Raw genomic sequence first — 56,826 nt, 5'->3', positions numbered from 1 at the left:
TAATTCCGCAGACCGCGCAGGCGCTCTGGAGCGTGAGCCCGGGACAGCTGGAAATACGCGAGACGCACCTTCCCGGACCAGATGCCGGTAGCCTGCGCATCCGCGCCCTGTGGAGCGCGGTGAGCCTTGGCACGGAGCGTCTCGTCCTTGCCGGCGAAGTGCCGGAAAGCGAGCGGGAGCGCATGCGCGCACCCTTCCAGGAGGGCGAGTTCCCGTTCCCCGTGAAATACGGCTATGCCTGTGTCGGCGAGGTCGCCGGCGGCGATGCATCGCGTCTCGGCGAAATCGTCTTCTGCCTGCATCCGCATCAGTCCCTCTTCAACATTCCGGCCGGGGCCACGGTCCCGGTCCCCGCCGATGTCCCCCCGTTGCGCGCCATCCTGGCGGCCAACATGGAAACCGCGCTCAACGGTTTATGGGACGGCAGCGCCTCACCGGGGGATCACATTGCCGTGGTCGGCGGCGGGGTTGTCGGCCTTCTCGTCGCGCGGCTCTGCGCTCAACTGCCGGGGACGCGGGTGACGCTGGTCGATACCGATCCGGCAAAGGAAGCACCTGCACGCGCGCTCGGCGCCGGTTTCGCGATGCCGGCCACCGCTCCGACCGGCCAGGATCTCGTCTTCCATGCGAGCGGCCACCCCGCAGGCCTCGATACGGCGCTGGCGCTGGCGGGAACCGAGGCGAAGGTGGTGGAGATGAGCTGGTACGGCACGAAGCCGGTCACCGCCACGCTCGGCGGCGGCTTCCACAGCCAGCGGCTGACGTTGCGTTCCAGCCAGGTCGGCCGCATCCCGCCCGAGCGGCAGGCGCGCTGGACCCATCGCCGACGGCTGGAGACGGCCCTGTCACTTCTGCGTGATCCCGCGCTTGATATCCTGATTTCATCGCCGATCCGGCTTATCGACGCGCCTCAGGCCTTGCCGGACATCCTGGCGGGCCGGCGCGCGGCGCTGGCGCAACCGATCGACTACGGTTGACCTTGCACCGGCCATCTCGATGGCCGTCCGATCCGGCGAAACGTTCCGACAAAGTGGAGACATGCCCATGCATGCTGTCGAAGTTCGCGATCACATCATGATCGCCCATTCCTTCAAGGGCGCCGTGTTCGGCCCGGCGCAGAAGATGCACGGCGCGACCTTCGTGGTCGACGCCGCCTTCATGGCCGAGACGCTCGACGAGAACGGCATCGTCATCGATATCGGCCGGGCGCACGAGGTGCTGAAGGGCGTGCTGGAACCCCTGAACTTCCAGAATCTCGACGAGGTCCCCGCCTTTGCCGGCAAGAACACCACGACCGAGTTCCTGACCCGGCACATCTTCGAGGCACTGGCCGAAGCCGCGCGCGGCGATCGGCTCGGCCGTCCGGGGGGCGAGCTTGCCGCGATCCGTGTCACGCTGCATGAAAGCCACGTGGCGCGGGCCTGGTACGAAGGCCGGCTCTGATGCCGACAGGCGATGCCAGTACGGGGGCCAGTACGGGTACCGGGACAGGCGCCGACGCAAGGCGCGCGGCGGATCTCGTCTTCCTCTACCCCGGCGCGCTGGAGACGCCGACCGGCGGCTATGTCTATGACCGGCAGCTGCTGACGGCGCTCGCCGGTATCGGCGTTCGGGTCGAGGCCTTGTCCCTGGGCGACGGCTATCCCGCACCGACACCCGAAACGCTTGTCCGCGCCGAGGCGGCTCTTTGCCGCCTCCCCGACGGCCAGGCGGTGATGATCGACGGGCTCGCCTTCGGCGTGATGGCCGATGTCGCGCGGCCGCATGCCGGCCGCCTGCACCTTGTCGCTCTGGTGCATCACCCGCTTGCCCATGAAAGCGGGATACCGGCGGCACGGGCGGGAGAACTTCTGGCCAGCGAACGCGCCGCGCTGGCACTCACCCGCCATGTGGTGACGACGAGCCATGCGACAGCTGCGGCCGTCACCGGCGGCTTCAAGGTGCCGCGCGAGCGCATCACCGTGCTGGAGCCGGGTCTGAGCGTCGACGCAGTGACAAACCGTCCGCCCTGCGACAACGATGACGGACGACCGTTGCGGCTGCTCGCCGTCGGTTCGCTGATCCCGCGCAAGGACTACCCGACCCTGCTTGCCGCTGTCGCACGCCTCGCCGACCGGGCGCTGCGGCTCGACATTGTCGGCAGCCCGGCGCTCGATACGGCTTGCGCCGCCGGGATCGAGGCGGAAATCAGTCGGCAGGGGCTCGGCGACCGCGTCCGCCTGCATGGCGCGCTGGAGCGCCAGGCGCTCGACGCGCTGTATGCCGGCGCCGACATCTTCACCCTGACGACGCTCTACGAGGGGTATGGCATGGCCTTTGCCGAGGCGATGGCGCACGGCCTGCCGGTGATCGCCACCGGCGAGGGCGCGGTGCGCGACACGGTGCCGCCCTCTGCCGGCATGGTGCTTGCCACAGGCGATGTCAGCGGTGTCACGGAGGCCATCGCCCGGCTCTGCGACGACCCGGGACTGCGGCACCAGATGGCGGCGGCGGCCCGGGCCCATGCGGCAAGCCTGCCGACATGGGCCGATCAGGCCCGCCGGCTGGCGGATCTGCTTGGCCGGCTCGCCTCTCGCGAACCATCCGGCGAACCTGCGAGAACTCCCTCATGAGCGGATTTACCGGAGACTGGCTGGCGGCACGCGAGCCGGCGGACCTGCGCGCCCGCAACGCGGATGTGCGCGCCGCCTTCCGCGACCATCTGGGCGAAACCTTGCAGACGCGCGCAAACCGGCCCCTGACAGTGCTCGACCTGGGCGCCGGCACCGGCGCGACCATGCGGGCGCTGGCGCCGCATCTCGGGATGCCGGTGCGCTGGCGGCTCGCCGAGCACGACCCGGCGCTGATCGCCCTTGCCCGCGATCTTGCAAGACGCGACGGGTTCGAGGCGGAGGTCGTTGAAGCGGACCTGTCGCAAGGGGTTTCGGGCGGGTTGCTTGACGGCGTCGACGCAGTGACGACATCGGCCTTTCTCGATCTTGTCTCGGCGGATTGGCTGGACGAGCTTGCCAGAACGCTGAGGCGTGCGGGCCTGCCGTTCCTCGCCATGCTGACCTATGACGGGCGACAGTCGCTCGACCCCGAGCACCCGTTCGACGAGACGGTGCGCGCGGCGATGGCGGCCCACCAGGGCGGCGACAAGGGATTTGGCGCGGCGCTCGGCCCCGCCGCCCATGCCCATGCGGCGGCAAGTTTTCGGATGCAAGGCTACCGCGTTGTCGACGGCCTGTCGGACTGGCGGGCGCTGCCCGAAGAGACCGTCTTCCAGACGTTGCTGGTCGAGGGCTGGGCGCAGGCGGCGCGCGAAACCGGGGCCGGCGCCGACGAGATCGACAACTGGCTGGCGCTGCGGCTTGCACAGGTCGCGGACGCGCGTCTCGTCGCCCGTGTCGGCCACCGGGATCTCGCGGCCCTGCCCGGCTGACGCAAAAGGGCGGCGCCAGCGCACCGCCCTTCTCGTGTCAAAACCCCGTGGCGACGGGCCCTCGCCTCACGCCTTTTCGCTGCCTCACGCCTTCTCGATGGCGCAGGCAATGCCCTGGCCAACGCCGATGCACATGGTGGCGAGCGCCCGCGAGGCGCCGCGCGCGGCAATTTCAAGCGCCGCCGTACCGACGATGCGCGCACCCGACATGCCAAGCGGATGGCCAAGCGCGATGGCCCCGCCATTGGGGTTGACGTGATCGGCGTCGTCGGCAATGCCGAGTTCGCGCATCACCGCCAGTCCCTGCGCGGCGAAGGCCTCGTTCAGTTCGATAATGTCGAAATCCGCGATCGACACCCCGAGGCGCGCCATCAGCTTGCGCGAGGCGGGAACCGGGCCGATGCCCATGACGCGCGGCGGCACGCCGGCAGCGGCACCGCCGGCGATCCGGGCGATCGGTGTCAGGCCGTAGGCCTTCACCGCCTCTTCCGACGCGATCAGAAGCGCCGCCGCGCCGTCATTGACGCCGGAGGCGTTGCCGGCGGTCACCGAACCGTCCTTGCGGAACGGGGTCGGCAGCTTGGCAAGCTTCTCGGCGGTCGTGCCGGCGCGCGGATGCTCGTCGCGCTCGACCACGACCGGATCGCCCTTGCGCTGCGGAATGGTCACCGGGACAATCTCGCGCGCCAGACGGCCGTTTTCCTGGGCGGCGACGGCACGCGCCTGCGAGCGGGCGGCGAAGGCATCCTGGTCGGCGCGCGAGACATGATAGTCCTCGGCAACGTTCTCGGCCGTCTCAGGCATGGAATCGATGCCGTATTGCGCCTTCATCACCGGATTGACGAAGCGCCAGCCGATGGTCGTGTCGTGGATCTCGGCATGTCGGGAAAAGGCGGCATCCGCCTTGGGCATGACGAAGGGCGCGCGGCTCATGCTTTCCACGCCGCCGGCGATCATCAGATCCGCCTCGCCGGCGCGGATGGCGCGCGCCGCCATGATCACCGCATCCATGCCCGAGCCGCAGAGGCGATTGACCGTGGTGCCGGAAACCTCCTGCGGCAGGCCGGCAAGCAAGGCCGCCATGCGGGCGACGTTGCGATTGTCCTCGCCCGCCTGGTTGGCGCAACCGTAGATGACGTCATCGACACGGGCCCAGTCGACGCCGGCATTCCTTGCCAGCAATTCGCGGATCGGCACGGCGCCGAGATCGTCGGCCCGCACGGACGACAATGCGCCGCCGAAACGGCCAATGGGAGTGCGGACATAGTCGACGATATAGGCGTGGCGCATGGCGAACCTCCCTGTGGCCAGTCTTGGCGGAAGGCGGCCCGAACCGGATCCGGTTTCGCCCTTCCGCAGTCGAGCGCTCTTTTCGGCTGTGATGCCGGTCGGCGTCAATGACGAATGGCGACACTATAATAATTGATCGACCGGACGGTCAATTAAAACGGGCACCACGGAGAACAGGGCGCCCGGCCGCTTCCGCGCAGGCCCGAAACGGGCCCGGCACGCCCCGAAGCGAGACAGGCTGGCAAGTCTTTGTTAACCCTCAGAGCAACAGACGCCGCTCCGCCCGCCGATTTTAGAGATTGTCAATCGCGGTGTGAGACAAGCAGGCAAAGACCCGCCCCCGACCTCAAGTGTATGGGCGGCCAAGAACATTGCATTCGATTTACAACATTACCAGGAGAGCGAACATGTCGATCACCGACGAAGTCCGCAATATCGTCGCCAGCCACGGCAAGCTGCCGGTCGACGTCGGCACCCTGGCCGACGAGGCCGATCTTTATGCCGCCGGGCTGTCATCCTTCGCCTCGGTCCAGCTGATGCTGGCGCTGGAGGAGAAGTTCGACGTCGAGTTCCCCGAGAACCTGCTCAACCGCAAGACCTTCGCCAGCATCGCGGCGATTTCCGCCGCCGTGTCCGGTCTGGTCGCAGACCACCAGGCCGCCTGATGAACATGCACAGCCCCGCCCATGCCGGAACGCCGGCGCTTTGCGAGAGGATGCGCCGCGTCGCCAAGATCGCGGCCGTTCACGCGGACGACGTCGACGCCCGGGCGCGCTTCCCGGAGGAAGCGGTCGAGGCGCTGCGGACCGAGCGCCTGCTCGGGGCGCAGATCCCGGCGGAGCTGGGCGGCGATGGCGCCACCATCGCGGAAATCGCCGAACTTTGCGCCATTCTCGGCCAGGCCTGCTCGGCCGCCGCGATGGTCTTCGCCATGCACCAGATCAAGGCTTCGAGCCTTGTCAGCCATGGCGAGGGCGCGCCCTGGCACCGCGCCTTCATGGCGCGCGTGGCCGGCGAGCAGCTGTTGCTTGCCTCGGCGACCACCGAAGGCGGCATCGGCGGCAACCTGCGCAACTCGATCTGCGCGATCGAGGTCGCCGGCGACACCTGCCGGCTGGAGAAGGACGCGACCGTCATCTCCTATGGCGACATGGCCGACGCCATCCTGATCACCTCGCGCGCCCATGCCGATGCGGCCGCCAGCGACCAGGTGCTGACGGTCTTCCTGAAAGACCAGTACACGCTGGAAAAAACCCACGTCTGGGACACGCTGGGCATGCGCGGCACCTGTTCCGACGGGTTCCTGTTCAAGGGCGAGGCGCCGGCGGAGCAGATCCTGCCACGGCCCTTCGCCGAGATCGCGGCCCAGTCGATGCTCGCCTATTCGCACATCCTGTGGAGCGCGGTCTGGTACGGCATCGCCGCCGATGCCTTTGCCCGGGCGCAGGCGTTCGTGCGCGCCGCCGCAAGGCGCAGCCCCGACCAGACCCCGCCGGGCGCCTTGCGCGTCGCCGAGGCCTCCAGCCTGCTGCAGGGGGTCAAGGCCAGCATCGTCGCCGCGCTGGAAAAATACGCCGTCGCCCAGGGCGACGAGGACAAGCTGTCGGCGATGAGCTTTTCCGTCGCCATGAACAACCTGAAGATCGCCAGTTCGCAGACGGTGCTGACCATCATCAACCACTGCATGCTGATCTGCGGCATCCTTGGATACAAGAACGGCACGCCCTTCAGCCTCGGCCGGCACCTGCGCGACGCGCATTCGGCCCAGCTGATGATTTCCAACGACCGCATTCTCGGCAATACGTCGACCATGCTGCTCGTCCACAAGCAGGACACCAGCCTGCTGGGCTGAGGAGGGGAACACCCATGGACATGCAGAGTTCGCTGCTCGACCGGCTGTTCGATGCCGGCCTGCTGATCGACACCGGCGTCGACGGCCTCTATGGCCGCGGCGGCGCTTTCGAGGACGTCATCGCCCGCTTCGAGGCGCTGATCGATGCCCACGCGCCCAAGGCCGAGACGCCGGAAGTGATCCGCTTCCCGCCGGGCATGAACCGCGCCCATTTCGAAGGCTCGGGCTACATGAAGAGCTTCCCGCAGCTGGCCGGCACGGTACACAGCTTCTGCGGCTGCGAGCTCGACCACATGAACCTTCTGCAGTGCATCTCCGAAGGCGGTGACTGGACGGAGGGGCAAAAGGCGACCGAGATCGTGCTGACGCCGGCCGCCTGCTACCCGCTCTACCCGACCATCGCGCGGCGCGGTGCACTGCCCGAGGGCGGCGGGCTTTTCGACCTGCAGTCCTATTGCTTCCGCCACGAGCCGTCCAAGGACCCGGCGCGCATGCAGCTCTTCCGCATGCGCGAATATGTCCGCATGGGCACGCCCGAACAGGTAATGGATTTCCGCGAGGACTGGATGGAGCGCGGGCAGAAGCTGATTTCCGCCGTCGGCCTCGAGCCGGAACTCGATACGGCCAACGACCCGTTCTTCGGCCGTGCCGGCAAGATGATGGGCAACAGCCAGCGCGAGCAGAAACTCAAGTTCGAGCTTCTGATCCCGGTGACATCGTCGGCCAACAAGACCGCGTGCCTGAGCTTCAACTACCACCAGGATCATTTCGGCACGACCTGGGGCCTGAAGACCGCCGACGGCGCGACCGCCCACACCGCCTGCGTCGGTTTCGGGCTCGAGCGGATCGCGCTGGCGCTGTTTGCCCGCCACGGCCTGGAGACGGCCGACTGGCCGGCGGACGTGCGCAAGGCCCTGTGGGGCTGAGCCGCGATGTTCGACCGGCTGCACACCCTTTCGGCCGAGGGCTACCGCCCGCACGCGCTGCATGACGCGGAGCGTATCTGGCCGGAAACCAACTGCTATGTCGACCTGTGGATCGAGGTGCTTGCCGCCCTCGGGCTGGAGCCGCGCGCCATGCTCGGCTTCACGCTCGCCCAGGATTTCGAGGGCGACCAGTTCACCTTCTTCAAGGTGCCGCTGGAGGATCTGGAGACGCTCTACGGCATCCGCGCCACGGAACTTGCGATCTACGACCAGGTGGAACGGCATGTGGCGATGCAGATCGCGCGCGGCCGGCTCTGCCTCGTCGAGGTGGACAGTTTCTTCCTGCCGGACACGCAAGGGGTGAGCTACCGCATCGAGCACGGCAAGACGACCGTGGCGATCACCGCGCTCGACGCGGCCGGGCGGGTGCTGCGCTATTTCCACAATGGCGGCTTCTTCGAGCTTTCCGGGGACGATTTCGACGGCGTCTTCCAGCGCGGCGGTTTCGCGCAGGCGCTGCCCTTCCTGCCCTATACCGAATTCGCCAAGTTCCCGGACGCGGCCCCGGCGCTCGAGCTTCGCGAGACCGCGCGGGAACTGCTCGCCGGGCACCTGGCGCGGCGGCCGGCGGAAAACCCCTTTGCCGCCTATGCAAGAACCTTCGCCGCCGATATCGAGGCGCTGTCCGAACGACCCTTCGAGGACTTCCACAAATATGCCTTCAACACGCTGCGCCAGGCGGGCGCCAATTTCGAGCTCGCCGCGACGCATCTCGACTGGCTCGCCGGCGAGGAGCTGAAGAGGGAAGCGGAGGCCGCGCTGGCCATCGCGCAGTGCTGCAAGACGATCCAGTTCCAGCTCGCCCGGGCGCTTGCCCGCAAGCGTTTCACCGGCCTTGCCGAGGCGCTTTCCCCGGCGGCCGCCGGCTGGGATGCGCTGACCGGCGGGCTCGACGCAAAGCTCCGCCAGGACAGCAAGACCGGAGGGCGGCATCGTGCCGCCTGACGGCGCGGTGCGGGACACCGGCGCATGATCAGCCTTGCCGGGATCGCGCCCGACGCCAGCCTTCTCTGCGATGCGCAGTGGCACATGACGGTGACGCCATCGGGCGTCTGGCCGGACCCTTCCGCGATGCCCCCCCTTGCGACGGACCGGGCTGCCGACTGGATCCCGGCCGTGGTGCCGGGCACGGCCGCCGCCGCGCTTGAGGCGGCAGGGCGATTCTCGCGCAACGCGCCAACCCCGCTGCATGACAGCGACGTCTGGTATCGCTGCCGGATCGAACCGGACGCAGCCGGTCCCCATGTGCTTGCCTGCGCGGGCCTTGCCACGATCTGCGAGGCGTGGCTCGACGGCGCGCCGATCCTCGTTTCGAACAGCATGTATGCGGGCCAGGAAATCCGGCTCGATATCGACGGACCGGCAGAGCTCGTCTTCTGCTTCCGCGCGCTTCAACCGCATCTTTCCCGCAAGGGTCCGCGGGCGCGCTGGCGCACCAGGCTCGTCAGCGAACCGGGCCTGCGGCTGGTACGCACGACACTGCTCGGCCACATGCCCGGCTGGTGCCCGAACGTGCATGCGGCCGGCCCCTGGCGCGAAATGGCGCTGGTGCCCGCAGCCAGGATCGCGGTCGAGGACCTGCGCATCGAAAGCAGCCTGACGGGCGACGGCACCGGCAGGCTTTCCGTCTCCTTCCGTCCCGGGCCGGGCTTTACCGCGCGTCTCGCAGAGGGGACTGCCGCAATCGCCTGCGCCGGCTGGGACGCCCCGCTGGAAGAGGCGGGCGAGGGGCGGCTTGCCGCTGACCTTCTGCTGCCGGGCATCGAGGCCTGGTGGCCGCACACCCACGGAACGCCTCATCTGCACGATGTCGGGCTTGTCCTTGGCGAGGCGCGCATCCATCTGGCGCGCACCGGGTTCCGGCGCATCGAGGTCGACCATGGCGCGGACGGCAAGGGCTTCGGCCTCCTCGTCAACGGCGTGCCGGTGTTCTGCCGGGGCGCGGTCTGGACATCCGCCGACATCGTCTCCCTGCCGGGAGACCGGTCCGCCTACGAACCGTGGATCCGGCTTGCCCGCGACGCCAACATGAACATGCTGCGGATCGGCGGCACGATGGCGCCGGAGACGCCCGCCTTTTTCGAGCTGTGCGACGAGGCCGGCATTCTCGTCTGGCAGGACCTTCCCTTCGCCAATTTCGACTATCCCGTCTCCGATCCGGACTTTGCCGCCGTGGTCGAGGCGGAGACGGAGGAGCTGCTTGCCCGGGCGATGGCCTCGCCCTCGCTTGCGGTCGTCTGCGGGGGCAGCGAGATGCACCAGCAGGGCGCGATGATGGGCCTGCCGGAAACGCGCTGGCGCACGCCGCTCACCGAGGAGATCCTGCCGCGCGCCACCGCGCGCATGCGTCCGGACGTGCCCTATGTCGCCAATTCGCCCTCGGGCGGTGCCATGCCGTTCTCGCCGAACGAGGGCATTGCCCACTACTACGGCGTCGGCGCCTATCGCCGGCCGCTGGAGGATGCAAGGCGCGCCAATGTGCGCTTTGCCGCCGAATGCCTCGCCTTCTCCAACGTGCCGGAGGCCGGCTGCCTGCCAGACGCCGAAAACGCTCCCTGCCACCATCCCGACTGGAAGCGCGGCGTACCGCGCGACCGCGACGTGGGGTGGGACTTCGAGGACGTGCGCGACCACTATGTGCGGGAGCTTTACGGCACCGACCCGCTCGACCTGCGCTACGGCGATCCGGCCTCCTATCTGGATCATGGCCGGGCGGCGGTCGCCGAAGTGATGGAGGCAACCTTCGCCGAATGGCGGCGCGCCGGCTCAAGCTGCCGGGGCGCCCTGGTGTGGACCTTCCAGGACCTGATGCCGGGCGCCGGCTGGGGCGTCGTCGCAAGCGACGGCGTGCCGAAATCGGCCTGGCACGCGCTGCGCCGCGCCTTTGCGCCGCTGCGCGTCAGCGTCACCGACGAGGGCACCAACGGGCTCGACATCCACATCATCAATGACGGGCCGAACCCGCGCCGGCTGCGCGTCGAGCTTGCCTGCCTGCGCGACGGAGCGCTTCCGGTCGCCGGCGGTGCACGGGACTTCGAGATCGGCGCGCATGGCGCGGAGCGCTTCGCCGCGACGGAGTTGATCGGCGCCTTCTTCGACACGACCCATGCCTTCCGCTTCGGCCCGGCCTCGCATGACTGCGTCCATGTCGCGCTCAGCGACCCGGAAACCGGAGCCCGTCTCGGCGAGGCGTTCCACTTCCCGCTCGGCCGCGCGAAGGCGGCGCGCGGCGCGCGCGTCGAGGCGAGCGTGTCGAAGGCCGAAGACGGATCGTGGGAGCTGCACCTGACAAGCGACCGGGTCGCGCAGAGCCTCGCCATCGAGGACCCGAACTTCCTGCCGCGCGACAACTGGTTCCATCTGGCGCCGGGCGCGGTCCGCACGGTGACCCTCGTGCCCCGCGATCCGGGCACGGATGCCGTGCCGCAAGGCAGCGTCAGGGCGCTTGGCGGATCGCCGGTTCCCTATTCCGCCGCCTGATCACCCGACCGTTCCTCGGACGCGCGCAAGGCAGCAGCCGCGACCGTGACATGGTCGGCGACGATCCGGCGCGCGGCGCGCGGCGTCAGGTTGTGATCGGCATCGGCGAGCATCGTGACCCGCATGTTTGCAAAGGCATCGAGCCGCGACCAGCCGGCGCCGAAGAAGAGATCCATCTGCGCGAGCCCCGGATCGCCCTCGCTGAAAACCAGATCGACCGTGACATCGCGGCGGGCCAGGGCCGCCAGGTTGGCGTGGACGGTGTTGTACAGCCGTGAGAAGGGCAGCAGGCCGAAGAGCCAGGGCGCAAGACGCCGTTCGCCGGTTCGGTAGGCCCGGTTGGCCAGGCTGCGCAGGATGCCGAAGGCGCTGGTCTTGCCCGAAAGCACCCGCTTCCACTTTTCCACGCTCAGCATCTTGCGGCCGTAGTCGCGCGCCGAGGCGTGACCGAAGCGCAGCACCTCCGCCACGTCGTCGCGCGGATCCCAGAGGAAGCGCTGCAGGTTGACCGCGACCACATGGGCGACGCGCGGATCCGCGACCGCGCCATTGAGCGCCAGGTAGGCGCCGCCGCAGGCCCCGGTGACAACCGCGCCGTCCGCCGGCACGCGGGCAAGCGCCAGGTCGAGCGCCGCGGCGAGTTCCCCGTTCTGGTCCGGGTGATAATGAACCACCGGCGGAGCGCCGGGCCCGGGCCGGCTGTCGCCGATATCGGCCACGTCGAAACGCAGCGAGGCAATGCCGGATCGCGCCAGGCCCCGGGCGAGCTCCACCGTGCCCCGCGCCCAGCCCGCATGTGGAACGCCGCCGGCATTGAGCAGGATAACAGGACGCATTCCAGGCACAGCGTCCGCGCGCGGCGCGCACCAGATGCCGTAGAGATTTTCCTGCGCGCCGAAAACCAGCGCCTCCTCGGTGACGCCATCGATGCCAAGAACCGCCGGCGGCAAGGCGGGCGCCGCGGCGCCGGCGTCATTCCCGGGCCGGCAGGGACGCGCATGCTGCAGCCAGGCTTCGACCCGGCCGAAATCGGCAAGCGGCGGCACGGCGCCGGTCGGGTCGCCCATCATCTCGTCATACCCCGCCATGACGCCCTGCCCGCTTTCCGCGTCCGCGCAGAGCGAGGCGGCAAGGGCGAGTTCGGCCGGGCGCCCGTCCCGGGCCAGCACCAGCACCGGAAGATCGCCTGCAAGCGCCGTTGCGGAGATGTCGAGGCCGCGAATCTCGCCGGCAAGCCCCTCGCTCATCGGCAGGCCGGCGATCGCCAGCGCCTCGCCGGCGCGCGGCTCGGGCGCACTGCCGGTCAGTTCGCCGATCATCATGGCGCGCGCCTGCACCTCGCGCAGCCAGGTGCGGCCCTTCACGACCGGCGCGAGCAGTACAAGGCCGGACGTTCCCCCGGGATGAATCTCGGCATGGCGTGCCGCCAAGGCCGCCCCCAGGCCAAGCCCGACAAGCACGACCGCACGCACGCCCGTTACCCGGCGCAGGGTGTCACAGGCCTCGGCAAGGGTCGCCTGGAACGGTTCCAGGCCGTCGATATCGGCGGCCTCCGCGGCCGCGTCCCCGGAGCCGGGCTGGTCGTAGCGCAGCACCGGATAGCCGAGACCCGCCAGCCGGTCGGCGAGGATGCGCAGGGAGCGGCGGGCACAGAGCGCCTCGTAACCCCAGGGCTCGCAGATGACGATGCCGACATCGCCCTCCGCCGGATGCAACTGGGCGAAGGTCTGCGCCAGGCAAAGCGGGCGCATCGCCTCGAGCGCGCGCCGGTTCATTGTCTCTTCAAGGCGCTGCACGCCTTTTCCTCCGGGCTGCGTCGCTCGATCAGCCGCGAGATCGCGACCAGTTGCGGCCGGTCGCCGCCCTCGACCGGCTGGACGGAAAGGGGGTAGTCGCCCCACCAGTCGCCGGCCGCCCAGATCGCCCAGCCGAGCCAGACGTCAGGCCGGGAGTTGATACGCCCGACCATGCGCGCCAGGCCACGATAGCAGTCGGGACGCGGATGACCGCCGAACTCGCCCAGAAACGCGCTGTTGCCGGTCTCGGCAAGCCAGCGCGTCATCGCGTCGACGGCGGCAACGGCGTCCCCGACCCGGTCGCAGGCGGTCTTGGTGCCCGAGAAGTCGGCATCGAGGTACTGATGGATGTCAAAGGCGTAGCGGTTGAGCGGGTCGGCGACGCGTGCCAGCACCTCGGCGTTGGAACCGCCGGGCTGATCCTCGAACCAGTGCGAGGCGCCGGTCCAGATGGTGCCGGGCACCATGACGAGATTGTCGGCGCCCGCCTCGCGGATCGCGGCAATCGCGGCGTTGACGGACGGCAGCCAGTCGGCGGCGGAGATATGCGCCGGCTCGTTCATCAGGAGATAGATGACGTCGCCGCGCCCGGCATAGCGGGGCGCCAGGCGTCGCCAGAAATCGGCAAAGGCCGAGGATGGCGCCTTTGCCGATCCGACCATGTGCCCGCGATACTTCGCATAGTTGTGCGGGTCGAGAATGACGGCGAGGCCCATGCCGGTGGCCATTGCCACCGTCTCGTCGATGCGTGCCAGCTCGGCCTTGTCGAGCGGCGCGTTCAGGCGCGGCTGCAACCGCTCCCAGCGGAACGGCAGGCGGACAACGTTCATGCCCTTGCCGCGCAGATAGGCAAGCGTTGCCCGCGAGGGATAGATGTAGGTCCGGCCGGCGACGCCCGGCAGGTCGCCGAACTCCGCGCCCGCCACATTGGCGCCGCGCAGGCACTCGGCCAGCCCCGGTGCGGGCAGCAGCGTTGCCAGCGCCGCAAGGGCTGCCGCGAACCGGCGCAGCGGCCGACTAGACGGCGCCATCGCCGCCTCCCCTCGCCGGAATCGGGACCGGCCCGCCCGCCTCCCGCGCGCGCCGGTCCGCGCGGCGCAGTCGAAAGAAGGCGGTTGCCATGTTGTCGACCTGCCAGTTGCGCATGACCCAGCGCCGCGACAGCAGATGCACCGCGACGAGCTGGATCCAGCCGGCGATGGCGACGCCGTCGAGGCCGTAGCGGGTGCCGAGCACGTAGAGCATGGCGCCGTAGAAGACGAAGACGACGCTGCGCATCCGAAGCAGGTAGGATTCGCCCCCGCCTATCATGATCAGCCAGGTGCCCGGACCGAAGAAGGCATGGCTGATCGCTGCCAGCGAGAGCAGCACCAGCACGTCGAAATGCTGGACGAAGGCCGGGTCGAACAGATGCAGGATGAAGGGACCGAGAACGAACAGGAAGACGCCGCCGACCACGGCGAGGGCGAAGCTTCCCGCCGACAGCATCGCCACGAGACGCTGCGCCCCGGCACGGTCGTTTTCCTGGAACTTGGCCGAGATCAGCGGCACGCTCACGGTGTCGATGGCCAGCACCGGCAGCGTCAGCAGCATGGCGATGCGATAGGCGACGAAATAGAAGGCGGCGACCTCCAGCCCGATGGCGATGCCGATCAGGATCGTTTCCAGATAGGAGGCGGCCGAATTGAAGAAGCCGTTGGCCGTGAAATTCAGCGTCTCGCGGTTCCACCGCCGCCAGGGAATGTCGCCACTGCGCGCCGGCGGCCGCAGGAAGGCAAGACCCTCCTGCGCGACGAAGCGGGCCACCTGGTAGCCGACCGTGACAACAAGCAGGCCGGTGACGATCTCGGTTGCCGCCGCGCCGCTGGTCAGATAGCCGGCCCAGGCCAGCAGCGGCAGGACAAGGGCGCAGAGCAGGCGCCAGAGGTTTTCGCGCGGCACCAGCGCCAGCACGATCTGGCCGTGGATGCGGAAATAGTTCTGGAGATACTCGCTGAGCGTGAACACGGCGCCGAACAGCAGCGCGATCGGCAGCGCGTTGTAAGGGCTCGGCAACCCGTCGGCGAACCACCACAGCACGAGGGCGGCGACAAGCTGGCCGCCGCAGCCGGCCGCCAGCCAGAGCGCGTTGAAGACGAAGAGCGCCTGGTTGGTCTCGCCCCGGGCATGGTCCTTCAGCCGGAAATGCTTCACCAGAACGACATGCTGGCCAAAGACGAAGATCACGCCAAGCGAGGTGCCGACCGAGAACAGGAAGATGTAAAGGCCGTATTCGGCGGTCTCCAGCGCGTGGCTGGCTGCAAACAGCGCCGCGAAGCTGAGCACCGTGCTGCCGAACCGGCTGAACAGCGACCAGAACAGCCGCTTGATGTCGCCCCGCCCGGCGAGCGCCAGAAGCCGTCTCATCTGGCCGCCTCCCGCAGGTCCCGGCCCGCCGGCGCCCCGCGACGCGCCAGCGTCTCGGCAAGCGCGGTTTCCAGGATCGTGCGCACCGCCGGTTCGAGATAGTCCGCGGCCGCCTCGAGCGCCCCCCGCGACAGCCGGGCGTAGAGGTCCGGCGATCCGGCGATCTTCTCGATACAGGCCGCAAGGGCGACCGGGTCGCCGGCCGCGGCGTGATATCCGTTGACGCCGCCCTCGATGTTTTCCGCCACCCCGCCGATGTCGGTCGAGATCACCGGCACCGCATGCGAGAACGCCTCGATCGTCGCCCGGCCGAACGCCTCGCGGCCGATGGTCGGATAGACCAGAAGGTCGACCTGCGGAAAGAACTCTGCCGGTGTCGTCCAGCCGAGGAACGTCGTGCGCTCGGCCGGGAACAGCGCCCGGGTTTCCTCCGCGAAGCTGTCGCGGCCGGTGCCGCCGATGACGAACTCGACATTGTCGTGCGGGACCAGCCGGCGCGCGGCCTCCGCGAGAACCGCAAATCCCTTGAAGCGTGTCTGGACGCCGAGAAAGCCGACGCGGAACGGTCGTCCGGCGGCAAGGGTGCGCGGCGCGTTCGCATGCACCGCGTCGATCACCGCGGGAACCCGGTAGGGCGTTGCCCGGGGGAAATACCCCTCGTCGAGATGGCGCTGGACGATGTCCCGGGATTCGCCGATCACCGCATCGACGAGACGCGAGAACTGCCGGCGGCCGAAAGACCCGGCATAGCAGCTGGCGCACTGGCTGCGGCAGTTCTCTCCCTCGCGCTGCATGACGCCGTTCCAGCACATCATGAAGGCGCTGAAGATGGTGTGCGCGACCGGGATGCCGGCTGCGCGCGCCGCCGCCCAGGAGGCGACATTGGTGTTCTCGATGCTCACCGTCAGCATGACGTCGGGCCTGAAGTCGGCAATCTCCCGGCGCATCGCGAGAAAGGCACGCGGATTGCCGTTCTCCAGCGCATGCCAGACGAGCTTCTTCCAGGCGGGCCTGGGCGTGTAATAGTTCCAGTAGATGTTGAGACTGGGGATGCGGTGGACGGGAACGCCCTCGTAGACCTCGTGCCGGTCGTCATCGCCGACATTGACGACGCGCACCTCGTGGCCGGCTGCGACCAGCATCTTCGCCAGCAACAGGGAGGAGACCGGCCCTCCCCCGTCGGCAAAGGGCGGGAACGCGGCGCAAGGCATCAATATGCGCATGGAGCCAGTGGTATCCTCGGTCCGTTTCCAGAAGGCAGGGGCCCGGTCCTGGCGGACGGCCCGACCCTGCCGATGATCGGAAGATCAATAGCCCGGACATCTTAACCTGCCGTGTCCCCAACCCGGAGAGCGCTTTGCGGCGGTGAAAAACGTTCAATGGGCTTAACCGGACCTTTCCGGTAAATCCATACCCGGATCGGGCCGTCCCGGGCGGCCGCCCGTGTTCACGATTGCTTTACCAAACCGGCAATCGGTCGCCGGCAGGGCGAAACTTCAACCTGTCGTTCACGCGCGGCGGCTAGCGTGCAGGAGATCAAGCCCTGCCCGCACGGCGCGAGGCAGGTTCCGGAGCCGGCAAGGCCGGCCGCAACAGGACATTTCGCAGGACGCATGGTTGCGCAACAGACCATCACGCCAAGACTGAGCCGGGCGGACCGCTGGAAGCGCCGCGTCAAGACGCTTGGATTGCGCGTGCTGTCCGCAAGCGGCGCGACCCGCCTGGTCGCAGCCCGTTATGGCGGGCGCGGCGTGATCCTGATGTTCCACGACTTCACCCACGATCCGCGCCGCGACCTCGACCAGGGGTGCCGCATCGGCGATTTCGAGCGGATCCTGGCTTATTTGCGCAAGTCCGGCCGCGACATCGTCACCCTCGACGAAGCGCAGCGCCGGTTGAAGGATCCGGCGGCGCGCCGTTTCGCCGTGCTCACCTTCGACGACGGGTATCGCTCGAACATCGATCTCGCCCTGCCGGTCATGGAGCGGTTCGAGGCGCCCGCGACGATCTATGTGCCGACCGGCATGATCGCCCGCGACATCAACGCCTGGTGGCTCGGCCTGACGGCACTGTTCCGCGACCGCGAATTGATCGACATCGAACCGATGGGCGTGCACTATTCCTGTCCGGATCTCGGCAGCAAGATCGCGGGCCTGCGCCGCGCGCTCGCCTGGGTGTGGGGTGATTTCCGCCGCGCCGAAACGCTCGGCCCGACCTTCGCGCGCCATGGCATCGACCTTGCCGACATTGTCGAGCGCGCCGCCATCGACGAGGCCGACATGATCGCCGCCGACCGTCACCCGCTGATCGAGATCGGCGCCCACACGGTGAGCCACCGGGCGCTTTCCCTCCTGGACGACGCGGATGTGCGCGCCGAGATGACCGACAACAAGCGCTTCCTGGAGGACCGCCTGCAGCGGGAGGTTCCGCATTTCGCCTATCCTTACGGCGCACCGTCGCTGTCCGGACCACGCGAGCCGCGTATCGCCCGCGAGGCCGGGTTCCGCTCGGCCGTCACGACCACGCCGGGGTGCCTGTTCAGCGAACATGTCGACAGCCCCTTCACCCTGCCCCGGCAGAATGCCGAATACACCGAAGACGGTGCCGCTTACACCGCCTGCGGCATGGCCGGCCTGTTCCGCGCTCTTGCAAGCCGTGGCGGAAGCCCGCTTGCAGGCCTCGCGGGAGCGGTCACGTGAGGGCGGCGATGCACGAGAACGAGCCCCTGGAGAGCGACGCGGGCGGGCAGGAACCGGTCTTTGCCGGCGACACGCTCGTGCACGTGGTGCGCCAGTACAAGCCGAGCATCGGCGGGCTGGAGGATTTCGTCGCCAGCCTGGCCGCGCGCCAGCAGGGCCGGTTCAAGCGCATCCGCATCGTCACCTGCGACGAGGTGTTTCGCGGCGCCGGCGGCAAGCTGCCGGCGCATGAGGTGATCGACGGGATCGAGATCGAGCGACTGCCCTATTTCGGCTCGCCGCGCTATCCCATGTCGCCCCGCATCCTGTCGGCGATCCGCGACGCGGATCTCGTTCACGTGCATGCCGTCGACTTCTTCTTCGACGCGCTCGCCTTTGCCGCGCCGTTCCACGGCAAACCGATGGTCGCCACCACCCATGGCGGCTTCTTTCACAGCCAGGACTACCGCCTGCTCAAGCAGATCTGGTTCCGCACGGTGACCCGGCTGACCGCCAACCGCTACAGCGCAGTCGCCTGCTGCAGCCAGAGCGATTATGAGAAATTCTCCGAGATCGCGCCGTCGAAGGTGCGGCTGATCGAGAACGGTGTCGACCTCGGCAAGTTCGGAGATTGCGGCTCCCGCGTTCCGCGCCGCAGCCTCGTCACCATCGGCCGGCTGGCCATCAACAAACGGGTCGACCTGTTGCTCGACGCGATGGCGGACCTGAACGCGCGCGACGACAACTGGACACTCGACATTATCGGCACCCCGTTCGACTGGAGCGCGGAAGACGTGACGCGGATGATCGCCGCGCGCGGGCTCACCGAGAAGGTCCACCTGCATATCGGCCCGTCCGACGCGCAGATCCGGGACATCCTGGCGCGCAACAGCCTGTTCGTCAGCGCCTCCGCCTACGAGGGTTTCGGCATCGCACTGATCGAGGCGATGAGTGCCGGCTTGATGCCCGTGGTGCAACGCAATGCCGCCTTCTCCGCCTTCGCGGCCAGGCATGAGGGCATTTCGCTTTGCGATTTCACCGATCCGCCCACGACCGCGCGCCTGATCGAGAAAGCCCATGCGGCCCTGGTGAAGGCGCCCGCCGCGGTGCGCGCGCAGGTGATGGCGGTCGCCGACACCTACTCCTGGGCCGGTACCGCGCAGCGCTACGAGGATCTCTACCGGGACGTCACCGGCCGCTGAGGGGACCGCGTCGCGCGGGCTCTTGCACCGCCGGCTTGCGGGCGAAGCCCGGCCAGACGTCGACAGCCCCCACGCACAGCCACAGCAGCGCCGCGGTCTTGATCGAGTACAGGGAATTCGAGACCACCATCAGCAGGCAGATATAGGTCGCGACCAGTGCCCGGAAGCGCCAGGCATCGACGGAGCGCGTCCTGGCGAAGATGAACAGCGACCACAATCCGGCGACGCCGATCAGGCCGAACTGGTGCAGCGTGTAGGCATAGCCGTTGTCGTCGAGGAACGTGTCGATGGCCGAGATGCCGAAAATGCCCGCAAGGTCGAGCTTCAGGAACAGGCGCGCGGCATGGAACCAGCGGCCGCCCAGATCGTCCTCCCAGCTCAGCCGCGTCGTCCAGCTGCCGTAGATCACGAGGCTGACAATCACCAGCGCCGGCAGCAGCCACCACAGGACGCGCGGCACGACGCGGTGGACGACGAAGGCCGCCCCGAAGCCGAAGCAGACGAACAGGCCGAAACGCGCATCGCCCAGGATGATCACCGTCGCTGCGGCGGCAAAGAGCAGCTTTCGCCGCGCCATGTCCTTGCGAAACAGCGCCCACATGCCGAGGAACGCGCCGAAATTGCCCATCGACACCGGCTCCAGGAACACCGAGGAAACCCGGTGCTGGCCGAGGAAGGGGAAGAAGTTGCGCCCCTCCGGCCGGATGCCGCTGATGAACAGGCTCGAGCCCTCGTTGAAATTGTCGCCCTGCTGGATGGTGCCGCGGGCGACGTAGTAGTCGTTGATGTTGACGTTGGCGATGAAGAGATCGAGCAGGAAATACTCGAAGAGCCCGACGCCGATGACGATCGCGGCGCAGCCAAGCACAAGCCGGTCGGCGGTCTCGATATCGCGGACCCCCCGACCCAGGAAGTAGAACACGATGGGGATCAGCCCGTCGCGGATCGCCTTCAGGTCGAGTTCCGGGCGCAGCGCCAGGATCATGGCCATATAGGCCAGGTAGATCATCAGCACGACATAGAGATCGACGCGCCGGTCAATCGCGAGCATCAGGCCGATGCCGAGCAGGATCACCTCCAGCAGCATCACGTGGCTGGCGGAGATGCCGAACAGGCGGGTGTTGACGAAGGCCAGGAAGAAATTGAAGACAAGCCCGCCGAGCACGACGGCAACGACCGCCTTCAACCACAGGTCATAGGGCTCCGGCCGCGCCTCGAAAGGGCGGCGACGGACCGGCAGGCCGGCCGTGCGGGGCGCTGCCAGCGCCTCAGGCCGCGAGTGCCACATTGCCGATCATCCGGTCCTGCCAAGGCTGGAGCAGCGCCAGGGTCCGGTCGAGATCGCGGCGCGAAGTCTCGCCGACACCGGACACCAGCACGATCGCGTCGCAATAGCCGAGCAGCATCGGCAGATAGGGATTGGACAGCGCCGAGCCGCCATCGATGACGAGGAACTCGTCGTCCTCCGCCTCGCGCAGACCGGGCACCGCGCCGCCGCGCCCGTCCAGGCGCTCGACGGCGAAAGGGCTCGCGGGCGCGGCGCGCCGCGCTGCGGCCGGCTCGGCAGGGGGCTGCGCCTCGCGGCGCAGGCTCGACAGGCGGCTGCGCGCCGGCGAGGCGAGCTGCTCCGGTTCCGCAGGCGCCTGGCGGGTGGGGGCGGCGGACCCGCCCTCGTCCATATGCGCCAGCAGGACATCCTCGCCCATGTCGTAGAGACCGGCGGCAATCGCCCTGGTCAGCGGGGAGACCCCCGCGGCATCGCCCGAGGAGAGGACGAGAACATGAGCCGGGCGTTCGTTCTCGAACGCGTGACGCAGGGCGTAGGCGATGCGGGCGACGGCGAGTTGGCGCTCGGCCGCCTCGGCCGGGTCTCCCGCGCCCGGCAGCAGCCGCGCCAGGCGCCGGGCAGACAAGGGGCGCCCGGGCGCGCTCAGGCTGGCGAGCAGCGGCACCCCGGTCCGCTCGACGAGCTCGCGTTCCGATCCCAGCTTGCCGTTGACCATCTCCCAGCCGACGCTGCCGGCGGCGGCCAGGGCAAAGCCGAAGAACCCGGCGGCAAGCAGCACGATGATGCTCGAGGGGCCGGTCGGCGACAATGGCGCCACCGCGCGCGAGATGATGCGCGAGTTGGACGTGTCGATCTCCTGCTGCTCCTGCAACTCCTTGGCACGGCTCAGGAAGGACTTGTAGACGGCGTTCAGCGACTCCGCCTCGCTCTCCAGCTGGCGCAGGCGGATCTGCGACTTGCCCTGGCTGACATTGGAGGAGGCAAGGCGACGCGATTCCTCTTCCAGCGCGACGACATTGGCCTCGGCGCGCTGGGCCTCGCTGGTCACCGAACGGCGCACGCGCGCCAGTTCATCGGCGATCTGACGGCGCGTGTTGTCGAGCTGGGAGCGCAACTCGCGCAGCTGCGGGTGGTTGGCGCCGAGCGTCGTCGCGGCCTGCGCCTCGCGCTCGGCTGTGCGGGCATACTGCACCCTCAGCGTGCCGAGCGTGGTGGTCTGCAGGTTGGTCGGCAGGCCGCCGGCCTCGATGTCGGTGACCGTCAGGTTGGCGAGAAGATCCGCATTCGCCTTCGCCTTTTCCAGGTCCAGGCGGGCCTGGGTCAGCTGGGTGTTGACGTCCTGGAGCTGCTGGTCGACGACCAGCCCGCGCTGGCCGGTGCTGATCAGGCCGTTTTCCGCGCGAAAGGACTCGACCGCCGCCTCTGCGATCTCCAGCCGCGCGCGCAGGTCCTCGGCCTGCGATTGCAGCGAGACGCTGGCGCGCAGGGTCGTGTCGGCGCGCGAGCGGCGCGCCTCGTCGAGATAGGTGCGCGCCGCCTCGTTGGCGATGGCGGCCGCCTTGAACCGATCCGGATGGCTGGCGTAGATGTTGAAAACGAAGGCCTTCTCGATGCGAATCGCCTGCAGGCTCTCGCGCAGGCCGGCAACGGCGGCGGCGCGGATGTCCTCGGCGGTCGGCTCGGGCGCGCTTCGGCCCAGCAGGCGGGCGATCCGGCCCGGACCGATCGGCTTGGTGATGGCCGGATCCTTTTCCAGGTCCAGTTTCTCGATGACCTCGTTGAGAACCGCGTTCGACAGGATCACATAGGCCTGGCTGTCGATGGACAGGCGCTGCAACGCGTCACCGCCCTCGCGCGCGACGATGTCGTTGCCTACGATCTGCAGGCCCTGCGGCTCGATCAGCATCTCGGCCATCGCCCGGTAGACCGGCGTGCGCATCGCAAGAAACGCCATCGCCAGGGTCACGAACACGAGAGGCAGCACGATCAGCCAGACGATGCGCTTCTTGAGAATCCCGGGGATCTGGTAGATGTCTATCATGCTCGAGAACCGCTCTTCCTGTCCGGCGCCGGGGTCGTTGCAGCCCGATCGCACCGTGTCCGGCATCGTGGCGGCATCCCTCCGCCACATGCTCCGGCGCTTTGGAGTGTCACCGTTCATGGTTAACATTTCCCCAAAACCGCCCCTTGCCTTTCCCGATATCGCATCGTCGGTTAGGCACCTGTTCACCATTTCGAGAGGCGCTCGCCCTACATTCGCAGCCCATTGAGTAGAAACCGTCCATTCCCTTGCCCAACCGGATCGGAAGCAGCAACCATGAGCGAGCAAGCGCCAGCGCCCCAAGTCGGGGATTCCCGCGCAGAAGCGACCTGCGGCCCGGTGAGAATCGGACCGGTCGAGCTTGCCCGCCTGTCGCGGGAGGCGGCCGTGGCGCTGCTTCTCGACCATGTCGCGCGGCGGCAAAGGCGCGCCGTCGCCTTCGCCAATGCGCACGGGCTGCTGCTGGCCATGGACGATGCCGCCTATGCCCGGACGCTGTCGCGCTTTCTGGTGCTCAACGACGGGATCGGCGCGGAAATCGGCGCCCGCGTGCTGTCCGGCACGGGCTTTCCCGACAATCTCAACGGCACCGATTTCATCCCCGCGCTGCTGGCCGCCGCGCCGGCCGGCACCCGCCTCTACCTTCTTGGCGCCCATCCTCATGTGGTGGAAAAGGCGGCCACGACTTTCACGGACCGCTATCCCGCCGTCGAGATCTGCGGCTGGCGTGACGGCTATTTCAGCCCTGACGACGAAGCCGGGATTGCCGCCGCGATCAATGCGGCGAGCCCGGACATCCTGCTCGTCGCGATGGGCAATCCCAAGCAGGAATACCTGATCGACCGGCTGTTCCCGCATCTCGAGGTACCGCTGGCGCTCGGGGTCGGCGCGCTGTTCGACTTCACCGCCGGCGAGGTGGTCCGCGCGCCGGGGCCGATGCGACGCTTCGGCCTGGAATGGATCTTCCGCTTCCTGCAGGAGCCGCGCCGCCTCGGAAAGCGCTACACGACCGGCGTCGTCCGCTACTTGTGGAAAATCCTGTGGCTCAGGCTCACGGGCAGCAGGCAGCCCTCAAGCTGACGCCGCCTTGTCGGCCAGTTGCTCCAGCCAGGCCATCGCCGCCGCGACGTCCCCGACCCTCTCGCCCGCGCCTGCGCCCGCCATTCCGGTTTCGGGCCGGCGCACCATGATCACCGGCAGGCCGAGCCGGCGGGCGGCGGCAAGCTTCGCCGCGCCCCAGCGCCCGCCGCTGTTCTTGGCAACGACATGGGTGGCGCCGTGGCTTTCCAGCAGGGCAGCCTCCGTGTCGACATCGTCCGAGGGCCGCGCCAGCACCAGCCTGCCCCGGGGCAGCGGCACGCCCTGCCCGGGCGGGTCGATCATCCGCATCAGGCAGTCGAGATCGCCGCGCCCGGCAAAACGGGAAATCTCCTTGCGCCCGACCGCCAGAAAGGGACGGGCACCTTGCGGCAGAACCGCCGCCGCCGCGTCGAGATCGTCGACCTCGCGCCAGTCATCATCCGATGAAGGGTGCCAGGGCGGCCGCTCCAGCCGCAGCAGCGGAACACCGGCCTCCACGGCGGCGGCCACCGCATTTGCCGAGATGCGGGCGGCGAAGGGATGGGTTGCATCGACAAGGCCCGCGACGCCGGTCTCTTTCAGGAAATCAGCCAGTCCTTGCGCCCCGCCGAAGCCACCGGTCCTGACGGGCAGCGCATAGGCCTCGGGCCGGTCGACAGCGCCTGCCAGCGACACGCTTGCCTGAAAACGCGGATCGCCGGCGAGCCGGCCGGCCAGCGCGCGGGCATCCCCCGTGCCGCCCAGCACCAGCAGGACAAGCGGCCCGCTCATGCGTGCGTGTCCGCATCGAACGGCTCATGCGCGACGACCGAGCCGGCCCGGTCGACCAGCAGCACCTCGACATCGATCGCCGCGGCGCGCAGCACGGCGCGGATCTGCGTCTTTGCGGCGCGCGCCACGCAGGCGGCAACGTCGATGCCCTCAGTGGAGGCCCGGTCGAGCACCTCCTTGGCGGTGTTGGCATGGCGCGCGGCATCGACCAGCGCCGGCGAGGCCCCGGCGTCGGCCATGATCCCGGCAAGGTCCTCGAAGTCCACCTGGCTGCGGGCGGAATGCAGGTCGAGCGCGCCCTGGGCCAGCTTGACGAATTTGGCGAAGCCCCCGGCCATGGTCAGCCTCGGCAGGGGATGGGCGCGCAGATACTTGAGCAGCCCGCCGGCGAAGTCGCCCATGTCGAGACAGGCCATCTCGCTCAGATGCGGATGGCGGGCAAGGGCGGCTGCCTCCGACGTCGATCCGGTGGCGCCGACCACATGGACAAGCCCGGCGGCGCGCGCCACGTCGACGCCGCGATGGATCGAGGCGATCCAGGCGGCGCAGGAAAAGGGCCGGACAATGCCGGTGGTGCCCAGGATCGACAGGCCGCCGAGAATACCCAGGCGCGGGTTCATGGTGCGACGGGCAATCTCCTCGCCGCCGGGGATGGAGATCTCCACCTCCACATCGCCGCTCGCTCCGAAGCGCTCCGCCACCTCGGCGATCGCCTTGCGGATCATCTCGCGCGGCACCGGATTGATGGCCGGTTCCCCGGGCGGCACCGGCAGGCCGGCCAGCGTCACCGTGCCGACCCCCTCGCCGGCCCGGAAGCTGACGCCGGAGCCCGCTGCGCCCTCGCGTATCGTCGCGATCACCAGCGCCCCGTGGGTGACATCGGGATCATCGCCCGCGTCCTTGACGATGCCGGCGCGCGCGAACCTCTCGCCCAGTTCCTCGCGCGCCAGCGCGAAGGCGGGGCGCTCGCCCTTGGGCAGGCTCACCTCGACGGGATCGGGAAAGGCACCGGTCAGCAACGCCTCGTAGGCGGCCTTCGCGGCGGCGCTGGCACAGGTTCCGGTGGTCCAGCCCCGGCGCAGCTCGGATGGCTGCTTTCGTTCGGTTTTTCCCGCATTCATGGGCGCGACTATAGGTGCGCGCGCCGCCAGGTCGCAATTCCAATAGCGACGGACGCAATGCAACCTTGGCTGGACCGCCACGGCGGCGTACAAAAAGGCCAGCATGAGAGACACGACCGATACCGAAAAGCACGCCGGAACCGAGGCTGCGGCACCGCATGGCGCACCGCTCGCCGGGCTGCTGCCTGGCGATTTCGCCCTGCCTGCCTTCGAACCCGGCTGGGTGTGGCTGGCGGGGGCGGGCCCCGGCGATCCGGGCCTTTTGACGCTGCACGTGATCAACGGCCTGCGCCAGGCGGACGTCATCGTCTATGACGCGCTGGTCGACACCTCGATCCTGGCGCTGGCCCGGCCCGATGCCACCATCGACTATGCCGGCAAGCGCGGCGGCAAGCCGAGCCCGAAGCAGCGCGACATCTCGCTGAAGCTCATCGAGCATGCCCGGGCGGGCAAGCGGGTGCTGCGGCTGAAGGGCGGCGATCCCTTCGTCTTCGGACGCGGCGGCGAGGAAGCGCTGACGCTGGTTTCGCAAAGGGTGCCCTTCCGGATCATTCCCGGCATCACCGCCGGCATCGGCGGGCTCGCCTATGCCGGCATCCCGGCGACCCACCGCGACACCAACCAGGCCGTCACCTTCCTGACCGGCCACGACCAGACCGGCCTGACCCCCTCGGCCATCGACTGGGAGGCGGTTGCGCGCGGATCGCCGGTGATCGTCATGTACATGGCGATGAAGCACATCGAGCTGATTTCCTCCAAGCTGCTCGCCGGCGGCCGCAAGGCCGACGAACCGGTCGCCATCGTCTGCAATGCCTCGCTGCCCACCCAGAAGGTGCTCGAGACGACACTCGGAACGGCCGCGCGGGACGCGGCGGAGGCCGGACTGGAGCCGCCGGCGATCGTGTGCGTCGGCGAGGTGGTGCGCCTGCGCGCCGGTCTCGACTGGCTCGGCGCACTGGCGGGTCGCGAGCTGGTTGCCGACCCGCTGGGCCTGGGCCAGCGGACATCCGTGACCGGATGAGCACCGGCTGCGGCCTTGTCATCGCCGCCCCGTCCTCGGGCGCCGGAAAGACCGTGCTGACGCTGGCACTGTTGCGCGCGCTGGCGCGCCGGGGCCTGCGCGTCGCCAGCGCCAAGACCGGGCCGGACTATATCGACCCCGCCTTCCATGCCGCCGCCAGCGGCCGGCCTTGCGTCAATCTCGACCCCTTCGCCATGCGCGGCGCGTTGACCGACGCGCTGGCCGCGCGGCAGGCGATGGACGCCGACATTGTCGTCATCGAGGGTGTGATGGGACTTTTCGACGGGGCCGCCGACGGCAGCGGCTCGACCGCCGACCTTGCCGCGCGCCTGTCGCTGCCGGTGCTGCTCGTGGTCGACGCGGCGAAACAATCGCAATCGGTCGCAGCCCTCGTGCGCGGCTTTCGCGACCACCGCGCCGACATCGATGTCGCCGGCGTCATTCTCAACCGCACCGGAAGCCCCCGCCACGAGGCGATGCTGCGGGCCGCGCTCGATGCGATCGGCATGCCGGTCCTCGGCGCCATCGCCCGCGACGCGGCGCTGGACCTGCCCGAGCGCCATCTCGGCCTGCATCAGGCGGGCGAGCACGGCGATCTCGAGGCGTTTCTCGACCGCGCGGCGGAACGCATCGAGGCTGCCTGCGATCTCGACGCGCTGATCCGGCTGGCCCGGCCGGTTCGTGACGGTGGCGGCGAGCCATCAACGCTTGCCCCGCCCGGCCAGCGCATTGCCATCGCCCGCGATGTCGCCTTTGCCTTTTCCTATCCGCACCTGATCGAGGGCTGGCGGGCGCAGGGCGCCGAGATCACGTTCTTCTCGCCGCTTGCCGACGAGGGACCCGGCAACGGCGCCGATGCCGTCTATCTGCCCGGCGGCTATCCGGAGCTGCATGCAGGCCGGATCGCGGCCGCCTCCACGTTCCGGGCCGGCATGCACGCGGCGGCGGCGTGCGGGGCGCTGGTCTATGGCGAATGCGGCGGCTACATGGTGCTTGGCGACGAGCTGGTCGACGCGCAAGGCAGCGGTCATGCAATGCTCGGCCTGCTGCCGCTGGCAACGAGCTTTGCCGCCCGCAAGCGGCATCTGGGTTACCGGCGGCTCCTCGCCCATGCCGGCGCGCCCTGGCAGGGGGCGCTCACCGGCCACGAGTTCCATTATTCGACGCTGGTGCGGGAGGGTGAGACGAACCGCCTGTTCGAGGCCCGCGATGCGACCGGCACGCTCATCGGCGATCTGGGCCTGCGCGTCGGGCGCGTCATGGGCTCCTATGTCCACCTGATCGACAGGGCGTGAAAAGGGCGTGAGCACCCCCGCCCTCAGGCGGCCTCGAGCACGCAGAGCTTGCAGCGATAGCCTTCCTTTTCGTGATAGACGGCATCGCGCACGGCCCGAATGCGGAGCAGGCCCCGTTTTTCCATCCCCTTCAGATGTTCGGGGTAGCCATCGCTCTCCCAGACCTTCTCGTGCACGGTGACGACCAGCGGCGCGCCGGGCCGTGCCACACGGGCCAGTTCGTCGATGGCCCCGGGGCCGACATGGCCGCTGGTGAAGACGCCGACGCTCACCACGCCGTCATAGGTGTTGTCGGCAAAGGCCAGCGGCGCGGTCAGGTCTGCCTCGGCGAGACGCCGGTAGACGCCCTTGCCCCTCGCCTGTTCCAGCATGCCGGGGCTGAGATCGATGCCGTCGATCGCGGCCTCGATGCGGCTGTCGAGCTCACGGCCGACCAGGCCGGTGCCGCAGCCCGCATCCAGCACTGCCTCGGCCGAGCCAAGCGCTCCGGCCAGCGCCTCGGCGGCGATAGCGGGCGCGACATAGCCCATGCCCCGGGTCGTGTCACCGTCATAGCTTTGCGCCCAGTCGGCATAGAGGTCGCGAATTTTTTCCGCGTCGCCATCAAGGGCATAGGCTCGTTTCAAGAGCGCGTTTTCCGGCTCCATGGCGGGTCTCTCCTTTGGCTGTTGGGTATGTCCCGAGCCTAGGGGGATGCGCGCCGTGATGCAAATCCGGGCCGGGCGGCCGTGGCTTACGCCCCGGCCTTCGCCTTTTTCTTCTTCGGGCGCAGCACATGCACGTGGTCGGCATGATACAGTGCCGAATCGCGGAAATCGGCGGCTGGCTGCAGCGCGCGGCCGACGAAGATCAGCGCCGTGCGGGTGATCTTCGACAGGCGCACCTTCTCGCGGATGTCCGACAGCGTGCCGTGGATGAAGCTCTGGTCGGGCCAGCCGACCCGGTAGGCGACCACCACGGGGCAGTCCGCCCCATAGAGCGGCACCAGCTGGCGCTCGATCTCGCGCAGATTGCGGATGGAAAGGTGGATGGCGAGCGTCGCGCCGCTCTTGCCCAGCGTCTCGAGGTCCTCGCCAGGCGGCATGTCGGAGGATTTCATCGTCGTGCGGGTGAGGATCACCGTCTGGGCGATCTCCGGCACGGTGAGTTCCTGCCCCAGCGCCGCCGCCGCTGCGGCGAAGGCCGGAACGCCGGGCGTCACGTCGAAGGGAATGTCCTTTTCGCGCAGCCGCCGGATCTGCTCGGCGATCGCGCCATAGAGCGAGGGATCGCCGGAATGGACACGGGCAACATCCTGGCCCTTCTCGTGCGCGGCCTCGATCTCGGCCATGATCTCGTCGAGCGTCATCGGCGCGGTGTCGACGACGCGCGCGCCCTCGGGCGCCGCCTTGACAATCGCCTCGGGCACCAGCGAGCCGGCATAGAGGCAGACGGGGCAGGCCTCGATCAGCTTCAGCCCGCGCACGGTGATGAGGTCGGGGTCGCCTGGGCCGGCGCCGATGAAATGGACGGTCATAGCTTTTCCTCGATGCGTTTGGCGTAGCCGCGCGGGGTGTAGACGAAGGGCCTGCCCGCGCCCGTCATCACCGCGCGCGAGGCGGACGAGCCGACCAGCACGGTGGTCAGCATGTCGACATCGTCGACGCGAAGCTCGCCCAGCGTCGTCACGGTGATCGTCTCGCCCTCGCGGCCAAGGTTGAAACCGAGCACCACCGGCGTGTCGGCCGGGCGGCCGGTCAAAAGGATCTCCCGGGCGGCGGCAAGCTGGGTGCGGCGGCGCTTGGAGACCGGGTTGTAGAAGGCGACGACGAAATCGCCGAGGGCTGCCGCCTTCAGCCGCTGCTCGATCGCCTCCCAGGGGGTGAGCAGGTCGGACAGCGAGATGGTGCAGAAATCATGGCCGAGCGGCGCGCCGACAAGGGCGGAGGCCGCCTGCAGGGCCGAGATGCCGGGCGCGTTGACCACCTCGATCCGCCGGGCCGCGTCCGAAACGCCGCCCTCTTCCTGCGGTCGGTGAAGGAGCTCGTAGACGAGCGCCCCCATCGCATAGATGCCGGCGTCACCCGAGGAGACCAGCGCCACCGAACGCCCCTCGCCGGCGCGTTCCAGCGCGAAGCGCACCCGCTCTTCTTCCGCGCCAAGCGGGAAGGCGTGGCGCGGCTTGCCCTGAATCAGCGGCGCGACGATGTCGAGATAGAGCGAATAGCCGACCGCCTCGTCGGCCTCGGCCAGAAGGCGCGAGGCCTGCGGCGTGCGCCAGTCGTCGCGGCCCGGGCCGATGCCGATGACCGACAGCCGGCCGCGCGCCCGGCCGATCTCCGCCGGGTCGAGGGGCGCGGGCGCGCGCGCCACCGCGACCGTCGCATTGGCGCTCTTGCGCTTTTCCACCACGAGCACGCCGTCCACGCCGCTCGCCGCCAGCGCCGCACCCTCGCTGACGCCGTGACAACCGACCTCGGCGAAGACGACGTCGGACGGGTTGGCGAGACGGGAGGCCTCCTCCTCCAGCCGGCTTGCGGAAAACACCCGCACCGGCGCGCCAAGCACCTTGCCCAGCGCATGCACCGCCGGCTCGTCGGCCTTCAGGTCGAGCGTTGCAACCAGCGCCACCGCGCCTTGCGCAAGCCCCGCCCCGGCCAGCGCCTCGCGGACAAGCCCGGCCAGTTCCTCCGGCGGACAGCCGCGGGCGCAGCCGACGCCGACGACAAGGCATTGCGGATGATAGACCAGCGCATCCGGTGTTGCGGCGCGCGCCTTCTCGGTGACGGCAATGGCCAGCGCCGCCTCGGAGGAGATCGGCAGGCGCGAGCGGGTCAGCCAGGGGGCCGATCCTTCGATACGCACCGGTTCGCCGGCGAGCAGCCGCGCCATCACGCCCTTGGCATGTTCCGGATTGGCCAGCCACCAGCCCTTGGGCGGCGAATCGAGCGCGACGCCCAGCGCCGTGTCGCCCTGCGTCGTCACCGCCGCATGGGCATCGAGCGCGCCGGCGATCTGGCGGGCGAGCGAGTTGGCGCCGCGATGGCCGCCAAGCAGCGGCACGACGCTTTCTCCGTCCTCGGAGACGGCGATCACCGGCGGCTCGGAGCGCTTGTCCTCGATCACGGCGGCAAGCGCGCGGATGAGAATACCCGACGCGCAGACGCCGATGATCGGCGTGCCGGCCTGGTAGAGCGCCCGGATATGGTTGAGCGTCTCGGCGAAGGGGACGTCCAGCCCCGGCACCCTGTGGGCGAGCCCGTGCAGGGTCGCGCCCGGCAGAGCGGCGGCAATGCGCCGCGCCGTGGCGAGTGCCGCCGGCGTCAGGACGAGGATTGCGGCGGAAGCATCCACGCTTCGTCTCCCTTGTAAATCAGGATCATCGAGAAATAGGGGGCGGAGGCGTCATTCACCTCCGCCAGCGGCATCGCCTTTTCGCTGGCAAGCGTCGCCCGCTCCACATAGCCGGCATGGCCCAGCAGGCCCAGCCCGGAAATCAGCCTCTTCAGCCGCTCCAGGTGGCGGCCGACCTTCATGATGGCGACGGCGCCGGCCGCCTCGATCCGGGCGGCGATCTCCGCGTCGGCGAGCGGGCCGGGAATGACGGTGAGCACGTCGTTGCGCGCGGTCAGCGGCCGGCCGAGCCGCGCGGCACAGGCGGTGAGCGAGGTGACGCCGGGCACGATCTCGCAAGGGAAGCTGCCCGACAGCCGCTCGTAGAGATACATGAAGGAACCGTAGAAGAAGGGATCGCCCTCGCACAGCGTCACCACGTCCTCGCCGGCGGAAAGCGCCGCGCCGATCTCCTCCGCCGCCCGGTCATAGACGTCTTTCGCCGGATAACGCTCGACGCGCATCGGCACGATGATGGGGATCTCGCGGGCATCGTCCGGAATGATGTGGGCCGCGATCGACCGGGCGAAGCTCTCGCCATCGTCGGGCGCGGGATAGGCGACGACCTTCGCCGAGCAGATCAGGCGATGCGCCTTCACGGTCATCAGGTCCGGATCGCCGGGCCCCAGCCCGACGCCGTAAAGCGTTCCGGTTTTCGTCATGGTTCCGGATTTCGTCATGGCAGAGTGAGGCTCCATTGCGTCACCGGCATCAGCGGCCGCCAGCCGGTCATGCCGCCGACCGGGCCGGCGCGCGAAACGGCGATGCGCGCCAGCTCGCCGCCATGGCGGGCATGGGCAGCCGCCAGCACCGCCTCGCTTTCCAGCGTCACCGCATTGGCAACGAGCCGGCCGCCGGGCTTCAGCGCGGCAAGCGCCGCCTCCAGCGCGCCGGGCGAGGTCAGGCCGCCGCCGAAGAAGACCGCGTCAGGCGCTGGCAGACCGGCCAGCCCGTCGGGAGCGGAGGCGGCACGCAGGTCGAGATGCGGCACGCCGAGCGCTGCCGCATTGGCGCGCGCCGTGGCCCGGCGGGCGTCGTCCGGCTCCAGACCGATGGCCTGACTGCGCGGCGCGGCGCGCAGCCATTCGATGGCGACCGCGCCCGATCCGGCGCCGATATCCCACAGCAGCGCGCCCGGCACCGGCATCAGCCGGGCAAGCGTCACGGCGCGGATCTCGCGCTTGGTGATCTTGCCATCATGGCGGAAGGCATCGTCGGCAAGGCCCGGCACGCGGGCCCGCAAGGGCGTGTTGGCGACCGCCTTCGCCTCGATGGCAACTACATTCAGCGCCGCCACGGCCCCGCGCCAGCTCTCCGCCGTCGCCGCAAGGACGCGCTCGCGCGGCCCGCCGAGATGTTCGAGCACGGTGATCCGGCTCGCGCCATAGCCCTCGTCTGTGAGCAGGTCGGAAATCTCGTCGGCAGCGTCCGCGCCGGAGGTCAGGCACAGGATGCGGGCGCCGGGAAAGAGAACGCCGCGCAAGAGGTCGAGCGGGCGGCCATGCAGCGACAGGATCTCGACCTCCTGCAGCGGCCAGCCGAGCCTTGCGGCGGCAAGCGACAGGGAGGACGGGGCTGGCAGCACCAGCATCTCCTGCGGGGCGAGCGCCCGCGACAGCGTCGCGCCGACGCCGAACCACATCGGATCGCCCGAGGCGAGCACCACGGTCGGCGTGCCGCGTCCGGCAAGCAGCATCCCGACACCCGCCTCGAAGGGAGAGGGCCAGGGCGTCACGCTCTTGCCAAGCGCCGCCACAAGCTCGGCATGGCGGACACCGCCGAAGATCCGCTGCGCCTCCTCCAGCGCCCGGCGGGCCAGCAGGGACAGACCGTCGAGCCCGTCCTCGCCAATGCCGATCAGCGTCAGCCAGGGCGCCGGGGTGCCTGACGCGCCCGTTTCAGCCACGCTCATGACGCCGCCTCTTCCGGCACGCCGGCGGCCAGCGCGTTGAGCGCCGCGGCGGCGATGGCCGAGCCGCCCTTGCGGCCGCGCAACACCAGGCACGGAATGTCGAGCGGGCTGTCCAGCAGCGCCTCCTTCGATTCCGCCGCACCGACGAAGCCGACCGGGAAACCGAGGATCGCGGCCGGACGCGGAAAGCCCTGGTGGATCCGTTCCAGCAGATGGAACAGCGCGGTCGGCGCGTTGCCGATAACGACGACGGCCCCCTCGAGGCGCTCCGCCCACAGATCAACGGCGGCGGCCGAACGGGTGGTGCCCAGACGCTGCGCCAGATCCGGCACTTCGGCTTTGTTGAGCGTGCAGACGAGGCTGTTATTTGCCGGCAAACGGTTCGCGATGATGCCTTCGCAGACCATCCGTACGTCCGCCAGGACCGGGGCTCCGGCGGCGAGCGCCTTCGCCACGATGGCCGCGACATCGCCGCGCCAGGCGATGTCGGCGACGATCTCAGGCATGCCGCAGGCATGGATCATGCGGATCGCGGCCGGATGCAGCCCGTCCGGCAGGCGCGCCAGATCGGCTTCGCCGCGCACGATGGCGAAGGACCGGCGATAGATCTCCGCCGGATCGTGCTCGTAGTCGTAGCGGGGGGGACCGCCCGCGCTCACGCCGTCTTCCTTGCTGTCATCATGCCGCGCTCACCCGTCCGACTTGCGCATGGATTTCGGGCCGTGCGGGTGGTCGGCATGCGGATAAACCGGATGATGATGGTCGTGATGATCATGCCCGTGGGAATGGGAATGCCCGTGATCATGATGATGATGGTGGTCGTGATCATGATCGTGAGAATGACCGTGACCGTGGTCATGTGCATGATCGTGGTGATGGTGGTGATGGCCGGCGGCGGCCTGTTCCTCGCAGGCTCCCGTGCAGGTCACGTCGCAGAGCTTGCACTCGGCATCGGCGCCGAGCCCTTCCACATGATGGTGGTGGCTTTCCTGCGGCCGGCCGACATCCTCCTCGAAGCCCAGCACCTGCTCGCGGTACTTGCACATCTGGCAGTTCATCAGGTTGGCGCCCTGCAGGATTTCCTGGACGCGGTCCGCCATCGTGTCGATCACCTGCGGGTGGTCGTTGAGATAGCCGGCCTTGAGGAACTCGATGTCGGGGTGGCGCGCGGCGATCTCGTCGGTGTGGTTGTAGATGCGGCTGACGAGCACGCCGGAGAACAGGAAATAGGGGAAGACAACGATGCGGCGGTAGCCGAGCTTCGCCGCGTGCTCCAGCGCCGGCTGCACCAGGGGGAAGGTGACGCCCGAATAGCCCGTCTCCGCCCAGCCGAAGCCGAAGCCTTCCCACAGCATGCGGGTGATCTTGGCGACGTTGGAATTGGCATCGGGATCCGAGGCGCCTCGCCCGATCACCATCAGCAGCGTCTCGTGCAGGGGCACGTCGCTTTCCGCCGCCTCCAGCGCCTCGCGGATGCGGTCGCCGGCGGCGCGGATCATGCGCGTGTCGACGGCGAGCTCCCGGCCGTAGGTGATGGTGACGCCCGGGTTCTGCGCCTGGTAGGTGTTGAGGACGGACGGGATGTCGTTCTTGGCGTGGCCGGCCGCGAACAGCATGCCCGGCACCGCGAGAATGCGGGTGCAGCCCTGCGCGCGCAGCCGGTCGAGGCCGTCCTTGATCACCGGATTGGCGAATTCGAGATAGCCATATTCCACCGGCCAGTCGGGAAAGCGGGCCTTGAGCCGCTCGGCGAGCTGCGCGAATTCACCGACCGCGCCGCGGTTGCGGCTGCCATGGCCGCAAATCATCAGCCCGAGCTTCTCGCCCGTCGCGCCCGTCATGTCGGCCATCACGCTTCTCCCTCGCATGCATCCGAGGGACGCTCCGTCAAAACCGCGCCGAAGACAAATTCGTGTTTCATCTCAAAAGCTCCCTCTCGGCCTGACGGCCTGTGCCCGGTGCCGGCCGGATGCCGGGCACCATCGGCGTCGCTTGAGAGGGAGAAACCGGTCACGCACGCCATGCCGGGCGCAGCGCGACCCGCGCAACGCCTGCCAAACCGCTCGGACAGCTCCGGACTGGATCCCCGACATGGGTCGATCGGCACCGGAATCGTTTTCAGTCCCTCCCGGGACGCCGTCATTGGCCGGGCACGCTAGTGGAGCCGGCCGGAGGCATCAAGCGCCAATTCCGGCAGAACCTGTCGGCGGAGCGGCGGCGACCGCCAAAACCCCGGCGCCGTCAGGCGGATAAGCACAATCCAAGCAATCGCGGAAACCGGATGTTCACCGCCTTGCCTTATCCTTGGTTGCAACAAGACTGAGGGAGAGAATCGTTCATGACGCAACTCGCCGCGGCCACCGCCTCCGCCAGCGCAACGACATTCGCCGACCGCACCCCCGCCGGCCTGACGCTCGCCCGCCTGGACGGGCTGGAGCTTGACCCGGCGCCGATCAACCCGGACTGGGTGCTGGAGGGCGAGCCCCGGGCGCGCGCGGTGCAGCTGGCACAGGGCGACGACCGTTATGCGTCGATGTCGGTCTGGGACTGCACGGCCGGCCGCTTCAACTGGTATTTCGGCTGCGACGAGGCCGTCTACATCCTCGAGGGCTCGGTCACCGTCACCGGCCCGGATGGCGAGACGCGCGTGCTGAGCGCCGGAGACACCGGTTACTTTCCCGCCTTTTCCTGGTTCGAGTGGCATGTGCCGGACTATGTCCGCAAGGTCGCGTTCTGCCACGACGTGGTGCCGCCGCTGGCGCGCCTGCCCGTCAAGGTGCTCGTCCGCCTGTCGCATATCGCCGACCGGCTCTACACCGCGGCCTTCGGACCCCGCACCGCGCCGGGCGACCGCAAGGCCCGGTGAAACCGCAGGCTCGAACGGGATCGTCGGGCCTCGTGAAAAGGGACCGGTTTCCTCGCGCTCCGAAAGGCTCTAACCTCCCGGAAAACAACCCGGGAGAGCTCCTTTCATGTCGATGATCTCGCTGGTCCTGACGGCGCTTGCCGACGACCGCCCCGGCCTCGTCTCGCAGCTGGCGGACGTGATTGCCGCGCACGAGGGCAACTGGATCGAAAGCTCCATGTCGCGGCTTGCCGGCGAGTTCGCCGGCATCGTCCGTGTCGAGGTGCCGGAAGGCCGGGTCGAGGCTCTCGAGGCCGCGCTCGGCGCGCTCGCCCCGCGCGGCATCACCACCACCTTGAGGCGTAGCGACGCGGCCGGTGAAACCCACGGCCAAGCGGCGCGGATGACCGTCATCTGCCAGGACCATCCGGGCATCGTTCATGCTGTTTCTGCCGTCCTGGCCGCCAAGGGCGTCAGCATCACCAGCCTAGAAACCGAGGTCTATGCCGGTTCCATGAGCGGCGAACGGATGTTCCGCGCCGAGGTCGACATGGTGCTGCCGGTCGACCTTGCCGCCGGCGATCTCTCCGCCGCGCTGGAAAACCTTGCCGGCGACCTGATGGCCGAAGTCGACTTCACCGACATCGGCTGAGGCCGGCCAGGCACTCAGGCCGGGCCGAGCGCCACGAGATGATTGTCCCAGGCAACGCCGGGCGCGGCCGCCAGCAAGGCCGGCGTGCCGGCCGGGTCGAGGCTGTCGCTGAGGCCTCCCTGCCCGTCGGAGATGAGGAAGGCACCCTGGTCGAGCGGCGCCAGCCCGCAGGCGTCGATGCGGTCCTGGGCAGCCAGGAACGTGCCGTCGCCGGCCTTGAAATAGAGCACCTTGCCGGCGCGCGGACAGGAGGCGGCGACCACCTCGCCATCGCGGCTGAGCGCGACCGAGCCGACATAGTTGGCGAGCCCGCCGCGAAGCCCGTCCGGCACGTCATGCATCGCAAGCCGGCCGCTGGCGATGTCGAGCGAGGCCATCAGCGGCGGCGTGTCGTCCTCCGGTCCCTCGTACTGGCCGCCGATCCACACCTTGCCGGCCGCCCCCACCGCCATGTGGCGCAGCGACAGCTGGTGCAGGTGTGCCGGTGCCTCGATGGTGGCGAGGATCGAGCCGCTCGGCCGGTCGATCAAGGCGATGTTGGGACGCATTGTGGCGATGTTCAGCTTCGCGCGCGCGCGGTCCGGATGGGTCTCGATGCCGCCATTGGCAACGACCAGCGTCCTGCCGTCCGGCAAGGGCAGGATGTCGTGGGGACCGACGCCGCCGGACCAGTATTCGCCGACGCGAACGGGTGTCTCGCCGGACAGATCGTAGACGCCGATGACGCCGCGCGAGGTCTCGAAATCGTTCTCCGTGGCAAAGACCAGCCGGCCGTCGGGCGAAAATACGCCGTGACCGTAGAAATGCCGGCCGGGAACCGCCGCGACGGTGACGGGTTCGCTGCGCCCCAGCGGATCGAACAGCACCGCGAACGTGCCGGGGCGGCGGGCGAAGACGAGACAGCGGCCGGTGCCCGGGCAGACGGCGATGTCGTGGCCCCGGTCCGGCAGCGGCACCCTTGCCCGCGTCATGCCGTCGAGACCGGTGACGACCACGGAGTGGGTGCCGTCGGCCTCGCGGCGCGCGGCGGCGAAAAGCGGATCCTGCGCATCGAGTGCCTGCGCCGCCCGGGCGAGGGCGGCAGGTCCGTGCGCCGCGAGCGCGGCAAGTCCAGCGCCGGTGCCCAGCAGCAGTTGCCGCCGGTCAATCCCCGTCGAGCGCATTGAAGCCTCCGCGGAAATCGAGATGGCCGGCAAGCTCGCCGCCGAGCGTGGCGCGCAGGCCGGTCAGGATGGTGTGGACATAGGCAAGACGGCCCAATGCCTCGTCGTCGGCGAGGGCCGCCTCGAGATCGACGGGCACCGCGTCAAGCGCCCGCCCGGCGTTTCTCGTCTCGAAGGCAAGCGTGTTGCCGATCCAGGCCGCGTCGTCGACGGCGGCGGCGAAGCCCGCCGCCTCGATCGCATCGTCAAGACCGCGGACCGCGCCGGACAGATAGGCGATGCTGGAGCGCGAGCGCGAGAACGGCACGCGCGCGGCGCGCACCGAGGCGAGCCCGTCGCCCAGGAGCGGGGCCAGCATCTGGTCGCGGACAAGCTCCAGCGAGGTCATCAGCGCGTTGAAGACATACCCGGCCGCCTCCTTGTCGCTCACGGCGAGCGCGTTTCCGGGTCCGGCCGAGAGCAGCAGCGCCGTCTGTCCGGAAGGCGCGGCGAAGGCCCTGGCGACCTCGGAGGCGGTGGCCGTCATCCGCGCCGCCAGCGCGCGGGCATAGGCGCAGCGATAGGCGCCCTCCTCGTCCGTCTCGCCGAGCAGGACGCGGCCCTCACCGTCGAAGGCCGCCCATTCCAGCGCCGTCAGTCCCTGCAGCGCGACGCTCTTGCCGCGCAGGCTCGCCGCGTCCAGCGCGCTTTCCTCGCGCGCCGCAATCAGCCGCGTGACCTGGCGACGGACGACGCCGCGCCCGTCGGGGATGAAGGCGAGCCGCTCCAGCCGGTTGTCATCGGCCAGCGCCCCGGCGCGCAGCACGGCAAGATGCGCCTGCGCCCCGACCGCCGCCCGGAAGGCATCGGAAAAGCCGTCGGCCGCGCCGCCCTCGCAGGCGGTGTCGATGGCCGTCCCCAGCGTGTCAAGGCGCGCACCGAGCGCCTCCGCTGCCGGGATCGCGTAGCCGTCGACCAACGCCGGCACGAAGCGCCCGTAGTCGGGGCCGGCCGTGTCCTGTGCATGCGCGCCGGCAAAGGGAACGGCCATGGCAAGGCACAGCGCCAGCGCGGCGGAGAGCCGCCGCCGGACCCGGTGATATGGTTCTCTCATGCCTTCTCCTTCGGCCCCGCCAGCACCCCTTGCGGCCACAGGCCTATAGCGACTTGAGGAAGCGGATCAACGCCTCCCGGTCCTCTTTCTCCAGCCCGGCATAGCCGTCGCGCGCCGCCTGCCCCTCGCCGCCATGCCACAGGATCGCCTCTTCCAGCGTGCGGGCACGGCCGTCATGCAGGTAGGTCTCACGCCCCGATACAAGCTCGGTCAGGCCGATGCCCCAGAGCGGCGGCGTGCGCCATTCGCGACCGGTGGCGGTGCCGGCCGGGCGATTGTCGGCAAGCCCCTCGCCCATGTCGTGCAGCAGCAGGTCCGAATAGGGCCAGATCAGCTGGAACCGGTGGGCCGCGATCCCCGCCTTGCGCGAAGTGACGTATTTGGGCCGGTGGCAGGCGGCGCATTGCAGCGCCTGGAACAGTTCCTTGCCGGCCAGCACCTGACGATCGTCGATGTCGCGGCGGCGCGGAACGGCAAGATTGCGGCTGTAGAAGTCGACCAGTTCCATCACCGGATCGGGTGCTTCCGTCTCGCCAAGCTCGGCCTGCACACCGCTGGGCTGCGCCCGGCACGCGGTCTGCGCCGGCGTGCATTCGCCGAACGGGTCGGGCTTGTCCGGCGAGGATATGCCGATGTCGCCGGAAAAGGCGCCGGCCGACTGGGCCCGGACCGTCGGCGCCGATGCCTTCCAGCCGAAGCGGCCGAGCACCATTTCGCCGCTCGCCTCGTCGCGAACGAGACTGGGGCGTCCCGAGATGCCGTCGCCATCGGCATCGTCCGGATCGGCACCGGCGAGAATGTCGCCGGGATGGATCGCCTCGATAAGGCCAAGGCCGATCATCGGCGGGGCGACGCGCGGCGAGACCATGACGTCCTCGGCCATCTCACCGTAGCCGAGGTCGCTCATGCGGTAGTCGGGCACGCGCAGCGACACTCGGGTGCCGTCGCCCAGCCGAACGACCTGCTCCTCATAGGTCACTTCCAGCCGGCCTTCGGCGGCAAGCCCCGGCACCGCGTATGTCTGGAACTGGGTGCCGTAGTTCGGCTCGGGCAGCACCAGCGCCGCGCCGCTGGCCAGCAGGGCCCGCTCGTCCTCGCTTGCCGGCGGCACCGACAGGCGCAGGAACAGCGCTACCGGATCCTCGCCGGGAAGCGGCGGGTGGCCGCGCCCGTCGCGCAGGTGGCAGCCCTGGCAGGAGCGGGCATTGTAGAGCGGGCCGAGCCCGTCCGACGCCTTGGTCGAGGCGGGCGAGGACACCCAGAACTTCTCGAACAGGCCGTTGCCGAGCGCAAAACGCTGCTGGTCCTCGAAGGAAAGGTTGGCGGAGGGGAAGGAAAAGGCGGTGCTGGCGATGCGCTTGCCATGCGTCGCCGCGCCGGCGCTCATCGCCTCGAACGGCTCGGGCACGGAGAAGTCTGTCGGCGGGGCCGTGACACGGGCAACCCGGCCACGGTCACGGGGACTGAGGTCGTCGCGATGGGCAAGCGGTCCGTCGCCGGCGACGACAGGCGCAGCCAGGAGCGCCGCCACAAGATACGCGGCGACGGCTTTTGCTATCTTCGGCATGAAGTTTCGCTTAGGTCCGGCGCGACCCCTCCAGCCCGCGCGTGAAGTCTGGCCGCGGCGGGGCCACGTCCCCCGCCACGGCCGGTTTCATTCTTACTGGAACACTGCGTTCGGATTGTCGAGGCTGTCGGATCCCTCGAAGGCGATCTCGTCGAGACCAAGTGTCGCAACGACCCGCTCGATCGAGCGGGTCTGGTCGACCAGCGCGTCGACGGCGGCCTGCACCACGGCGTTGCCCTCCTCGTTGCCCTCGCCGATCATCTGGTCGTAGGCCTCGACGGTCTCGGCACGCTCGCGCATCGCCTCGAAGGCAGCGAGCGAGGCGTCGAGCTTGGCGGTCACCTCGTCGGCGAGCGCCTGGTCCTTGGCCGCGACCAGGTCCTTCAGCGCCGCGCCCTTGGCCGAACCGCCGCCGAAGCCCTCATAGGCGCCGAACCAGACGTTGCGGATGCCGTTGACGTCGTCGAGATGCGACATGTGGGTGTTGTCGGAGAAGCAGTCATGCTCCTCCTCCGGATCGTGCAGCATCAGGCCGAGCTTGATGCGCTCGCCGGCCAGCTCGCCATAGGAGAGCGAGCCCATGCCGGTGAGGATCGTGGCAAGACCGCCGGCCTCGCCCTTTTCGGCCAGCTCGGCGCGGGCGGCACCACCCTCCTTCCACGCATCCGCCATCTCGGTGAGGTCCGAGATGAGAAGCGCGGTCGCCGCCTTCAGATAGGCGACGCGGCGCTCGCAATTGCCGCCGGTGCAGTTGGCGGTGTCGAAGTCGGTTGCCGGGCGGGTGCCGGCACCCTTGTCGGTGCCGTTCAGGTCCTGGCCCCAGAGCAGGAACTCGACCGCATGGTAGCCGGTCGCCACATTGGCCTCGATCTCGCCGGCTTCCTGCAGTTCCCCGGCCAGCAGCGCCGGGGTGATTTCGGTGGCGTCGATCTCGCGCCCGCCGACAGAAAGCTTCGGATTGGCGATCACGTTGGCGGTGTAGAACGGGTTCTCGGGATTGTCGGCGCCATAGCCGGCATCGACATAATCGATCAGGCCCTCGTCCAGCGGCCAGGCGTTCACCTTGCCTTCCCAGTCGTCGACGATGGCATTGCCGAAGCGGTAGACCTCGGTCTGCTGGTAGGGCCGGCGTGCGGCGATCCAGGCCTGGCGGGCCGCCGCCAGCGTCTCGTCGTTCGGCTTGGCGGCCAGCGCGTCGACGGCGGCGGACAGGTTGCGCGCGGCGGCAAGCGAATCGGAATAGGCCGCCTCGGCGATATCGCCATAGGTCTTGACGACAGCGCCGCCCTCGACGGCCTTCGCATTCGTGGCGGGCATCAGCGCGATACCGGCGAGCGTTGCCAGCAGAAGGGTCTTGTTCATCGGTGTCAGTCCTCGTTCGAAGTGTGTGAAAGGCTCAAGGGTCAGGTCCCTAATGGCGCGTGGCCGATGCCTCGTGGGTGGCAAGCCGTTGCCCGTGCGGACAGGCAAGGCAGGGGTTGTCGGGGAGCACCAGGTCGAGCCGGCGCAACGTGTCGGCGAAATTGGCGGCCGCCTCCAGCGTGAAGGGCAGTCCTCCGGAGATCACCAGTTCCTCGGCGATGTTGGTCGCGGCCTCGCGATCGCCGCCCTGCCAGGCGGCAACAAGCGCAACCGCCAGGCACTCGTGGGCGCAGCGATGCGGGCAGTCATAGGGCAGGATCGACAGGCCGCACTTGGCCCAGCCGTTCAGCGCGCGGGCAAAGGCGGAAAGCCCGGATACGGCGTGGCGCGCCCGGGTCACCCCGAGCCTCCCGGCATAAAGGGTCCAGGCCATTTCCCAGCATTCGATGCTGCCCGACTGATATCCGGCAAGCCAGCGCCGCAGTCCCTCCACGACAAGGGTCTCGGCCTCCGCGCCCCGCGCCGGATCGTCGATGCGGGCTTGGTCAGTTCCGGTCACGTCAACCTCCAATCGACAGGGGTCAAGGTCCCGTCATCAAAGGGAAGGCCAGTGCGGCCACGGCCGAACTAACTCTAATTGGAGTTTGATAGTCAAGTTATTATTCCAATAAAATCAATATATTAGAACTACTCTAAACTGGACTTAGAGAGTCATATTTCTGAATTTTCAGGAGTTTGCAGCATACAGCCGGCCAGGGCGGCACGTCGCCGCAGCCACCTGACGGGGGCGCCGATGCGCTTGCCGCGCGGATCAGCCGCCGAATGTGCCGGTGGCCTGGGGCAGTGCCTGCACACCGGCAGGCGCGGGACCTGCAAGCAGCGCCTGCCGGGTTCGCGCCAGCGTCCCGGCGGCGGGCGCCGGGCCTGCAAGCATCAGCTTGAGCAGGTCGCTTGCCGGAACCGGCCGGGAGAAAAGGAAGCCCTGGATCGTGCGGCACCCGGCCGCCTGCAGGAAGACGAGCTGCTCGTCGGTCTCCACGCCCTCGGCAAGCACCGGGGTTCCGAGCGACTGGCCCAGCATCAGCACGGAGTGGACGATGGCGCGCGCTTCCTCGGAGGTGGCAAGATCGGAGGTGAAGCCCCGGTCGAGCTTGATCCTGTCGAACGGATAGACCCTGAGGCTCGCCAACGCCGAATAGCCCGCGCCGAAATCATCCAGCGCGATCGACACGCCCAGGTTCTGAATCTGGCGGAGAACGGCAAGGCTGAGGTCGAGATCCGCCATGAACGAGGATTCCGTCACCTCGACTTCAAGGCGGGCGGGATCGAGGCCCGTTTCCTTGAGGATCTCGGCGATCCGACCGGCAAGGTTGCGCTGGCGCAGCTGGACGGCGGAAATATTGACCGCGATCTTGATCGGCTGCGACCAGGAGGCTGCCTGCCGGCAGGCCTGCTGCAGCACCCAGTCGCCAATGGGAATGATCTGCCCGTTCTCCTCGGCGATCGGGACGAACACCGCCGGGGAGACCGCGCCATGCTGGGGGTGGATCCAGCGCAGCAGCGCCTCCGCCCCGGAGAAGCCTCCGGTCTCCAGATCCATCTGCGGCTGGAAGAAGAGGGTGAACTCGTTGCGTTCCACGGCCCCGCGCAGGGAAAGCGACAGTTCCCGGCGCCGGCGCTCCGCCTGGTCCATGATGCTGTCGCAGAACTGGGTGCGCTCGAGCGTGTCGAGCTTGGCGCGGGCCAGAGCCATGCCGGCATTGGCCAGCAGGTCCGACACCGACAATCCGTGTTCGGGGTAGAGCGCCACGCCGATGCCGGCGGAGCACGACAGCACGGTTCCCGAGGCGCGCACGGGAGAGCGGAACAGCCCGTCGAGCCTGTCGAGGAAGGGCTGCAGGTCGTCATTGCCGTCGAGCCGCTTGATCAGCGCGAACTCGTCGCCGCCGGTGCGCATCGCCGCCTCGCCCGGTTGCAGTCCCTTGAGAATGCGTGCGCCCAGCGCCTGAAGGAAGGCATCGCCGGCCGTGTGGCCGCGCAGGTCGTTGATCGCCTGGAAGTCGTCGAGGTCGACAAGCACGAGGCACAGGCGGGCGTCGTTGGCATCCGCCCAGATGCAGCCGTCCTCGAGTTCGCGGCTGAACAGGGACCGGTTGCCCAGGTCGGTCAGGGGATCGTACTCGGCAATCCGCAGGAGATCGGCGTCGGCAAGGGCGCGGGTGCGGTGGTCGATCAGGGCGGTGACGACGCCCATGCCGATCACCATCGTGCCGACACCGGCGACGGACAGGGCAAGCGCCCACAGCTGGTCGGTTGCCGGCGTCAGCACCGGGCGCAGCGGCGTCACGTCAAGCGCCGTCATGCCGGTGAAATGCATGACGACGATGCCCACGATAAAGGCGGTCTTGGCGCCGTATCGACACCAGATCGTGACCGGCCGCATCGAGCGGTTGAGGGCAAGCATGCCGAACAGCACGCTGCCGATCACCGAGGCGACGACATAATTCTGGTTCCAGCTGATCAGGCCGTCGACATGATATCCGGCCATCCCGAGATAATGCATGCCGGCAATGGCCAGGCCGATGACCGCGCCACCGGCCTCGGGGGCGAGACGGAACCAGCCGCTGATGGCAAGACCGAACCCGGCCGCGGTTCCGGCGATGGCAAGGAACAGTGACAGGATGGTCAGGGTCGGATCGAAATAGACCGCCGCCTGGGTCTGGTATGCCAGCATGGCGACGAAATGGGTGCACCAGATCGAGGAGCCGGCGGCCATGCCGGTCAGGAACAGCCAGCCGGCGCGCGTTGCCCCGCGCGTGTCGCGGGCACGCTGGAACAGCCGGAAGCTGATCCATGCGCCGAGCACGCAGATCGCGGCGGCAAGCACAACCAGCACCGGGTTGTGATCTATTGCTATGCAGGCGATGACGTCGAGCAAGACAGGTCAACCTCGGCAGTCATGCAACCATCCTTCGACGAATCGCACGAGTGTTAGCGATCGGACCGCACAGAACGTGGAAGGGCACTGGCGAAGCAACGCCTCTTGCGGGTTTTGGCATGATGCACCAAAGAATTTAACGTTTTGCTATCGGTTGTTTCGCAATTGCGAATTTCTACCGGACACCCGTCTCAATATCCTCGCAAGGACCTCTTTTTCATCCGCAGCCAGACCGTCCAGCAGGCGGTCTTCGGCCGTCTCGATCAACGGCCGAACCTGGCGGAAGCGAAGACGCCCGGCCGGCGAGAGCCGGTAGGCGACCCTGCGCCGGTCGCCGGCGACCGTGACCTGATCGAGCATGCCCGAGGCGGTCAGCGGCTTCAGCGCGGTCGTCAGCACCGACGGCGCGCAGGACATCGCCGCGGCGACGTCGCCATGGGTGATGCCGTCGTTCCGGTCGACAAGCTCCAGCACCATGAACTGCAGCGGCGTCAGGGCCTCGCCGGCGAAGACCTCGGCGAAGACCTGCTGGCCGCGCAGGAAGGCATGGCGCAGGAGATGGCCGACAAGATCGTTGAGACATCCGTAGTCGAGGTCCTCGCGCAGCCGCCCCGCAGCCTCGCCGCCGCCATCCGGCCCCGCGTCCTTCCGCCCTTCCACGGTCAGCGTACCGGCACGATGGGCGGGCGGGCGTTGAGCGCCCCGACATCGAAGCCGGCCAGGCGCTTGTAGAGCGAGGCCGTCTCCTCCAGTTCCTCGCGCGAGAGCACGTCGCCGATATCGGCAAAGCCCTCCGGCGCCCTTTCCTCGACCACGTCGAGCACCTTGTCGGGACCGTCGGCGCGATTGGCCAGGACGATGGCCGCCGTCGCCGGGCGCCGTTCCGCCTCATAGGCGGCCAGCGCATCCGGCACGGCCCCCCGCGCCAGGATCTCGCGGGTCAGCACCCTTGCATCGAGGATCGCCTGGCTCGCCCCGTTGGAGCCGATCGGATACATCGGGTGGGCCGCATCGCCCATCAACGTCATGCGGCCATGGGTCCAGCGCGGCAGCGGATCGCGGTCGACCATCGGGTACTCGAATATGTGATCGGCCGCGCGGATCACCGCCGGGATGTCGAGCCAGTCGAAGGTCCAGCTTTCGAAGCGCGGCAGGAAGTCGGCCGGATCGCCCGGCCGGTTCCAGTCCTCGCGCCGCCACAGATGGTCCTCGGCCATCTTCAGGTCGGCGATCCAGTTGATCACCGCGCCCGGCGCGCCGTCCTCCAGTTCGATGTCTTCGATCGGGTAGCAGACGAACTTGCGCGGCTTGCAGCCGGTCATCGCCATCGAGCGGCCGGTGAGGAAACGCGGCCCCCGCGTCACGCCGCGCCACATGACGATGCCACCCCACACCGGCAGCCCCTCGTCCGGGTAGAGCGCCGCGCGCGCCGAGGAGTGGATGCCGTCGGCGGCAACGAAGAGCGATCCTGAAACCGTGCCGGCGCCCCGCCCCGTCTCCCGGTCGACAAGGTCGACCTCGACGCCGTCATCCGTCTCGCGCCAGGCGGTGACCGCGCGGCCGCAGGCGACGGCATCGGGGCCGAGCCGCTCGCGCACGGTCTCGAGCAGCAGCATCTGCAGCTTGCCGCGATGGATGGAGAACTGCGGCCAGTCGTAGCCGGCGGTCAGGCCCCGAGGTTCCGACCACACCGGCTGGCCGTGGCTGGAGAAATAGGCGACCTCCCGCGTCCTCAGGCCGATCGCGTCGAGCCCGGCAAGCAGCCCCAGTTCATCGAGCTCGCGCACGGCGTGCGGCTGCAGGTTGATGCCGACGCCGAGCGGGCGGATTTCACCGACCGCCTCGAAGACGCGCACCGGCACGCCGATGCGGTGCAGGCTGAGGGCAAGGGTCAGGCCGGCAATGCCGGCACCGGCGACGAGTACGGTCATGGCCTCGTGTCTCCTTCAACCGGCCTGCCATCGACCGGCACGGCTCCGCCGTCGTCCGGCGAAAACGCGCCGGACGGGTCGGATGTTCAAAATGTCGCAGAAATTCAGTGCGGGCATCGCCCCGGCGATCAGGCCGGCGCGATGCCTGCTTCGGCCTATTCGCCGGCGTATTTGGCGATCATCGCCTTGGCGTCCTCGACCATGGCCTTGCCGTCATAGCCCTTGGCCGAAACCTCCGCGATCCAGGCCTCGACGACCGGCTCGGCCGCCGCCTTCCAGCGGTCGACCTCGGCTTCCGGCAGCTTGCGGATCGTGTTGCCGGCCTTTTCCGCCGCCTTGATGCCCGGCAGATCGCCCTCGTCCATGACGCGGCCGACCCATTTTGACATCTCGCGGCCCGAATTGGCGTCGATCACCTTCTTCAGGTCGTCCGGCAGGCTGTCGTATTTCGCCTTGTTCATGGCGAAGACGAAGGTCGCGGTGTAAAGCCCGCGCGTACCCTCGAAATCGGTATGGCTGCCGACGAGCTCGGCCACTTTCAGCGGCGTCGTCACCTCCCAGGGCACCACCGTGCCGTCGATGACGCCCTTGGACAGCGCCTCCGGCATTGCCGGCACGGGCATGCCGACCGGCGTCGCGCCGAGCGCGCCGAGCAGCGCGTTGGTCTGGCGCGTGGGTCCGCGCAGCTTCAGCCCGCTCATGTCCTCCAGCTTGCCAACACCCTCGCCCTTGACGTGCAGCAGGCCGGGGCCGTGCACATGCACGGCGATCGGCTTCACGTCCTTGAACTCGTCCGTGAGATACTTCTCGTAGAAGTCCCAGAAGGCCTGGCTGGTCGGCTCGGCCTTGGCCGCCATGAAGGGCAGCTCGAAGGCTTCGGTTCCGGGGAAGCGGCCCGGCGTGTAGCCCGGCAGCGTCCAGACGATGTCGACGACGCCGTCCTTGGCCTGGTCGTAGAGCGAGGGCGGCGTGCCGCCGAGCTGCATGGCCGGATAGACCTCGACCTTGATGCGGCCGCCGCTGTCGGCCATCACCTTCTCCGCCCAGGGGGTGATGAAGTTCTTCGGCACGGGCGCGGGCGCGGGCAGGAAGTGGTGGACGCGCAGCGTCACCTCCTGGGCGAGCGCGGGCGTGATGCCGGCACAGGCAAGCGCCGTCGCGGCGGCGGCAAGCAGTTTCAGTCGAAGCATGTGATCCTCCCAAGATGTCCGAAAGGCGCCAGCGCGCCGCGCGGTTGCAGCCTGCCGCCCGTCTGCGGGGCCGGTCAAGCCCGTCGCTTCCCGTCTCATGTCCGTCCTGGCCCGATGCCCCGGCTCCTCCCGGCGGATCGCGTCAGGTCGTTTATGATGTAAACGATTATGCCCGCGAATGCGCAAACGTCAACGGGAAGTCATGGCTACGCGTGCGTTCCCGCAGCTTTCCTTGATACAGTTCGGTGAGGCTGGTTGCCCCAACACCGTATTGACGGCGACGCAGATGAGAGCCACATTTCAAAGAACGGCGCTGGCCAATCGTGGAAGAGCAACGCAACCCTGTTGCGTGATCCTGCGTCAGGAGCGAATAAAACATGAATATCAAGCGTGTGGTTATCCTTCCGACACGTTCCAAGGCTGCATTCGGGCATATCGAGATGCCCAATGGGGATGACATCCTCGTCCTTAACAAGAGCATTCATACAAATGCTCTGAAAATTGCTGACCAGAAATTGAAGAAGACTTTGACGGCCAATAAATTGAGGACCAATCGTGGCGGAGCCGGAAAAGCCGCTTGAAGGCACAACGACAGGCGACGACTACAACAACGTATTCGAGAAACTGGTCGATGAAGCCGATGGCAGCGATGCCACGCTGGTCGGGCTGGTTGCATATGGTTTCTACAAGATCAGCAAACGTGACTGGGCGATGCAGGTCCGCCACGAGGCCGGGCGCAGGCCGACCACCGACGAGCTTCGTGCGTTCGCCAGAAGCCAGACGGATACCGTTCTGGATGGATACCGCTCCCAGGCCGACAATATCGTCGCGACATACGCCAATTCGGTCCTCAGGACCCAGGAACCCGTGATCTACAGGAAGGCGCTGGAGGGAAGCTTCATGCGCTCCTTTTGGCCTTCGTTCTGGGCTTCGGTCGCCTTCGCGGTGGTGCTCGTGATCCTGGGCATCATTCTCGCCTGGCAGGGTGTGAGCCTGCCGATCAGGTTTGAAGCCTGATCGGCTCCCCCGCCCCTCAGAACCGCGAGACCATCCGGTAGCCCGGCGGGTGCAGCATGCGCACATGGGTGATCGGCTGGTCGAGCAGCCATGTGGTGCGATCGAAGACGAAGAGCGGCGTGCCGCGCTCCAGCCCCAGAAGCGCGGCAGGAAACCGGTGATCGACGCGAGCCCCACCTCCTCGACCGCTACACAATTTGGAGTCGCAACCGCTTCTTTACCTGCGCGTTTTAAGTCACATCGACAGGCACTGATTTTTCACTCATTGCAGCGCGAGGCAGAATGCTCGACATCCGGAAACAAAGCAGTGAGATCGACTATTGCGGATTTGCTCAAGTCATCGACCTGAACACGAAGCACACATTCCTTCACAAGCCATTCCCAAAAGAACAGATTGAGAGATCTATTCCTCTCGACGAGAACAGAGTGATCTGTCTTGGACAGAACTCAAGCTTATCTATAATGAACGGGAGAACGGGAAACCATCTTCATTCACGTTCTATCTCGAAGATCTTTAGAGCAGGCAGCCTGGTCAAGGACATGGTCCGATGCCCGGCCCATGGTGCGATCGCGCTCATGGGAACCTACGAGATCCTGCTGGTGAGCGACCGGGATCTCTCGACGATCTTTCAGGCCGACGCGGTGTTGTGGAATGGCCCCGTCGGAAGCCTTATGAACATACAGGAGATGCCGCAGGCCGAACAGGAACGCTTCAATTCGAGACATCGGGGAGCGTCACGGCCGGTCGACACCACCGAACCGTATTTCGACTGTCCGCGCTTTGCTGATTTCGTACGCGAACGTGCCGACGGAATGATCGTTACTGCTTGGTATGAAAACGAGATCTACGATAATCGATCCCTGCTCAACCCCGACGACCTTGCCGAAAGAACCGGTCTCTATGTCCTCGACATCTCGAACAGGACGATCCAGCGCCTCGAGATCGACAAATGCTATGAGTATTCCTTGCGTCAAGAATTCGTCAGCGCCGACCCGACCGGGAGGTGGGCCTTGCGCCAGAATTTCAAACAGATCCCGCATCAGAATGCATCGCTGGCTGCCGATCTGTTCAACAGTCTGCGCGGCAAGCGCAAAGCATATCGGCATCCGGACCTCCGTAACGATGGCAAGGACCGGTTCCTGATGAGCTTCGAGCTTTGGGACCTGCAGAGCGGAGATCTTGTGCGAGATCTTGAGGTCTTCTGGTTGGAGATCGCAGACGCGGCGGAGGCGAAGCGATGGATGCAGGCAAGCGCCATGCTCGCGCATCTCGACAAGCCGTTCTACCGCCACCAGCCGGAAGACCTCACCCAGCCGCCAGGGCGTCTCTTCCAAATGTTCTTCAAGAAGCTTGAGGAGACCTTTAAGCGCCAACACTGGCTCTGGCAAAGCGCCTGGGAGACGTCCGGCGAAGCGCTGTGGCTCACCCATGCCGACGGCCTGCGCCGGATCGGCATGGACGGGTCCGTCTCGCCCCTTGTTCGCTTCGAGGGCTCCGACCGGTGCAAGCAGCCCGGCATGCGCGGATTCTGGAACCACCGCATGCGCGAGGTGGTGCGCAGCGGGGACCTGTTCACCATCCGCAATGAGCATTGCATCCTGCACGTCCCGACGGAAGCCGTGTCGCGGATGACACGCGAGGTCTGGGTGTCAGAGGCGGAGGCATGGGTTACTGTGCTTGACGACACGACCAACAGGGACCTGACGACGCGTGAAACCCTTCACCTGACCGGACATGTAGTGGAGTTGCCCGACCTGTCAGAGCAGGCGGCCCGCTCAGCACTCGCAACACTTTCCAAGGACATTTCGAAAAGATTTTCTAAAATCCTGGGTGGCTCGCAATATTCACACACCTTCGAACCGACGTTCAGGTACGCAGATACGCTCCTGACCGAGGCTGAATTCTTCGACCTTGCGCTGGAACACGTATGGGACATTCGGCACGACTGCCGCACCCTTCTCACGACCTGGCTTGACGAACTGGAGCGAAAGGACCTTGGCTTGAGCTTCTACACGGGGATCTCCGGCGGCACGGATGCGACCTCGGGGTACGAGTTCGGCGGACTTGGACAGGCGATGAAATATCTCGTCATCATGGACGCAAGCTGCCTGGACGTGTTTCGCACCTACCTGTCACGCCGGGATGGCGAGCACGAGATCTTTTCCGCCGACATCCTTGGCCAGATGTATATCGACAGATACGGCTACTCCTCGCCAGACATCTATCGCTTCGGGATCTTTTGGGTCGCGACGCGCTACAGCGACGGCTGCGGCCCCGTCGAAACCCTCTGGAACAAACTCGGGCTGCTGGACGCGGCATCGGAGTCGATGGCGCCCGTTGCCTTCGCGGATCTGGTTCTTGAGGAACTCGGCGCCTTCAACGCCAAGTGGGGATCGAGCGACCACTCCATCGGAGCAGTCCTGGACGGGCTGAAACGGCTCCTGCCAGGCAACGGCGACTGGGCAGACCAGCTTCTAGCCGAGATCGAACGGCGCGACTTCGACGGGTCGAGGCGTGCGTATCGGTCGCCCCTGGCGGTCTCGCCGTGACGTTCCGAGAGAAGGGGCAATCCGGATTCACACACGGGTGAGACGACATCCCGCCCCTCAGAACCGGGAGACCATCCGGTAGCCCGGCGGATGCAGCATGCGCACATGGGTGATCGGCTGGTCGAGCAGCCATGTGGTGCGGTCGAAAACGAAGAGCGGCGTGCCGCGCTCCAGCCCCAGAAGTGCGGCTTCCTCGGCATCTGCCGCCACCGCGCTGAGGCCGATCTCCATTTCCGAGAAGGGCGCGTTCTTCACAAGCCACTCGTTCGGGCTGAGCGTGTCGAAGCTTTCCTGCGCGATCTCGGGCACGGCGGCGACATGGATCCAGCGGTCCTCGAACTGCCAGGGCCGGTTGTCGGCGAAATGCAGGCAGCGCACATGCAGCATCTCGGCGTCGGCCGGCAGGTCGAGCCGGGCGCGCACCGGTTCGGGCGCATCCATGCGCTTGCGGCTGAGGATGGAGAAGCGGTACTGGGCGCCGCGCGCCTCGACCTCGACGCGCACCACCGGAATTTCCAGCCGCGCCTCGCGCAAGGGATGCTCGGCGATGCGCGTGCCGGCGCGGCGCTTGCGCTCGATGATGCCGATCTCGGCCAGTTCCCGCAGCGCCCGGTTGACGGTGACGCGGGCGCAGCCGAACTCGCGCGCCAGATCCTCCTCGCCCGGGATCAGCTCGCCTGGCAGCCACACCCTGGCATGGATGCGCTTGAGGATCTCCGCCTTGATGGTGCGGAAGGAGACCGGCATGCGGGCCTCGGCGACCGCCCCCGCCACACCGTCTTCCGCGCCGGTCGGTTGCCGCGTCAAAGGCTCTGCCTCAGGCTCTTCATGGCGCGGCGATAGCCCGCCTCGATCGCGTCGCGGGCGATGTGGCGGCCGTTCGTCACCAGATGGCGGCCGGCCGACCAGACATCCGCGACCAGCCTATCGTCGCCGGCGAAGATCCAGGCATCGAGCAGCGTGTCGCCGGAAAGCCCCTCCAGATGCAGAGCCCCGGCATCGAGCGCGACCAGGTCGGCGAAGGCACCGGGGCGGATCGCGCCGCTGTCGCGGCCGAGCGCCCTTGCCCCGCCGGCAAGCGCCTCGTCATAGAGCCGCCGGCCGCAGGAGCGGTCGGGCGTCGCCAGCACGGCGCGGTGCCGGTCGCGCAGGCGCTGCGAATATTCCAGCGTCCGCAGTTCCTCAGAGAGCGCGATGCGGATGTTGGAATCCGAGCCGATGCCGAGCAGACCGCCATCGGCGAGATAGGCAGCGCCGTCGAAGATTCCGTCGCCAAGGCTCGATTCGGTGATCGGGCAAAGGCCGGCCACCGCGCCGCTTTTCGCGATCGCCCGGCGCTCGTCCGCCGTCAGGTGGGTGCAGTGGATCAGGCACCAGCGGGCATCGACGGCGTGGTTGTCGAAGAGCCACTCGACCGGACGACGGCCATAGGCGGCAAGCACTTCCTCGACCTCGCCGGTCTGCTCGGCGATGTGCATGTGCAGCGGCGCGTCGGGCCGCAAGGCCGCCACATGGGCGAGATCCTCGGCCGGCACGGCGCGCAGCGAATGCGGCGCGATGCCGAGCCGCGCATCGGCGGCAAGGCCGGCGACGGCATCCTCGGCCCCCTCGATGAGGCGGGCGAAGCCGTCGAGATCGGAACCGAAGCGCTTCTGGCCTCCGGCAAGCGGGCGCCGGTCAAGCCCGCCGGTGGCATAGTAGACCGGCAGCAGCGTCAACCCGATACCGGAGCGCGTGGCGGCGCCGGCGATCCGGCGCGACAGTTCGGCCGGGTCCGCATAGGGCGTGCCGTCGGCCTGGTTGCGCACATAGTGGAACTCGGCGGAGGCGGCGTAGCCCGCCTCCAGCATCTCCATCTGCACGAAGGCGGCGACATCCTCGATCGTCTCCGGCGTGAAGGCGCCGAGGAAGCGGTACATGATCTCGCGCCAGGTCCAGAACGTGTCATGCGCGCCCGGCCCCCTGCGTTCGCTGAGGCCCGCCATCGCCCGCTGGAAGGCGTGGCTGTGCAGGTTCGAGGCGGCGGGAAGCAGGATCGCGACCGCCCGGTCGGCTGCCGCCGTCTCCCGGTCAACTCCTTGGGAAACCGTGCCGATCCGCCCGTCAGCATCGATTTCCACGCTGACCTTTTCCGCCCATTTCCCGGCCACCAGGGCCGTCTCCGCCCAAATCCTCATGCGTCCGCCCCATTTTTGCGATTGACAATTATGTACATACATATCGTAATTAAACAAACACATATTCCGACATTTTCGGAACCTTCGCACCATTGCCAAGCCTTGGGAGGGGCCATGCCCGGAGCAACCACCGGCACCGACAGCGCCAGCCTGTCCGGACCCGCGTCCGGCGTGCAGCCGCCGATCGTGCTCGTCGACATCCGGCTTGCAACCATGTGCGCCGGCGAGGCGGAATACGGCCTTGTCGAGGACGCGGCGCTTGCCGTCGGCGCCGACGGGCGCATCCTTCATGCGGGTCCCGCCGCCACGCTTCCCGCCGCCTGCTCCGGCTGGCCGAAGCGGTCGCTCGGCGGACGGCTGGTCACGCCCGGCCTGATCGACTGCCACACCCATGTCGTCCATGGCGGCAACCGTGCCAACGAGTTCGAACTGCGCCTCAAGGGCGCCTCCTACGAGGAAGTCGCTCGCGCCGGCGGCGGCATCGTCTCCACCGTCGCGGCAACGCGGGCGGCCAGCGAGGACGATCTCGTCGCCTCGGCGCTGCCCCGCCTCGACGCGCTGATCAGGGAGGGCGTCACCACCATCGAGATCAAGTCCGGCTACGGACTGACCGTCGACGACGAGATCCGCATGCTTTCCGCCGCGCGGCGGCTGGGGCGCGAGCGCAACATCCGCGTCGTCACCTCCTGGCTTGCCGCCCATGCGGTGCCGGCCGAATACAAGGGCCGTTCGCAGGCCTATCTCGACGAGGTCGCCCTGCCCGGGCTCGACAAGGCCCATGCGGCCGGGCTCGTCGATGCGGTCGACGGGTTCTGCGAGGGCATCGCCTTTTCGCCGCAGGAAATGGTGCAGGTTTTCGACAGGGCAAAGGCGCTCGGCCTGCCGGTCAAGCTCCATGCCGAACAGCTTTCCGATCTCGGCGGCGCCAGGCTTGCCGCCAGCTACGGCGCGCTGTCGGCCGATCACCTGGAATATCTCGGCCAGGACGGCGTCGATGCGATGGCCGCCGCCGGCACCGTCGCGGTGCTGCTGCCCGGCGCCTTCTACACGCTGCGCGAGACACAGGCACCGCCGGTCGCCGCCCTGCGCGCCGCCGGCGTTCCGATCGCGCTGGCGACCGACTGCAATCCCGGCTCCTCGCCGATGACCTCGCTGCTGCTGACCCTCAACATGGGCGCGACCCTCTTCCGCCTGACGCCGGAGGAATGCCTTGCCGGCGTCACCCGCGAGGCGGCGCGCGCACTCGGCCTTGCCGCCGATCTCGGCACGCTGGAGGACGGCAAGATCGCCGATCTTGCCGTGTGGGACGTCGCGACCCCGGCCGAGCTTACCTATCGCATCGGCTTCAACCCGCTCTTCGAGCGCATCGCACCAAAAAGCAGTCCGGGAACCGCGCAATGAGCCTCCTTACCCTCACGCCGGGCGCAGTCACGCTCGCCGATCTCGAACGCGTCTACCGGGAGGAGCTCGCCGTCAGCGTCGACCGCGCCGCAAGGCCGGCCATCGACAAGGCCGCGGCCCGGGTGGCGGAGGCGGCGCGCGGCGAGGAGGCCGTCTACGGCGTCAACACGGGCTTCGGCAAGCTGGCCAGCGTCAAGATCGCCCCCGGCGACACGGCAACGCTGCAGCGCAATCTCATTCTCTCCCATTGCTGCGGCGTCGGCGAGGCGCTCGACACCGCCACCACCCGGCTGATGATGGCGCTGAAGCTCCTGTCGCTCGGGCGCGGCGCGTCGGGCGTGCGCTTCGAGGTGATGGAACTGATCGAGGACTGCCTTGCGCGCGGCGTCACGCCGGTCGTCCCGGCGCAAGGGTCGGTCGGCGCCTCGGGCGATCTCGCACCGCTTGCCCACATGACCGCCGTCCTGATCGGCGCCGGCGAGGCCGAGTTCGGGGGCAGCCGCATGCCCGGCGCCGAGGCGCTCGCCAAGGCCGGCCTCGCGCCCGTCGTGCTCGGCCCCAAGGAAGGCCTCGGCCTCATCAACGGCACGCAGTTCTCCACCGCCTGCGCCCTTGTCGGGCTGTTCACCGCCTGGCGGCTGGCGGAAGCGACGCTGGTCACCGCCAGCCTTTCGACCGACGCGATCATGGGTTCGACCGCGCCGCTCCTGGCCGAGATCCATGCGCTGCGCGGCCATCGCGGCCAGATCGAGGTCGCGAGCGCCATGCGCGCCCTGATGGACGGGTCCGAGATCCGCGAGAGCCACCGCACCGGCGACAGCCGCGTGCAGGATCCCTATTGCATCCGCTGCCAGCCGCAGGTGGCCGGCGCCTGCGTCGACCTGCTGCGCATGGCCGGTCGCACGCTGGAGATCGAGGCGAACGCGGCGACCGACAACCCGCTGGTGCTGATCGACGAGGGCCGCATCGTCTCGGGCGGCAATTTCCACGCCGAGCCGGTGGCGTTCGCCGCCGACCAGATCGCGCTTGCCATTGCCGAGCTTGGCGCCATCGCCCAGCGCCGCGTCGCGCTGATGGTCGATCCGACGCTGTCCTTCGACCTGCCGCCCTTCCTCGCCCGCGATCCCGGTCTCAACTCCGGCATGATGATCGCCGAGGTGACGACGGCCGCATTGATGAGCGAGAACAAGCATCTCGCCCATCCCTGCTCGACCGATTCCACCCCCACCAGCGCCAACCAGGAAGACCATGTCTCGATGGCCGCCCATGGCGCGCGGCGGCTTGTGCGCATGAACGCCAATCTCGCCGTCATTCTCGGCGTCGAGCTGCTCTGCGCGGCCGAGGGCATCGAGCACCGCGCCCCGCTGGTAACCAGCGCGCCGCTGAAAGCCGTCATCGCGCGGCTGCGCGAGCATGTCGCAGCCCTCGAGGTCGACCGCTACATGGCGCCGGACCTTGAACTCGCCGCCCGCCTCGTCACCAGCCGCGAACTGGTCGCGGTCGCCAGCGTTGAGAGCCTGATCACTCTGGGAGAGGCCGCATGACGCTCTCCCCCGACATGGCCCCCGCCGAAATTGAGCCCGTCGAGATCCGGCAGGGCACGAGCCCGGTCATCCTCGGCCTGCCGCACACGGGCACCCATGTGCCCGAGGCGATCGCCGCCCGGCTGAACGCGCGCGGGCTCGAGCTTGCCGACACGGACTGGCACATCCACACGCTCTATGACGGGCTGCTGGACGATGCGACCAGCGTGCGCGCGACGTTCCACCGCTATTGTGTCGACGCCAACAGGGACCCTGCCGGCGCCAGCCTCTATCCGGGCCAGAACACGACCGGGCTGGTGCCGGAGACCGATTTCGACGGCGTGCAGATCTGGAAGGACGGCGAAGCACCCACGCCAGCCGACGTCGAAGCCCGGCGCGCGG

50 protein-coding genes (2 of these 50 running past the window's edge) are annotated in these 56,826 nt (G+C 68.3%); 22 read left to right on the top strand and 28 right to left on the bottom strand.

Annotated elements, in window-relative coordinates:
- The 4 genes from RBB46_RS11895 to RBB46_RS11880 all read left to right on the top strand — a co-directional run.
- Window positions 1-977 carry the 3' portion of a zinc-binding alcohol dehydrogenase gene (locus RBB46_RS11895; RefSeq protein WP_306029199.1) on the top strand. Its footprint begins 25 nt before the window's first position, so only the last 977 of its 1,002 coding nucleotides appear in the window; the start codon falls outside the window, past its left edge; the stop codon is at window positions 975-977.
- Between the two features lie 67 nt (window positions 978-1,044).
- Entirely contained in the window at window positions 1,045-1,443 is a 399-nt protein-coding gene (locus RBB46_RS11890; protein WP_306029198.1) for a 6-carboxytetrahydropterin synthase, read from the top strand.
- Window positions 1,443-2,612 (top strand): glycosyltransferase family 4 protein, encoded by a 1,170-nt coding sequence (locus RBB46_RS11885; RefSeq protein WP_306029197.1) that lies wholly within the window; start codon window positions 1,443-1,445, stop codon window positions 2,610-2,612. The genes RBB46_RS11890 and RBB46_RS11885 overlap by 1 nt, the downstream gene beginning before the upstream one ends.
- Window positions 2,609-3,424 (top strand): class I SAM-dependent methyltransferase, encoded by an 816-nt coding sequence (locus RBB46_RS11880; RefSeq protein ID WP_306029196.1) that lies wholly within the window; start codon window positions 2,609-2,611, stop codon window positions 3,422-3,424. Before RBB46_RS11885 ends, RBB46_RS11880 begins: the two co-directional genes overlap by 4 nt.
- Window positions 3,425-3,508: 84 nt before the next feature.
- Here the strand turns inward: RBB46_RS11880 and pcaF are convergent, their stop codons facing one another.
- Entirely contained in the window at window positions 3,509-4,714 is a 1,206-nt protein-coding gene (pcaF, locus tag RBB46_RS11875) for a 3-oxoadipyl-CoA thiolase (protein ID WP_306029195.1), read from the bottom strand.
- Window positions 4,715-5,127: 413 nt separating this feature from the next.
- On the opposite strand from pcaF, the gene RBB46_RS11870 reads away from it, so the two are divergent.
- From RBB46_RS11870 to RBB46_RS11850, 5 genes are read left to right on the top strand one after another with little or no spacing between them, the layout of a single operon-like run.
- Complete coding sequence (locus RBB46_RS11870; RefSeq protein WP_306029267.1) at window positions 5,128-5,379, top strand: acyl carrier protein; 252 nt, start codon at window positions 5,128-5,130, stop codon at window positions 5,377-5,379.
- Between the two features lie 5 nt (window positions 5,380-5,384).
- On the top strand, window positions 5,385-6,566 hold the full coding sequence (locus RBB46_RS11865; RefSeq protein WP_306029266.1) for an acyl-CoA dehydrogenase family protein: 1,182 nt from the start codon (window positions 5,385-5,387) through the stop codon (window positions 6,564-6,566).
- Between the two features lie 14 nt (window positions 6,567-6,580).
- Window positions 6,581-7,492 carry an amino acid--[acyl-carrier-protein] ligase gene (locus tag RBB46_RS11860; protein WP_306029194.1) on the top strand — a complete coding sequence of 304 codons (912 nt, stop codon included), beginning with the start codon at window positions 6,581-6,583 and terminating at the stop codon, window positions 7,490-7,492.
- Between the two features lie 6 nt (window positions 7,493-7,498).
- Window positions 7,499-8,497, top strand: a complete 999-nt coding sequence (locus RBB46_RS11855; protein ID WP_306029193.1) for a DUF1839 family protein — start codon at window positions 7,499-7,501, stop codon at window positions 8,495-8,497.
- Window positions 8,498-8,521: 24 nt separating this feature from the next.
- Window positions 8,522-11,032: a glycoside hydrolase family 2 protein gene (locus tag RBB46_RS11850; protein ID WP_306029192.1), complete on the top strand. Its 2,511-nt coding sequence runs from the start codon at window positions 8,522-8,524 to the stop codon at window positions 11,030-11,032.
- Here RBB46_RS11850 and RBB46_RS11845 read toward each other — a convergent pair.
- Genes RBB46_RS11845 through RBB46_RS11830 form a run of 4 tightly spaced genes read right to left on the bottom strand, consistent with a single transcriptional unit; the run spans window position 11,017 to window position 16,457 of the window.
- Window positions 11,017-12,828, bottom strand: a complete 1,812-nt coding sequence (locus RBB46_RS11845) for an alpha/beta hydrolase (RefSeq protein ID WP_306029191.1) — start codon at window positions 12,826-12,828, stop codon at window positions 11,017-11,019. The two genes, RBB46_RS11850 and RBB46_RS11845, sit on opposite strands and share 16 nt — an antisense overlap.
- Entirely contained in the window at window positions 12,804-13,859 is a 1,056-nt protein-coding gene (locus RBB46_RS11840) for a glycoside hydrolase family 5 protein (RefSeq protein WP_306029190.1), read from the bottom strand. Before RBB46_RS11840 ends, RBB46_RS11845 begins: the two co-directional genes overlap by 25 nt.
- On the bottom strand, window positions 13,846-15,234 hold the full coding sequence (locus RBB46_RS11835) for a lipopolysaccharide biosynthesis protein (protein ID WP_306029189.1): 1,389 nt from the start codon (window positions 15,232-15,234) through the stop codon (window positions 13,846-13,848). Before RBB46_RS11835 ends, RBB46_RS11840 begins: the two co-directional genes overlap by 14 nt.
- Window positions 15,231-16,457 (bottom strand): glycosyltransferase, encoded by a 1,227-nt coding sequence (locus RBB46_RS11830; RefSeq protein ID WP_306029188.1) that lies wholly within the window; start codon window positions 16,455-16,457, stop codon window positions 15,231-15,233. The genes RBB46_RS11835 and RBB46_RS11830 overlap by 4 nt, the downstream gene beginning before the upstream one ends.
- Before the next feature lie 390 nt (window positions 16,458-16,847).
- On the opposite strand from RBB46_RS11830, the gene RBB46_RS11825 reads away from it, so the two are divergent.
- Both RBB46_RS11825 and RBB46_RS11820 read left to right on the top strand, forming a co-directional pair.
- On the top strand, window positions 16,848-17,933 hold the full coding sequence (locus tag RBB46_RS11825) for a polysaccharide deacetylase family protein (protein WP_306029187.1): 1,086 nt from the start codon (window positions 16,848-16,850) through the stop codon (window positions 17,931-17,933).
- Window positions 17,930-19,114 carry a glycosyltransferase family 4 protein gene (locus RBB46_RS11820; protein WP_306029186.1) on the top strand — a complete coding sequence of 395 codons (1,185 nt, stop codon included), beginning with the start codon at window positions 17,930-17,932 and terminating at the stop codon, window positions 19,112-19,114. Before RBB46_RS11825 ends, RBB46_RS11820 begins: the two co-directional genes overlap by 4 nt.
- Here the strand turns inward: RBB46_RS11820 and RBB46_RS11815 are convergent.
- Both RBB46_RS11815 and RBB46_RS11810 read right to left on the bottom strand, forming a co-directional pair.
- Complete coding sequence (locus RBB46_RS11815; RefSeq protein ID WP_306029185.1) at window positions 19,101-20,402, bottom strand: UDP-phosphate alpha N-acetylglucosaminyltransferase; 1,302 nt, start codon at window positions 20,400-20,402, stop codon at window positions 19,101-19,103. The two genes, RBB46_RS11820 and RBB46_RS11815, sit on opposite strands and share 14 nt — an antisense overlap.
- The gene (locus RBB46_RS11810) at window positions 20,383-22,563 is read right to left on the bottom strand and encodes a GumC family protein (protein ID WP_306029184.1); all 2,181 of its coding nucleotides are present in this window, start codon (window positions 22,561-22,563) and stop codon (window positions 20,383-20,385) included. The genes RBB46_RS11815 and RBB46_RS11810 overlap by 20 nt, the downstream gene beginning before the upstream one ends.
- Before the next feature lie 219 nt (window positions 22,564-22,782).
- Between RBB46_RS11810 and RBB46_RS11805 the strand changes: the two genes are divergently transcribed.
- Window positions 22,783-23,523 (top strand): WecB/TagA/CpsF family glycosyltransferase, encoded by a 741-nt coding sequence (locus RBB46_RS11805; RefSeq protein WP_306029183.1) that lies wholly within the window; start codon window positions 22,783-22,785, stop codon window positions 23,521-23,523.
- Here the strand turns inward: RBB46_RS11805 and RBB46_RS11800 are convergent.
- The gene (locus tag RBB46_RS11800; protein WP_306029182.1) at window positions 23,515-24,294 is read right to left on the bottom strand and encodes a cobalt-precorrin-6A reductase; all 780 of its coding nucleotides are present in this window, start codon (window positions 24,292-24,294) and stop codon (window positions 23,515-23,517) included. The two genes, RBB46_RS11805 and RBB46_RS11800, sit on opposite strands and share 9 nt — an antisense overlap.
- Window positions 24,291-25,415 carry a cobalt-precorrin-5B (C(1))-methyltransferase gene (locus tag RBB46_RS11795; RefSeq protein ID WP_306029181.1) on the bottom strand — a complete coding sequence of 375 codons (1,125 nt, stop codon included), beginning with the start codon at window positions 25,413-25,415 and terminating at the stop codon, window positions 24,291-24,293. Before RBB46_RS11795 ends, RBB46_RS11800 begins: the two co-directional genes overlap by 4 nt.
- A 103-nt stretch (window positions 25,416-25,518) precedes the next feature.
- Between RBB46_RS11795 and cobA the strand changes: the two genes are divergently transcribed.
- Window positions 25,519-26,436, top strand: a complete 918-nt coding sequence (gene cobA, locus RBB46_RS11790; RefSeq protein ID WP_306029180.1) for a uroporphyrinogen-III C-methyltransferase — start codon at window positions 25,519-25,521, stop codon at window positions 26,434-26,436.
- Window positions 26,433-27,731: a cobyrinate a,c-diamide synthase gene (locus RBB46_RS11785; RefSeq protein WP_306029179.1), complete on the top strand. Its 1,299-nt coding sequence runs from the start codon at window positions 26,433-26,435 to the stop codon at window positions 27,729-27,731. The genes cobA and RBB46_RS11785 overlap by 4 nt, the downstream gene beginning before the upstream one ends.
- 23 nt (window positions 27,732-27,754) lie before the next feature.
- On the opposite strand, the gene RBB46_RS11780 is transcribed toward RBB46_RS11785, so the two are convergent.
- From RBB46_RS11780 to RBB46_RS11750, 7 genes are all read right to left on the bottom strand, one after another.
- The gene (locus RBB46_RS11780) at window positions 27,755-28,378 is read right to left on the bottom strand and encodes a class I SAM-dependent methyltransferase (RefSeq protein ID WP_306029178.1); all 624 of its coding nucleotides are present in this window, start codon (window positions 28,376-28,378) and stop codon (window positions 27,755-27,757) included.
- Window positions 28,379-28,464: 86 nt separating this feature from the next.
- Window positions 28,465-29,247 carry a precorrin-4 C(11)-methyltransferase gene (gene cobM, locus RBB46_RS11775; RefSeq protein WP_306029177.1) on the bottom strand — a complete coding sequence of 261 codons (783 nt, stop codon included), beginning with the start codon at window positions 29,245-29,247 and terminating at the stop codon, window positions 28,465-28,467.
- Complete coding sequence (gene cobJ / locus RBB46_RS11770; protein ID WP_306029176.1) at window positions 29,244-31,064, bottom strand: precorrin-3B C(17)-methyltransferase; 1,821 nt, start codon at window positions 31,062-31,064, stop codon at window positions 29,244-29,246. Before cobJ ends, cobM begins: the two co-directional genes overlap by 4 nt.
- Entirely contained in the window at window positions 31,034-31,765 is a 732-nt protein-coding gene (gene cobI / locus RBB46_RS11765) for a precorrin-2 C(20)-methyltransferase (protein WP_306029175.1), read from the bottom strand. The genes cobJ and cobI overlap by 31 nt, the downstream gene beginning before the upstream one ends.
- 14 nt (window positions 31,766-31,779) lie before the next feature.
- The gene (gene cbiE / locus RBB46_RS11760) at window positions 31,780-33,015 is read right to left on the bottom strand and encodes a precorrin-6y C5,15-methyltransferase (decarboxylating) subunit CbiE (RefSeq protein WP_306029174.1); all 1,236 of its coding nucleotides are present in this window, start codon (window positions 33,013-33,015) and stop codon (window positions 31,780-31,782) included.
- Window positions 33,012-33,674: a precorrin-8X methylmutase gene (locus RBB46_RS11755; RefSeq protein WP_306029173.1), complete on the bottom strand. Its 663-nt coding sequence runs from the start codon at window positions 33,672-33,674 to the stop codon at window positions 33,012-33,014. Before RBB46_RS11755 ends, cbiE begins: the two co-directional genes overlap by 4 nt.
- A gap of 30 nt (window positions 33,675-33,704) precedes the next feature.
- Window positions 33,705-34,856, bottom strand: coding sequence for a sirohydrochlorin chelatase (locus RBB46_RS11750; RefSeq protein WP_306029265.1), 1,152 nt, complete (start codon window positions 34,854-34,856; stop codon window positions 33,705-33,707).
- Between the two features lie 497 nt (window positions 34,857-35,353).
- Between RBB46_RS11750 and RBB46_RS11745 the strand changes: the two genes are divergently transcribed.
- The gene (locus RBB46_RS11745; RefSeq protein ID WP_306029172.1) at window positions 35,354-35,881 is read left to right on the top strand and encodes a cupin domain-containing protein; all 528 of its coding nucleotides are present in this window, start codon (window positions 35,354-35,356) and stop codon (window positions 35,879-35,881) included.
- Between the two features lie 106 nt (window positions 35,882-35,987).
- Window positions 35,988-36,512 carry a glycine cleavage system protein R gene (locus RBB46_RS11740; protein ID WP_306029171.1) on the top strand — a complete coding sequence of 175 codons (525 nt, stop codon included), beginning with the start codon at window positions 35,988-35,990 and terminating at the stop codon, window positions 36,510-36,512.
- Window positions 36,513-36,526: 14 nt separating this feature from the next.
- On the opposite strand, the gene RBB46_RS11735 is transcribed toward RBB46_RS11740, so the two are convergent.
- The 9 genes from RBB46_RS11735 to RBB46_RS11695 form a co-directional block, all read right to left on the bottom strand.
- A complete protein-coding gene (locus RBB46_RS11735) occupies window positions 36,527-37,675 on the bottom strand; it encodes a DUF1513 domain-containing protein (RefSeq protein WP_306029170.1) in 1,149 nt (382 codons plus the stop codon).
- A complete protein-coding gene (locus RBB46_RS11730; RefSeq protein WP_306029169.1) occupies window positions 37,656-38,768 on the bottom strand; it encodes an imelysin family protein in 1,113 nt (370 codons plus the stop codon). The genes RBB46_RS11735 and RBB46_RS11730 overlap by 20 nt, the downstream gene beginning before the upstream one ends.
- Before the next feature lie 43 nt (window positions 38,769-38,811).
- Window positions 38,812-40,335 carry a di-heme oxidoredictase family protein gene (locus RBB46_RS11725; protein ID WP_306029168.1) on the bottom strand — a complete coding sequence of 508 codons (1,524 nt, stop codon included), beginning with the start codon at window positions 40,333-40,335 and terminating at the stop codon, window positions 38,812-38,814.
- 93 nt (window positions 40,336-40,428) lie between these two features.
- Window positions 40,429-41,652 (bottom strand): imelysin family protein, encoded by a 1,224-nt coding sequence (locus RBB46_RS11720; protein WP_306029264.1) that lies wholly within the window; start codon window positions 41,650-41,652, stop codon window positions 40,429-40,431.
- Window positions 41,653-41,746: 94 nt separating this feature from the next.
- The gene (locus RBB46_RS11715) at window positions 41,747-42,256 is read right to left on the bottom strand and encodes a hypothetical protein (RefSeq protein ID WP_306029167.1); all 510 of its coding nucleotides are present in this window, start codon (window positions 42,254-42,256) and stop codon (window positions 41,747-41,749) included.
- Between the two features lie 252 nt (window positions 42,257-42,508).
- The gene (locus RBB46_RS11710; RefSeq protein WP_306029166.1) at window positions 42,509-44,635 is read right to left on the bottom strand and encodes a bifunctional diguanylate cyclase/phosphodiesterase; all 2,127 of its coding nucleotides are present in this window, start codon (window positions 44,633-44,635) and stop codon (window positions 42,509-42,511) included.
- 147 nt (window positions 44,636-44,782) lie between these two features.
- Window positions 44,783-45,295: a MarR family winged helix-turn-helix transcriptional regulator gene (locus RBB46_RS11705; RefSeq protein ID WP_306029165.1), complete on the bottom strand. Its 513-nt coding sequence runs from the start codon at window positions 45,293-45,295 to the stop codon at window positions 44,783-44,785.
- Between the two features lie 2 nt (window positions 45,296-45,297).
- Window positions 45,298-46,566: a flavin-dependent oxidoreductase gene (locus RBB46_RS11700; protein WP_306029164.1), complete on the bottom strand. Its 1,269-nt coding sequence runs from the start codon at window positions 46,564-46,566 to the stop codon at window positions 45,298-45,300.
- Between the two features lie 155 nt (window positions 46,567-46,721).
- Window positions 46,722-47,756, bottom strand: coding sequence for a TRAP transporter substrate-binding protein (locus tag RBB46_RS11695; RefSeq protein WP_306029163.1), 1,035 nt, complete (start codon window positions 47,754-47,756; stop codon window positions 46,722-46,724).
- Window positions 47,757-48,133: 377 nt separating this feature from the next.
- Here RBB46_RS11695 and RBB46_RS11690 point away from each other — a divergent pair, with 377 nt between their 5' ends.
- Together RBB46_RS11690 and RBB46_RS11685 are read left to right on the top strand one after the other, a co-directional pair.
- Complete coding sequence (locus tag RBB46_RS11690) at window positions 48,134-48,337, top strand: hypothetical protein (RefSeq protein WP_306029162.1); 204 nt, start codon at window positions 48,134-48,136, stop codon at window positions 48,335-48,337.
- Entirely contained in the window at window positions 48,312-48,773 is a 462-nt protein-coding gene (locus tag RBB46_RS11685) for a hypothetical protein (protein ID WP_306029161.1), read from the top strand. Before RBB46_RS11690 ends, RBB46_RS11685 begins: the two co-directional genes overlap by 26 nt.
- Before the next feature lie 16 nt (window positions 48,774-48,789).
- Here RBB46_RS11685 and RBB46_RS11680 read toward each other — a convergent pair whose 3' ends face one another.
- A complete protein-coding gene (locus RBB46_RS11680; RefSeq protein WP_306029160.1) occupies window positions 48,790-48,969 on the bottom strand; it encodes a hypothetical protein in 180 nt (59 codons plus the stop codon).
- Window positions 48,970-49,349: 380 nt separating this feature from the next.
- Between RBB46_RS11680 and RBB46_RS11675 the strand changes: the two genes are divergently transcribed.
- Window positions 49,350-51,323 (top strand): hypothetical protein, encoded by a 1,974-nt coding sequence (locus RBB46_RS11675; protein WP_306029159.1) that lies wholly within the window; start codon window positions 49,350-49,352, stop codon window positions 51,321-51,323.
- A 57-nt stretch (window positions 51,324-51,380) separates the two neighbouring features.
- Here RBB46_RS11675 and RBB46_RS11670 read toward each other — a convergent pair whose 3' ends face one another.
- Both RBB46_RS11670 and RBB46_RS11665 read right to left on the bottom strand, forming a co-directional pair.
- Complete coding sequence (locus RBB46_RS11670; RefSeq protein ID WP_306029158.1) at window positions 51,381-52,130, bottom strand: GntR family transcriptional regulator; 750 nt, start codon at window positions 52,128-52,130, stop codon at window positions 51,381-51,383.
- On the bottom strand, window positions 52,127-53,500 hold the full coding sequence (locus RBB46_RS11665) for a formimidoylglutamate deiminase (protein ID WP_306029157.1): 1,374 nt from the start codon (window positions 53,498-53,500) through the stop codon (window positions 52,127-52,129). The genes RBB46_RS11670 and RBB46_RS11665 overlap by 4 nt, the downstream gene beginning before the upstream one ends.
- Window positions 53,501-53,713: 213 nt before the next feature.
- Here RBB46_RS11665 and hutI point away from each other — a divergent pair, with 213 nt between their 5' ends.
- The 3 genes in view from hutI to hutG are tightly spaced (at most 29 nt apart) and all read left to right on the top strand, a layout consistent with a single transcriptional unit that may run on beyond the window.
- A complete protein-coding gene (gene hutI, locus RBB46_RS11660) occupies window positions 53,714-54,901 on the top strand; it encodes an imidazolonepropionase (protein ID WP_306029263.1) in 1,188 nt (395 codons plus the stop codon).
- Window positions 54,898-56,445, top strand: coding sequence for a histidine ammonia-lyase (gene hutH / locus RBB46_RS11655; protein WP_306029156.1), 1,548 nt, complete (start codon window positions 54,898-54,900; stop codon window positions 56,443-56,445). Before hutI ends, hutH begins: the two co-directional genes overlap by 4 nt.
- 29 nt (window positions 56,446-56,474) lie before the next feature.
- Window positions 56,475-56,826 carry the 5' end (the start) of an N-formylglutamate deformylase gene (hutG, locus tag RBB46_RS11650; protein WP_306029262.1) on the top strand. Its footprint extends 449 nt past the window's final position, so 352 of the gene's 801 nt are visible here — the first part of the coding sequence; the start codon lies at window positions 56,475-56,477; its stop codon lies off the right edge, out of view.

This window comes from Stappia sp. MMSF_3263 (genome assembly GCF_030733745.1).
Taxonomy (GTDB): Bacteria; Pseudomonadota; Alphaproteobacteria; order Rhizobiales; family Stappiaceae; genus Stappia.
This window is presented reverse-complemented; position numbering and strand designations above follow the sequence as displayed.

Excerpts from the sequence above, each read along its gene's own strand:
- RBB46_RS11890 (WP_306029198.1), top strand. The coding sequence starts at position 1,045 with ATGCATGCTGTCGAAGTTCGCGATCACATCATGATCGCCCATTCCTTC.
- RBB46_RS11885 (WP_306029197.1), top strand. The coding sequence starts at position 1,443 with ATGCCGACAGGCGATGCCAGTACGGGGGCCAGTACGGGTACCGGGACA.
- RBB46_RS11880 (WP_306029196.1), top strand. The coding sequence starts at position 2,609 with ATGAGCGGATTTACCGGAGACTGGCTGGCGGCACGCGAGCCGGCGGAC.
- pcaF (WP_306029195.1), bottom strand. The coding sequence starts at position 4,714 with ATGCGCCACGCCTATATCGTCGACTATGTCCGCACTCCCATTGGCCGT.
- RBB46_RS11865 (WP_306029266.1), top strand. The coding sequence starts at position 5,385 with ATGCACAGCCCCGCCCATGCCGGAACGCCGGCGCTTTGCGAGAGGATG.
- RBB46_RS11860 (WP_306029194.1), top strand. The coding sequence starts at position 6,581 with ATGGACATGCAGAGTTCGCTGCTCGACCGGCTGTTCGATGCCGGCCTG.
- RBB46_RS11855 (WP_306029193.1), top strand. The coding sequence starts at position 7,499 with ATGTTCGACCGGCTGCACACCCTTTCGGCCGAGGGCTACCGCCCGCAC.
- RBB46_RS11850 (WP_306029192.1), top strand. The coding sequence starts at position 8,522 with ATGATCAGCCTTGCCGGGATCGCGCCCGACGCCAGCCTTCTCTGCGAT.
- RBB46_RS11840 (WP_306029190.1), bottom strand. The coding sequence starts at position 13,859 with ATGGCGCCGTCTAGTCGGCCGCTGCGCCGGTTCGCGGCAGCCCTTGCG.
- RBB46_RS11835 (WP_306029189.1), bottom strand. The coding sequence starts at position 15,234 with ATGAGACGGCTTCTGGCGCTCGCCGGGCGGGGCGACATCAAGCGGCTG.
- RBB46_RS11830 (WP_306029188.1), bottom strand. The coding sequence starts at position 16,457 with ATGCGCATATTGATGCCTTGCGCCGCGTTCCCGCCCTTTGCCGACGGG.
- RBB46_RS11825 (WP_306029187.1), top strand. The coding sequence starts at position 16,848 with ATGGTTGCGCAACAGACCATCACGCCAAGACTGAGCCGGGCGGACCGC.
- RBB46_RS11815 (WP_306029185.1), bottom strand. The coding sequence starts at position 20,402 with ATGTGGCACTCGCGGCCTGAGGCGCTGGCAGCGCCCCGCACGGCCGGC.
- RBB46_RS11810 (WP_306029184.1), bottom strand. The coding sequence starts at position 22,563 with ATGAACGGTGACACTCCAAAGCGCCGGAGCATGTGGCGGAGGGATGCC.
- RBB46_RS11800 (WP_306029182.1), bottom strand. The coding sequence starts at position 24,294 with ATGAGCGGGCCGCTTGTCCTGCTGGTGCTGGGCGGCACGGGGGATGCC.
- RBB46_RS11795 (WP_306029181.1), bottom strand. The coding sequence starts at position 25,415 with ATGAATGCGGGAAAAACCGAACGAAAGCAGCCATCCGAGCTGCGCCGG.
- cobA (WP_306029180.1), top strand. The coding sequence starts at position 25,519 with ATGAGAGACACGACCGATACCGAAAAGCACGCCGGAACCGAGGCTGCG.
- RBB46_RS11785 (WP_306029179.1), top strand. The coding sequence starts at position 26,433 with ATGAGCACCGGCTGCGGCCTTGTCATCGCCGCCCCGTCCTCGGGCGCC.
- RBB46_RS11780 (WP_306029178.1), bottom strand. The coding sequence starts at position 28,378 with ATGGAGCCGGAAAACGCGCTCTTGAAACGAGCCTATGCCCTTGATGGC.
- cobM (WP_306029177.1), bottom strand. The coding sequence starts at position 29,247 with ATGACCGTCCATTTCATCGGCGCCGGCCCAGGCGACCCCGACCTCATC.
- cobI (WP_306029175.1), bottom strand. The coding sequence starts at position 31,765 with ATGACGAAAACCGGAACGCTTTACGGCGTCGGGCTGGGGCCCGGCGAT.
- cbiE (WP_306029174.1), bottom strand. The coding sequence starts at position 33,015 with ATGAGCGTGGCTGAAACGGGCGCGTCAGGCACCCCGGCGCCCTGGCTG.
- RBB46_RS11750 (WP_306029265.1), bottom strand. The coding sequence starts at position 34,856 with ATGACGGGCGCGACGGGCGAGAAGCTCGGGCTGATGATTTGCGGCCAT.
- RBB46_RS11745 (WP_306029172.1), top strand. The coding sequence starts at position 35,354 with ATGACGCAACTCGCCGCGGCCACCGCCTCCGCCAGCGCAACGACATTC.
- RBB46_RS11740 (WP_306029171.1), top strand. The coding sequence starts at position 35,988 with ATGTCGATGATCTCGCTGGTCCTGACGGCGCTTGCCGACGACCGCCCC.
- RBB46_RS11735 (WP_306029170.1), bottom strand. The coding sequence starts at position 37,675 with ATGCGCTCGACGGGGATTGACCGGCGGCAACTGCTGCTGGGCACCGGC.
- RBB46_RS11730 (WP_306029169.1), bottom strand. The coding sequence starts at position 38,768 with ATGAGAGAACCATATCACCGGGTCCGGCGGCGGCTCTCCGCCGCGCTG.
- RBB46_RS11725 (WP_306029168.1), bottom strand. The coding sequence starts at position 40,335 with ATGCCGAAGATAGCAAAAGCCGTCGCCGCGTATCTTGTGGCGGCGCTC.
- RBB46_RS11720 (WP_306029264.1), bottom strand. The coding sequence starts at position 41,652 with ATGCCCGCCACGAATGCGAAGGCCGTCGAGGGCGGCGCTGTCGTCAAG.
- RBB46_RS11700 (WP_306029164.1), bottom strand. The coding sequence starts at position 46,566 with ATGACCGTACTCGTCGCCGGTGCCGGCATTGCCGGCCTGACCCTTGCC.
- RBB46_RS11695 (WP_306029163.1), bottom strand. The coding sequence starts at position 47,756 with ATGCTTCGACTGAAACTGCTTGCCGCCGCCGCGACGGCGCTTGCCTGT.
- RBB46_RS11690 (WP_306029162.1), top strand. The coding sequence starts at position 48,134 with ATGAATATCAAGCGTGTGGTTATCCTTCCGACACGTTCCAAGGCTGCA.
- RBB46_RS11675 (WP_306029159.1), top strand. The coding sequence starts at position 49,350 with ATGGGAACCTACGAGATCCTGCTGGTGAGCGACCGGGATCTCTCGACG.
- RBB46_RS11665 (WP_306029157.1), bottom strand. The coding sequence starts at position 53,500 with ATGAGGATTTGGGCGGAGACGGCCCTGGTGGCCGGGAAATGGGCGGAA.
- hutI (WP_306029263.1), top strand. The coding sequence starts at position 53,714 with ATGTGCGCCGGCGAGGCGGAATACGGCCTTGTCGAGGACGCGGCGCTT.
- hutH (WP_306029156.1), top strand. The coding sequence starts at position 54,898 with ATGAGCCTCCTTACCCTCACGCCGGGCGCAGTCACGCTCGCCGATCTC.